Origin of the sequence: Burkholderia sp. AcTa6-5, assembly GCF_017815075.1 — a bacterium.
Lineage (GTDB): Bacteria > Pseudomonadota > Gammaproteobacteria > Burkholderiales > Burkholderiaceae > Burkholderia > Burkholderia sola.
In genome coordinates, this window is the sequence record NZ_JAGIQE010000002.1 from 1 (window position 1) to 57,671 (window position 57,671).

The 57,671-nt window shown below is 66.9% G+C and carries 43 protein-coding genes and 2 pseudogenes (1 of these 45 running past the window's edge); 22 read left to right on the forward strand and 23 right to left on the reverse strand.

From position 1 onward, the window contains the following. The 12 genes from J8I33_RS02910 to J8I33_RS02965 all read left to right on the forward strand — a co-directional run. The coding region (locus J8I33_RS02910) for a hypothetical protein (protein ID WP_209932958.1) at nucleotides 1–972 on the forward strand (972 nt) is incomplete at its 5' end. 397 nt (nucleotides 973–1,369) lie between these two features. Further along, nucleotides 1,370–4,453 (forward strand): ATP-binding protein, encoded by a 3,084-nt coding sequence (locus J8I33_RS02915; RefSeq protein WP_209932963.1) that lies wholly within the window; start codon nucleotides 1,370–1,372, stop codon nucleotides 4,451–4,453. 119 nt (nucleotides 4,454–4,572) lie between these two features. After that, entirely contained in the window at nucleotides 4,573–4,761 is a 189-nt protein-coding gene (locus J8I33_RS02920; RefSeq protein ID WP_205781944.1) for a hypothetical protein, read from the forward strand. Between the two features lie 368 nt (nucleotides 4,762–5,129). Next, nucleotides 5,130–5,804: a response regulator gene (locus J8I33_RS02925; RefSeq protein WP_050018240.1), complete on the forward strand. Its 675-nt coding sequence runs from the start codon at nucleotides 5,130–5,132 to the stop codon at nucleotides 5,802–5,804. Between the two features lie 79 nt (nucleotides 5,805–5,883). Then, nucleotides 5,884–8,928 (forward strand): hybrid sensor histidine kinase/response regulator, encoded by a 3,045-nt coding sequence (locus J8I33_RS02930; RefSeq protein WP_209932964.1) that lies wholly within the window; start codon nucleotides 5,884–5,886, stop codon nucleotides 8,926–8,928. Between the two features lie 567 nt (nucleotides 8,929–9,495). Next, a complete protein-coding gene (locus tag J8I33_RS02935; RefSeq protein ID WP_209924509.1) occupies nucleotides 9,496–10,044 on the forward strand; it encodes a fimbrial assembly protein in 549 nt (182 codons plus the stop codon). 249 nt (nucleotides 10,045–10,293) lie between these two features. Continuing rightward, on the forward strand, nucleotides 10,294–12,453 hold the full coding sequence (locus J8I33_RS02940) for a TcfC E-set like domain-containing protein (protein ID WP_209933693.1): 2,160 nt from the start codon (nucleotides 10,294–10,296) through the stop codon (nucleotides 12,451–12,453). 49 nt (nucleotides 12,454–12,502) lie between these two features. Further along, nucleotides 12,503–13,144, forward strand: coding sequence for a pilus assembly protein (locus J8I33_RS02945; protein WP_245171465.1), 642 nt, complete (start codon nucleotides 12,503–12,505; stop codon nucleotides 13,142–13,144). Further along, nucleotides 13,135–13,617, forward strand: a complete 483-nt coding sequence (locus J8I33_RS02950) for a hypothetical protein (RefSeq protein WP_245171377.1) — start codon at nucleotides 13,135–13,137, stop codon at nucleotides 13,615–13,617. The genes J8I33_RS02945 and J8I33_RS02950 overlap by 10 nt, the downstream gene beginning before the upstream one ends. Nucleotides 13,618–13,765: 148 nt before the next feature. After that, entirely contained in the window at nucleotides 13,766–14,782 is a 1,017-nt protein-coding gene (locus J8I33_RS02955) for a hypothetical protein (protein ID WP_209924511.1), read from the forward strand. An 8-nt stretch (nucleotides 14,783–14,790) separates the two neighbouring features. Then, entirely contained in the window at nucleotides 14,791–15,339 is a 549-nt protein-coding gene (locus tag J8I33_RS02960) for a hypothetical protein (protein WP_209924512.1), read from the forward strand. 87 nt (nucleotides 15,340–15,426) lie between these two features. Next, on the forward strand, nucleotides 15,427–16,110 hold the full coding sequence (locus J8I33_RS02965) for a hypothetical protein (RefSeq protein WP_209932971.1): 684 nt from the start codon (nucleotides 15,427–15,429) through the stop codon (nucleotides 16,108–16,110). A 338-nt stretch (nucleotides 16,111–16,448) separates the two neighbouring features. Here the strand turns inward: J8I33_RS02965 and J8I33_RS02970 are convergent, their stop codons facing one another. From J8I33_RS02970 to J8I33_RS03030, 13 genes and pseudogenes are all read right to left on the reverse strand, one after another. Further along, nucleotides 16,449–19,490, reverse strand: a complete 3,042-nt coding sequence (locus tag J8I33_RS02970; protein ID WP_209932977.1) for a GLUG motif-containing protein — start codon at nucleotides 19,488–19,490, stop codon at nucleotides 16,449–16,451. A gap of 178 nt (nucleotides 19,491–19,668) precedes the next feature. Beyond that, the gene (locus J8I33_RS02975) at nucleotides 19,669–23,115 is read right to left on the reverse strand and encodes a GLUG motif-containing protein (RefSeq protein ID WP_209932985.1); all 3,447 of its coding nucleotides are present in this window, start codon (nucleotides 23,113–23,115) and stop codon (nucleotides 19,669–19,671) included. Between the two features lie 175 nt (nucleotides 23,116–23,290). Next, nucleotides 23,291–24,793, reverse strand: coding sequence for a ShlB/FhaC/HecB family hemolysin secretion/activation protein (locus J8I33_RS02980; RefSeq protein ID WP_245171380.1), 1,503 nt, complete (start codon nucleotides 24,791–24,793; stop codon nucleotides 23,291–23,293). Between the two features lie 467 nt (nucleotides 24,794–25,260). Next, nucleotides 25,261–26,295: an acyltransferase gene (locus J8I33_RS02985; RefSeq protein WP_209932989.1), complete on the reverse strand. Its 1,035-nt coding sequence runs from the start codon at nucleotides 26,293–26,295 to the stop codon at nucleotides 25,261–25,263. Between the two features lie 7 nt (nucleotides 26,296–26,302). Beyond that, entirely contained in the window at nucleotides 26,303–27,406 is a 1,104-nt protein-coding gene (locus J8I33_RS02990; protein WP_209932990.1) for a hypothetical protein, read from the reverse strand. Further along, a complete protein-coding gene (locus J8I33_RS02995; protein ID WP_209932992.1) occupies nucleotides 27,396–28,688 on the reverse strand; it encodes a polysaccharide biosynthesis protein in 1,293 nt (430 codons plus the stop codon). Before J8I33_RS02995 ends, J8I33_RS02990 begins: the two co-directional genes overlap by 11 nt. Beyond that, a complete protein-coding gene (locus J8I33_RS03000) occupies nucleotides 28,682–29,890 on the reverse strand; it encodes a polysaccharide pyruvyl transferase family protein (protein ID WP_209924518.1) in 1,209 nt (402 codons plus the stop codon). The genes J8I33_RS02995 and J8I33_RS03000 overlap by 7 nt, the downstream gene beginning before the upstream one ends. Continuing rightward, on the reverse strand, nucleotides 29,887–31,134 hold the full coding sequence (locus tag J8I33_RS03005) for a glycosyltransferase family 4 protein (RefSeq protein ID WP_209932999.1): 1,248 nt from the start codon (nucleotides 31,132–31,134) through the stop codon (nucleotides 29,887–29,889). The genes J8I33_RS03000 and J8I33_RS03005 overlap by 4 nt, the downstream gene beginning before the upstream one ends. Then, the gene (locus J8I33_RS03010; RefSeq protein ID WP_209933006.1) at nucleotides 31,131–33,425 is read right to left on the reverse strand and encodes a polysaccharide biosynthesis tyrosine autokinase; all 2,295 of its coding nucleotides are present in this window, start codon (nucleotides 33,423–33,425) and stop codon (nucleotides 31,131–31,133) included. Before J8I33_RS03010 ends, J8I33_RS03005 begins: the two co-directional genes overlap by 4 nt. After that, nucleotides 33,422–33,901, reverse strand: coding sequence for a low molecular weight protein-tyrosine-phosphatase (locus tag J8I33_RS03015; protein ID WP_089488957.1), 480 nt, complete (start codon nucleotides 33,899–33,901; stop codon nucleotides 33,422–33,424). Before J8I33_RS03015 ends, J8I33_RS03010 begins: the two co-directional genes overlap by 4 nt. Continuing rightward, nucleotides 33,898–35,058: a polysaccharide biosynthesis/export family protein gene (locus J8I33_RS03020; RefSeq protein ID WP_124654092.1), complete on the reverse strand. Its 1,161-nt coding sequence runs from the start codon at nucleotides 35,056–35,058 to the stop codon at nucleotides 33,898–33,900. The genes J8I33_RS03015 and J8I33_RS03020 overlap by 4 nt, the downstream gene beginning before the upstream one ends. 52 nt (nucleotides 35,059–35,110) lie before the next feature. Further along, nucleotides 35,111–36,523: an undecaprenyl-phosphate glucose phosphotransferase gene (locus tag J8I33_RS03025; RefSeq protein ID WP_245170087.1), complete on the reverse strand. Its 1,413-nt coding sequence runs from the start codon at nucleotides 36,521–36,523 to the stop codon at nucleotides 35,111–35,113. A 579-nt stretch (nucleotides 36,524–37,102) separates the two neighbouring features. Next, nucleotides 37,103–37,210 (reverse strand): annotated as a pseudogene (locus J8I33_RS03030) (aminocyclopropane-1-carboxylate deaminase/D-cysteine desulfhydrase family protein); the annotation flags it as partial. Nucleotide 37,211: 1 nt separating this feature from the next. Here J8I33_RS03030 and J8I33_RS34375 point away from each other — a divergent pair. After that, nucleotides 37,212–37,274 (forward strand): annotated as a pseudogene (locus J8I33_RS34375) (Lrp/AsnC family transcriptional regulator); the annotation flags it as partial. Between the two features lie 461 nt (nucleotides 37,275–37,735). On the opposite strand, the gene mdeB reads toward J8I33_RS34375, so the two are convergent. Then, entirely contained in the window at nucleotides 37,736–40,483 is a 2,748-nt protein-coding gene (gene mdeB / locus J8I33_RS03035) for an alpha-ketoglutarate dehydrogenase (RefSeq protein WP_209933013.1), read from the reverse strand. A gap of 164 nt (nucleotides 40,484–40,647) precedes the next feature. On the opposite strand from mdeB, the gene J8I33_RS03040 reads away from it, so the two are divergent. The 3 genes from J8I33_RS03040 to J8I33_RS03050 all read left to right on the forward strand — a co-directional run bounded on the left by J8I33_RS03040 (nucleotide 40,648) and on the right by J8I33_RS03050 (nucleotide 44,118). Beyond that, a complete protein-coding gene (locus J8I33_RS03040; RefSeq protein ID WP_050017644.1) occupies nucleotides 40,648–41,175 on the forward strand; it encodes an Lrp/AsnC family transcriptional regulator in 528 nt (175 codons plus the stop codon). 210 nt (nucleotides 41,176–41,385) lie between these two features. Beyond that, nucleotides 41,386–43,107, forward strand: coding sequence for a ubiquinone-dependent pyruvate dehydrogenase (gene poxB, locus J8I33_RS03045; RefSeq protein ID WP_089488960.1), 1,722 nt, complete (start codon nucleotides 41,386–41,388; stop codon nucleotides 43,105–43,107). A 423-nt stretch (nucleotides 43,108–43,530) separates the two neighbouring features. Next, nucleotides 43,531–44,118, forward strand: coding sequence for a methyltransferase domain-containing protein (locus tag J8I33_RS03050; protein ID WP_209933019.1), 588 nt, complete (start codon nucleotides 43,531–43,533; stop codon nucleotides 44,116–44,118). 40 nt (nucleotides 44,119–44,158) lie between these two features. Here the strand turns inward: J8I33_RS03050 and J8I33_RS03055 are convergent, their stop codons facing one another. The 3 genes from J8I33_RS03055 to J8I33_RS03065 form a co-directional block, all read right to left on the reverse strand. Further along, nucleotides 44,159–45,298, reverse strand: a complete 1,140-nt coding sequence (locus tag J8I33_RS03055; RefSeq protein ID WP_209924523.1) for an acyltransferase — start codon at nucleotides 45,296–45,298, stop codon at nucleotides 44,159–44,161. Beyond that, a complete protein-coding gene (blaOXA, locus tag J8I33_RS03060; RefSeq protein ID WP_124595431.1) occupies nucleotides 45,295–46,101 on the reverse strand; it encodes an OXA-1043 family class D beta-lactamase in 807 nt (268 codons plus the stop codon). Before blaOXA ends, J8I33_RS03055 begins: the two co-directional genes overlap by 4 nt. A gap of 317 nt (nucleotides 46,102–46,418) precedes the next feature. Further along, on the reverse strand, nucleotides 46,419–47,414 hold the full coding sequence (locus J8I33_RS03065; protein WP_245171383.1) for a hypothetical protein: 996 nt from the start codon (nucleotides 47,412–47,414) through the stop codon (nucleotides 46,419–46,421). Nucleotides 47,415–47,655: 241 nt separating this feature from the next. Here J8I33_RS03065 and J8I33_RS34830 point away from each other — a divergent pair, with 241 nt between their 5' ends. Both J8I33_RS34830 and J8I33_RS03075 read left to right on the forward strand, forming a co-directional pair. Then, entirely contained in the window at nucleotides 47,656–48,006 is a 351-nt protein-coding gene (locus J8I33_RS34830; RefSeq protein WP_124654165.1) for a hypothetical protein, read from the forward strand. A 128-nt stretch (nucleotides 48,007–48,134) separates the two neighbouring features. Then, nucleotides 48,135–48,686 carry a hypothetical protein gene (locus tag J8I33_RS03075; protein ID WP_209924524.1) on the forward strand — a complete coding sequence of 184 codons (552 nt, stop codon included), beginning with the start codon at nucleotides 48,135–48,137 and terminating at the stop codon, nucleotides 48,684–48,686. 27 nt (nucleotides 48,687–48,713) lie between these two features. Here J8I33_RS03075 and J8I33_RS03080 read toward each other — a convergent pair whose 3' ends face one another. Further along, complete coding sequence (locus tag J8I33_RS03080) at nucleotides 48,714–49,589, reverse strand: LysR family transcriptional regulator (protein WP_027782171.1); 876 nt, start codon at nucleotides 49,587–49,589, stop codon at nucleotides 48,714–48,716. Nucleotides 49,590–49,749: 160 nt separating this feature from the next. Here J8I33_RS03080 and J8I33_RS03085 point away from each other — a divergent pair, with 160 nt between their 5' ends. The 3 genes from J8I33_RS03085 to J8I33_RS03095 all read left to right on the forward strand — a co-directional run bounded on the left by J8I33_RS03085 (nucleotide 49,750) and on the right by J8I33_RS03095 (nucleotide 52,155). Further along, nucleotides 49,750–51,069 (forward strand): DUF3422 domain-containing protein, encoded by a 1,320-nt coding sequence (locus J8I33_RS03085; RefSeq protein WP_089488962.1) that lies wholly within the window; start codon nucleotides 49,750–49,752, stop codon nucleotides 51,067–51,069. Between the two features lie 34 nt (nucleotides 51,070–51,103). Further along, nucleotides 51,104–51,307 (forward strand): hypothetical protein, encoded by a 204-nt coding sequence (locus J8I33_RS03090; protein WP_124554319.1) that lies wholly within the window; start codon nucleotides 51,104–51,106, stop codon nucleotides 51,305–51,307. A gap of 413 nt (nucleotides 51,308–51,720) precedes the next feature. Beyond that, nucleotides 51,721–52,155, forward strand: coding sequence for a GNAT family N-acetyltransferase (locus tag J8I33_RS03095; protein ID WP_124554320.1), 435 nt, complete (start codon nucleotides 51,721–51,723; stop codon nucleotides 52,153–52,155). A gap of 194 nt (nucleotides 52,156–52,349) precedes the next feature. On the opposite strand, the gene J8I33_RS03100 is transcribed toward J8I33_RS03095, so the two are convergent. Both J8I33_RS03100 and J8I33_RS03105 read right to left on the reverse strand, forming a co-directional pair. Continuing rightward, nucleotides 52,350–53,633 (reverse strand): cystathionine gamma-synthase family protein, encoded by a 1,284-nt coding sequence (locus J8I33_RS03100; RefSeq protein ID WP_124654096.1) that lies wholly within the window; start codon nucleotides 53,631–53,633, stop codon nucleotides 52,350–52,352. A 145-nt stretch (nucleotides 53,634–53,778) separates the two neighbouring features. Next, on the reverse strand, nucleotides 53,779–54,669 hold the full coding sequence (locus J8I33_RS03105) for a LysR family transcriptional regulator (protein ID WP_209933026.1): 891 nt from the start codon (nucleotides 54,667–54,669) through the stop codon (nucleotides 53,779–53,781). Nucleotides 54,670–54,806: 137 nt separating this feature from the next. Here J8I33_RS03105 and tam point away from each other — a divergent pair, with 137 nt between their 5' ends. Then, nucleotides 54,807–55,592, forward strand: a complete 786-nt coding sequence (gene tam, locus J8I33_RS03110; protein WP_209924525.1) for a trans-aconitate 2-methyltransferase — start codon at nucleotides 54,807–54,809, stop codon at nucleotides 55,590–55,592. Between the two features lie 41 nt (nucleotides 55,593–55,633). On the opposite strand, the gene J8I33_RS03115 is transcribed toward tam, so the two are convergent. The 3 genes from J8I33_RS03115 to J8I33_RS03125 all read right to left on the reverse strand — a co-directional run. Next, nucleotides 55,634–56,224 carry a GNAT family N-acetyltransferase gene (locus tag J8I33_RS03115; RefSeq protein ID WP_124595427.1) on the reverse strand — a complete coding sequence of 197 codons (591 nt, stop codon included), beginning with the start codon at nucleotides 56,222–56,224 and terminating at the stop codon, nucleotides 55,634–55,636. A 135-nt stretch (nucleotides 56,225–56,359) separates the two neighbouring features. Beyond that, complete coding sequence (locus tag J8I33_RS03120) at nucleotides 56,360–57,244, reverse strand: helix-turn-helix transcriptional regulator (RefSeq protein ID WP_209933034.1); 885 nt, start codon at nucleotides 57,242–57,244, stop codon at nucleotides 56,360–56,362. A gap of 179 nt (nucleotides 57,245–57,423) precedes the next feature. Further along, nucleotides 57,424–57,671, reverse strand: the 3' end of a protein-coding gene (locus tag J8I33_RS03125) for an MFS transporter (RefSeq protein WP_209933041.1). 1,156 nt of this gene lie beyond the right edge of the window; the window shows 248 of its 1,404 coding nt (coding positions 1,157–1,404); its start codon lies beyond the right edge, outside the window; it ends in the stop codon at nucleotides 57,424–57,426.

Here is a 57,671-nt window from a genome sequence, read left to right on the forward strand (position 1 = left end):
TGCGGTGGCGACGACAATTCCTCGCCGGCTTCGTCAGGCGGATCGGGCACGAGCAACAACGGCGGCAGCGGCGGGACAGGCGGCACGGGTTCGGGCGGAACGGGTTCCGGCGGCAGCGGCGGTTCGGGTGGTTCCGGCGGCAGCACACTGACGTGGCGCTACGAGGCGCAGCCTGTTGCGGCCGACCAGGCGAGCTTCCTGACGCTGGTCAACAGCGAAGGCGCGAAGGGCTACCGCTATCTGGGCGACTACTTCTACAGCGCGGTCAACGGTGGCACGCAGTCGATCTTCGTGAACGACGGCACCGCTCAGACGTATACGTACCAGTTGCAAACGGCGTCGTCCGACATGACGTCCTTCGTCAACGCGGCAAACGCGCAAGGGGCGAGCGGCTACCGGTACGAAGGACCGCTCACGTACGGCGATCTCTATCGCAAGGACGGCGGCTCGTCGGCCACGTACACGTACACGACGACCGGCCTGCCGGCCGATGCGAACGCGTTCCTCACGCAGGCGAACGGCCAGGGCCAGTCGGGCTACTGGTTCGTCGGCCCGCTGATGGTCGGGGCCGCGCAGGCGAACGTATACATGAAGAACAACGCGTCGAACGCGACCTATACGTACGACGCGCTGGCGCCGACGTCGACCGTGAACGACTTCATCGCGCAGGCCAACAGCGAAGGCGCGAAGGGTTATCGTGCGAAGGGCGCGATGGCGTTCGGCACGGCGATCTCGTGGATCTACGTGAAGGACCAGACGCAATCGCCGACCTTCACGTACCAGTCGGCCGCGATCCAGTCGACCGGCGCGAGCTTCGTCCAGCAGTCGAACACGTTCGGTGCGCAGGGCTCGGCCTACCTGAGCGACCTCGCGCTCGGTTCGCCCGTGCCGGCGATGGCGTCGTTCTATTTCACGCCGAAGAACTGCACGGGCTTCCTGTGCACGACGCTGAATCCGCTCACGCAGAACTGAGCGGAAACGTCCGGCGCAGCAGCGTCGCGCGGGGCAGTCATTCGCGAATGACCTGCACGCGTCCCATCGAGTGCCTCAGGTGCGACCCGCGATGCGTGTCCGCATCTTTTGCCGCCGGCTTGCCGGCGGCATTTCGTTTACGCGTACACCGCGCGTTGCCGTTCCCCTGCGTGACGCAGCGGCCCGGATCACACGAAATGTCGCATCAAAGACTCGGTCAAGTTCAAAACAATTATTCAAATTATTCAGACGAGTACTAAAACGGCCTGCATCGACTGATTTCCCCCGAGTCGTTTGGCATGATCGGGACAATTCCATCCCTTTCATTCCATCGTGACGTCCGTTCGGGCCGAGCATCCGCTCGACCGCGGAACCCGACGCGTCGTCGCGCCAGGCCATGCCGTACAGCACGCTTCAGTCCATTCGCCGCTATCAGAGCATTTCGATGTTCGGCGGCGCCATTGTCGTGACGATCCTGATCCTCGTCGCCTGCGGGCTCGGGATCGTTTCGATCGTCTACGGCTACCTGGACGGCGAGCGGCGCAATTTCCTGAACGGCGTCGAGGAAACCGTCGACGAGATTCAGGTGAGCGAGACGTCGTTCCGCAACGGCGTCGCGAATACGCAGCTGATATGGCGCGAGCTGGACCCCGCACCGGCCGACGTCGTGGACGGATTCTTCGCCAACGGCGAGCAGCTCGCGATCAAGCCGTATCCGTCGCTGGTGGTCGGTGTACCGGGCCAGACGGCGCAGCGCGACGAGGTGGCGCGCTATCTCGCGCTGTCGTTCATGCTGTCGCGCATCTGCGCGGCGAGTTCGCTCAATCGCGGGCGCACGTTGGAGGGGTACCACTACAGCACCCGCACGGGACTGTTCGGTCTCGTGCCGCATCTGTCGCGCGACAATCCGGCGCTGGCTACCGCCGATGCGCGCACGCACGTGCTCGACGCATTGCGCATCGACTTCACACACACGCCCGAACTCGGTGCGGACGGTCGGCCGCACGTGCACTGGCTGCCGCCGTACGTCAACCCGGTGACTGGGCAGGCCCGCATCCGGATCGCCGCGGAGGCGCGTGCCGACGGCCGGCCGTTCGCGGTGCTCGTGACCGAGTATGCGCCCGAGTATCTGCTGTCGTGGCTGCAGGATCGTCATGCGACCGGCGTGTTCTTCATCACGGCCGCCGACAACCGGCTCATCACGGTCGATCCCGCCGTCGAGCGCACGCAGGCGCTCGATGCGCGTCTGCTCGAGCTGGACGTCGCGCACGGGCTCGCGGCGCCCGCCGAGGCGATGTTCCGCGACGGCACGATCGTGTTCCGCGGTCCGCTCGGCGCGACCGGCTGGACAATTGCCTATGCGTTGTCGTGGGCCGATGTCGCGGCCGCGATCGGCGTGCAGGCCGGTGCGCTCGTCGCGACGTCGCTGCTTGCGATCGCGGTGATGTGGCTGCTGTTGATGCGTTTCTACCGGCGCGTGCTCGTGCCCGTCTACGCGCGCTCGGCCCGCGTGTTCGACAGCGAGGATCTGTGCCGCAGCGTGATCGGGATGGCGCCGGTCGGCATCGGGCTCGTGTCGCTGGCCGATCGCCGCGTGATTCTGGCGAGCGACGTGCTGACGCAGATGCTCGTACCGTATGGCGGCGATCCGCAGGCGCTGACCGCGCAGGTCCTCGCGCAATACGAGGTGTTCATCGCTGACGGCGGGGCCGGGCGGACGATGATGACCGAACTCGTGCTCGACGCATTCGGCGCCGCGTCGCTGCATCTTGAGGTTATCGCGCACGGCGCCCGTTACCAGGGCGAGGACGTGATGATCGCGGCCTTCGCCGATACGTCCGCCCAGCGCCGGCTCGTGCATCAGCTCGAGGAAGCCGTGCGCGCGGCCGATTCGGCGAATGCAGCCAAGTCGTCGTTTCTCGCCGCGACGAGCCATGAAATCCGCACGCCGCTGAATGTGATCCTCGGCAACCTCGAGCTGCTCGAGCGCACGGCGCTCGATGCCTCGCAGCAGAGTCGCGTACAGACGCTGCGCGCATCGGCCGAGGGCCTGCTCGCGATCGTCAGCGATATCCTCGATTTCTCGAAGATCGAGGCCGGTGCGATGTCGGTTGAGTCGATCGAGTTCGACGTGATCGCCGTGATGGAGCGCCAACTGACCGCGTTCGCGTCCGTGGCGAAGGCGAAAGGGTTACCGCTGTTTGCCGATATCGATGCGAGCGACGCGCAGCGCATGCGCGGCGATCCGACGCGGCTCGCGCAGGTGGTCGGCAACCTGTTGAGCAACGCGATCAAGTTCACGAGCGAAGGGCGCGTCGTCGCGCGCGTGGCGGTGGGACGCAACGCGCGCGGCGCGCCTGAGCTCGCGATCGGCATCGAGGATACGGGCATCGGGATCGATCCCGCGCAGCAGGCGAGGCTGTTCAAGCCGTTTTCGCAGGTCGACGCGTCGATCACGCGGCGCTACGGCGGCACGGGGCTCGGGCTCGCGCTGTGCGATCGGCTGGTCGCGGCGATGGGCGGGACGATTTCGGTCGACAGCGCACCGCGCGTCGGCAGCCTGTTTACCGTTCGCCTGCCGTTGCGCATGGCCATTGCGCCGAAATGTCCGGTCGGCGCGGGCGCCGGGCAGACGCTGATCGTCGTGTCGCCGGAGGATGCGTGGCGCACGTTCGCGTTTCCCCATCTGCGCGCATGGGGTTTCGATGTCGCGATGCATCCGAGTCCGATCGGAATGGCCGCCGGGTGCCTCGCGCGTGCTCACGCGATCGTGCTCTTCGGCGATTCCGATCGATGGCGGCGCGACGAGCTCGACAGCCTCGGAGGGGGTACGCCGATCGTGCTGGCCACCCCGGACGGCCCGCTGCAGCCGGACGTTGCGGGCCGCACGATTCGCGTGTCGAGCTATTCGCTGAGCGGGCTGCGCACGGCGATCGGGCAGGCGCGGGTCGCGACGGCGGAATCGCGGCGCGGGACGCGTGGCGCTGCGGATGCCGGCCGGCGGGCGGTGCCGGCGGTGCCGGCATCCGATACGCGCGGGCTGAGGGTGCTGGTTGCCGACGATACGTCGGTCAACGGCTCGATCTTCCGCGAACAGCTCGACGTGCTTGGCTATACGGTCCGCTGCGTGTCGTCCGGCGCGGCGGCGCTCGATACGCTGGCGAACGGTGCATGGGAGGTGCTGCTGCTCGGCGCCGACCTGCCCGATATGCCGGCCCGTGAACTGGCGGAGGTCGTCCATGCGCGCGCGCTGCCGTGCGACATGATCGCCGTGGTATCGCACCTGGGGCCGGACGACGCAAGGCGTTATGCGGTATCGAACGTCGAATGCGTGTTGACCAAGCCCGTGACGCTGGCGGACCTGCGCCGCAGTCTGGCGCGCATCGCGCGGCGGCGCGGGACGGGCGCGCCCGCCGAAGCGGCAGACAGGCGACGGGCATCGGATGCGATGGCCGCAACGGTGGATTGGCCGGGACGATAAGAAAACGACACGCGAAGGCAGCGCAGACCGCCGGCGTCAAACAGGGAAGGCAGACACGCGGCATCGTGCCGGTGCCGCGTGATTTCGACTGAAGAAGGAAGGGTAAGGCCGTGCGCTATATAGGAAAGGTGTTCGGGCTGCTGCTTGGATTCGCGACGTTGCCGGAGAAATCCAGACGGGATTTCCTCACGAAGCTGAACGAATTCATGATGATGTCGCCGTCGCAGAAGCGGCGGGCCATCACCGAGTGGCAGCACGCCGCGGGCGATGGAGCGGATGAACCGGGCAAGTCAGTGGACAAACGATAGACAGGCTGCGGCTCGGGCCACCCCGCAGGGCAGAACGGATCGACGGCGTTGGGGCGCCGTCGATTGGGCGTGCATGGGCGGCGGATCGCCGAAAGGGTCTGCCGCGGCAAGGCCGTGCCCGGTCACGGCGGATGGCGAGGCGACTATTGCGTCGAGCCCCGGCCGCTGTGCGTGGCCGCACGCCGGTGCTCCCGGTCGCACTCCGTCGCATTAAGGCAACGCAGAACCCGCCTATTATCTTAAAATTACGCTGCGCACCGCCCGGTTCGCTGAACACCGCAACGCGATCGTGTTGCGAGATCGATTCGAATCCTGGCGCGTCGCACAACATGGCACGTCGGGCCGCGTGTATCGGGAGAAGAATAGAGATGGATGAATTTTTTGTGCGAGTGATGGTGGCAGACGATCATCCATCGTCCGCACTCGGGATGTCGCAGGCACTCGCGGGCAGCAGCACGATCAGGCTGCTCGGTACTGTCTCGAATTCGACCGACCTGGTGGCGATGCTCGACGAGCAGCAGAGCGACGTGCTCGTCGTCGACTACGTGATGCCCGGCGGCAAGTATGGCGACGGTCTCGCGTTGCTGTCGTTTTTGCAGCGCCGCTATCCCGCGCTTCATCTCGTGACGATCACGATGATCGACAACCCGAGCGTGCTGCATGCGATTCAGCGGCAGGGTGTCGGATGCATCCTCAGCAAATCCGACGCGATTTCGCATCTGGTCGGCGCGGTACACGCCGCTTACGTCGGCGCGAATTATCTGTCTCCGTTCGTCAAGCAATTGCTGGAGGGCACCGAGTCGTCGTCGGGCACACGGGTGCTGACGGCCCGCGAGATCGAAGTCGTGCGACTTTACGGGGCCGGCCTGACGGTGGGTGAGATCGCCGTTCAGCTTCACCGCAGCAAGCAGACGATCAGTTCGCAGAAGTCGAGCGCGATGAAGAAGCTCGGCATCGTGCGCGATGCCGACCTGATCCGCTACGCCAGTGAAGGCAAGCTCCCGGACATGCCCGGTGCCGACGCGCCGGCGCACGGCGAATAGCGGCATGCGATGCGCGATCCGGTGCCGGTTCCGGCGGCGAGCAACGGCTGCCGGCACACGTTTCGGCACGCGATAGTCGATGCCCGCCAAACTGAAGCGATTCGCCAGCCAGGTCGCCAATGCCGGCCGCAAGCCGTTTGATCCCGGCCGGGTGCGCCGTCAGCAGCAATTTCTGCTGTACGGCGGCGGGATCGCGGTCACGCTGTTCATTCTGATTTGCGCCGCGCTCGTCGTGCGGCTCGACGTGCAGGAGCATCGCGCGCAGGTGCGCTCGACGTTCCTGTTCCGGGAAGCGCAGTTCTTCGGGAGCATACAGGCGGCCGACATGGTGCTGGCGACCGTCGGGAGCAGGATCGAGCAGCTCTGGAATCAGGGCGCGCGGCCGTCGCCCGACGCGCTGACGCAATTCTCGGTGGCGGGCGGCGTGCTGGGCGTGAGCGACGGCGCAGGTCGCGAGATGCTGCTTGCATTGGCGGACATCACGCCGGATCGCCCCGCCGCGTCGTATGCGGGCTATCTCGGTGCGTTGCTCGGCCTGGTTCGGAAGGACGACCGGTCGGGCCCGACGCCACCCGCGCAGCTTGCGCCCGGCGCCGAACCGTTCGGTGGCTACCTGATCGGGCTCGATGGCCGGTTTCTCGCCGTGGTGGGGCCGGGGCTCGTCGCACGCGCCCGCTCCCTCGAGCCGGGCACCGATCTGACGGCGCTGATTGCCCGGTTGATGCCGACCGGGGCCGCGAAGCAGAAGACGTTGATACAGAGCCGGCTGGTCATGCTTGATCGCCGTTTCGACTCGTTGTCAGGACGGGACGTCGTGCGGTTCGCGCGTCGGCTCGACGACGCGGCCGGGCGTCCGTTCGGATGGCTCGTCGTCAACGGGGCCTACCGGGTCGACGACGCGATGATGCCGCGTTCCGACGATGAGGACGTCGCGGTCGTCGATGCGCGCGGGAACATCGTCTTTGGGCGCGAGCGCGACCCGGCGATGATCGAGCGCGCGCTGGGCGACGCACGCGATTCGTTCGGCGAACACGTGGTCGTGCGGCGGGTTGGCGCGCGCTATGTCGTCTACGATCGCTTGCCCGGGTCCAGCCTCGTCGTGATGACGACTTTCTCGTGGCGCAGCGTATTGACGGCGACGTTCGTCCGCGTGAGCGTCACGCTCGGCGCCGCGCTGTTCGGCATCGTGCTGCTCTGGTCGACGATCGTGCTGTTCGATCGTCGTGCGCTGCGTCCGGCGAACCGGCGCGCGATCCGCCTGATCGAAAGCGAGGCATTCAACCGGACGCTGATCCGCCACGCGCCGGCCGGGCTGCTGCTGCTGTCGGTGGCGGACGGCGAGACGATGCTGCGCAACGATGCGGTGCTCGCATACGACCGCGGCGTGCCCGGGCCGTCGCTCGGCAAGCGCATCTGGCAGGCCTACCGCGAGCGCCACGCGGGCAGCAGCGCCCGGCGCGGCGTCATGCAGCACGAACTGGCGATCGAGCACCCGGATCACGACACGGTCTATCTGGCGGCACAGGTCGTGCGAACCCGGTTCCGTGGCGTCGATGTGTTGCTGTGCACCTTGACCGACGTCACCGCCCGCAAGCTGACGGAAGACAAACTGAAGGAAGCGCGCATGGCGGCGGATGATGCGAACAAGGCGAAATCGACGTTCCTCGCGACGATGAGCCACGAAATCCGCACGCCGCTGAACGCGATCGTCGGCAACCTCGAGCTGATGGCGCGCGCCACGCTGCCGTCGATGGAGCAGCGCCGGCTGCAGACGGTCATGTCGTCGTCGGATGCGTTGCTGCGCGTGATCAACGACGTGCTCGATCTGTCGAAGGTCGAATCCAACCAGATGGCGCTGGAAGCGGTTCCGTTCGATGTGCGTGCCGTTCTGCACGACGTCGCGGCGATCTTCCGCCCGCTCGCGGACGCGAAGCGTCTCGCGCTCGAATGCCGGATCGCGCCGGAACTGGCCGACGGTTACGTCGGCGACCCGAGCCGCCTGCGTCAGATCGTGTCAAATCTCGTCAGCAACGCGATCAAGTTTACCGAGCACGGCAGCGTGACGATCGATGCGCGCTTGGCCGGCGCATCGGGCGACCGGCGCGGCGTCGAGATCGCGGTGCGCGATACCGGGATCGGCATTCCTCCGGAAGGCCTGCCGACGTTGTTCGATGTGTACGTTCAGACCGATCCGTCGATCTACCGGCGCTTCGGCGGCACGGGGCTCGGGTTGCCGTTGTGCATGCGTCTCGCGCGGTTGATGGACGGCGAATTGAGCGTCGAGAGCCGACCGGGCGCGGGTGCGACGTTCACGGTGTCGCTGCCGCTGTCCGACGCGCCGCACGGATGGCGGGCCGCGTTCGACGAACCAGAACCCGAGGCGCCGGCGCTCCCGATCCATGCGGACGACGACACCCCGCTGCGCGTGCTCGTGGCGGAGGATCATCCTGCGAGTCGCGCGCTGCTGCGCGATCAGCTCGATGCGCTGCATTGCGACGCCACGCTCGTCGCGAATGGTGTCGAGGCGATGCGCGCGTACTTCCAGCAGCCGTTCGACGTGGTGCTGACCGATCTCGGCATGCCCGAACTCGATGGCTTCGCGCTCGCGAATTTCCTGCGCGAACAGGGCGCGACGGTGCCGGTGATCGCGATGACCGCGCACGCGACCGACGAGGACCGGCGCCGTTGCGCGCAGGTGGGGGTGGTGGAAGTCGTGCTCAAGCCGCTGTCGATCGATGCGCTCGAGGCGGTGTTGCGTCGGCACGGGGGGCAGGGTGCCGTTGCCGGATCGAATCCGTCCGATTCGGGCGATCTGTCGGCGCTGGCCATGACGAACGAGATGCGCGAGAAATTGCGGAGCTCGACGCTGCGCTCGCTCGCGACGATCGACGATGCGCTGCTGCGCGGCGATGTCGATCCCGTCAGGGTCGAATTGCATTCGATGCGCGGCGGTTTTGCGCTGGCGGGCGATACCGACGCGCGGGACGCATGCGCACAGGCTGAACGGACCTTGTCGCAAGGCGGGTTGGCCGCATTCGAGCCGGCGTGGCCGGCATGCCGGGCCGCGATCGAGGGCGCCCTCGGGCGGCTGCCCGGAGCCGGCACGTTGCGCGGGCAAGCCTGACCGGCCCGCAGAAACCGGGTAGCCGCCAAAACGGAACGGCCTGGTTCGCGCGGCGCCCTCCTGGCCACGAACGATGTGGTCGCTTCGACGGGCTGCCTCCCACTTGCCTTCAACTCATCCACCGCGCATCGCGCGCAGTACTGCGCCCGACGCCAACCCCGGCACTTCCTGCCAATGCGGCCGTACACGGCGCTCGCGCATGAACCGGCCGAATTTCCTTCGAACTCGAACGTAGCCGGGACGGCGGCACGAGCGTCACCTCGCCCCCGGTCCGCCGAATTCGACTTCAGCCGTTGGATATCTGCGCCCGGGGCGGCGTGTTGTGCGTTTCCGTCGAAATAATCGACAACTTTAGGATTGTTCCGGCAATAAAACACGTTGAATTTTGGGGATTTTTATATTCGTATTTGTACGAGCGATTTTGGAAGATTTTCTTGGTTCGTCCTATTTGAAGGTGAGTCAGGTTAAAAGAAACTTGCCTCGTGGAAACAAACACTATTCCACGAATCGAGTGCCGATTGGGATGCGGCATTTCATTTTAGAAACTCGCCTTATAGAGACCAACTGATGAAACTCAACAAACTCGTTCTGGCACTGGGCGTGACCACGGCGCTGTTCGGCATCGCTCACACGGCGCAGGCTGACACGGTATCGAAAAAGATCACGCTGACTGCGCAAATCAACGATGCCATCTACGTGTCGAAGCCGGATGGCTCGACGTGGTACGGCACGGAAGAACTGAGCGCGAACGACTACACGCAATCGAAGTTCTCGAAGACGCTGCCGGTTCGCGTATGGACGAAGAACCCCGATTTCAACATTTCGCTGTCGCAGCCGCTGAAGATGTCGAACGGTAACTATGAAATGAAGAACGCGAAGGTCACGTTCGGCAGCGCTGCGGGCGCCTCGGAAGTCAAGTTCGGCGCGCCCCAGAAGATCACGCAAGTGGTTTCCGGTAGCGGCGGCTTCGACGAAGTCCACAACCTGAACATCAACGTCGACGCACCGACCATGGTCGGTTCGAACAGCACCAACGGCAGCTACAGCGGTGATCTCGTGATGGTGTTCGAGCCGGTTGCGGCAGCCGGCGGTGGCGATACGCAGACCACGAAGTAACCCGGCCGTCGTCTCATCGCGAAGCCCCGCCCCCGGGGCTTCGCCCCCCGCGTTGTTCCCGTATCCAGACGGTGTCGCCGATCTGGAATCCGATTCCGCGCCTGTCCCAAAGAGAATAACGTGTTGACCTATCGAGCGCCGTTCCCGTTCAATAGGCTGTGGCTCGGTGTATTCATGTTCATCTCGTCACAGTCGTTCGCCCAAGTCAAGGTATCGTATGGCGTGCCTGAAGGCTTTAGTGCGGCCGAGATGGACGACACTGCAAATTACGTCGCGACGTTCAACGGCAAGACATTGCCGGGATTCGTGCGTTATTCGGCGACGGAAGCGGTACTCGATTTCGACGCGGAAAAATATGCGGCAAACGGCGTTTCGCCGAACGATGTCGACATTATCCGCAACGTCATTTCCAAGGTCGATTACAAGCGTTGCAGCAAAGGCTGCGATATCGAGGTCGACGGTTATTTCGTCTCGGTCGACAAGCTCCGGCGCTCGATATCCATTCGCGATTCGCGCGAGGATTACTTCGCGCCACAGACGAATTTCGGGCTGGTCAACAACCAGTCGATCGATTTCCGTGCGTCGTCGGGCGGCTATCGCGCCGCCAACCTGAATGGCGCGAGCTGGGTCGGCCTGCCGTCGCGCAGCTTCGGCTACGTGAGCTGGTACGCGAACCACACGCAAACGCGCGGGTCGAGCTACGGCTCGCAGGGCGTCTCATCGTATTACCTGCAGAAGAACTTCGCGCGAACCTACGTGCGGGCCGGTAAGCAGAACAGCATCGACTACGCGTCCGGTTCGGTCAGCACGCTGCTGTCGCCGAGTTTCGACCAGTTCGTGACGTTGGGCAGCCAGACCAACCTGCAGGTCGATCGCAGTGCGGGTTCGCTGGTGCTGTACGCGACGGCGGAAGGCAACTACGAGTTCTACCGCAACGGCCGCCTCGTCATGAAGCGCCCGGCCGTGCTCGGCCGCAACGAGATCAGCTTCGCGGATCTGCCGGGCGGCTATTACCCGGTGCAGGTACGCCTGGTCGACCGCAACGGCAACGTGATCACGCAGGAAATCCGCGAGATCAACAACGTCAACTTCGGCGCGGCCGGCAACAATGCGTGGCATTTCACGGTCGGCAAGGAGATGAGCGAGCGCGGCGGCTTCCTGATGGAAGCCGCGATGAGCCGGAACTTCCGCCAGTTCTACATGAATGCGTCGACGCTCGTCGGCCGCGGCGGCGACTGGGCGGCGGAAGTGAACGTCACGCGTCCGACGCGGATCGGCGACGTCGACCTCACGCCGACGCTCGGTGTGCTGGCGGGCGAACGCAAGGCAGGCGGGTATGTCAGCCTTGCCGCGTCGAGCGAACTGCTCGGCAGCTTTTCGGCGAGCCATTACCTGAACAATGACGTGTCGCGGTTCTATGCCGGCTCGTCCAGCACCAGCGTGTCGTACAGCCGCACCTTGCGCAAGGCGACGGTCGGTTACAACTACCAGAAATCGGGCTTCGGTGCGACGCACCAGGGGGAAGTGCGCTGGAACTATCGGCCGAACGGCTTGTGGGCAACCTTCGCGCTCGGTGTGCAGAAGGGCAGCTTCAGCCGGACGAGCGGCGGTTATGGCGTGTATTTCAACATGACGATGCAGCTCGACAAGGTCCAGGCGAGCTTCAGCGCGGCGCGCTCCGGTGGCCAGACGCAATTGAGCGGCGATTACCGGAAGGATTTCCAGGACGGCTTCGGCACGACGACGCTCGGGGTCACGGGCAACCGGATCAATTCCGACTACGGCATCAACGTGTATGGCACGCGCTCGGGCACGCGCGGCGATGCGTCGTTGAACCTCGGCTACACCGCCGATACCGCCAACGTCGATTTCAACTACCGCGGCATGGTCGCGGCCAGCAAGGACGGCGTCGCATTCGGCCGCTACAGCAATGGCGGCAGCGCGATGTTGCTGCGCACGCCGAAGCTTGACGGGATGAAGTACGGCTTCAACGTGGAAGGCAGCCCGGTGGGCGGTGGCAGCACCTATGCGGTGCCGCTGAATACGTATTCCGACCTCGCATTCGCGCGCGTGTACAGCAATAACGACAAGCTCGACATGAATATCGAGGTGCCGGCCAACATCGTCCGGGCGCATCCGGGGCAGGTGTACTCGGCCGACGCGAAGGTCGACATCAACATGATCTACAGCGGCTTCCTGAAGGATGCCGATGGCAAGCCGGTGAGCGGCAGGATCGTCGAGACCGGCGACGTCGCGCATCGCAACGGCCTGTTCTCGATCGTCAGCAAGACGCTGCTGTCGCGAATCACGGTCGATCGGGACGGGCATCGGTACACCTGCAGCCTGACGGATACGAGCGGCAACGATTTCCGCTGCGCGCTGCCCGGTCTCAACGAATCAACGGAGTAAGCGCATGAATGTCAAATCAAAGTATCGGGTGCTCGCGTTGCTCGCGCTGATGTGCGCGGCGGTCCGGCCGGCATTGGCCGAAGGCGAACTGATGGTGATGCCGGCCGCCACGCGTGTCTACAGCACGCACGACCAGAAGGTGACCGTGCGGAACATGGGCGATGCGCCGCTCTACCTGTCGATCACGCTGCAGAAGGTCATGAATCCGGGCGTGACGCCCGAGCAGAAGGTCGACCTCGGGCAGCTGGACAATCCGGGCATGCTCGCGAGCCCGGACAAGCTCACGCTCGGCCCGGGCCAGAGCCGGCAGATCGAGCTGAAATCGTTGATGGAGCCCGCGCAGGAAGAAGTCTACCGGCTGTACGTGGTGCCGATCCGGTCGCTGAAGGTGGAAGAGGCGCCGAAAGACAAGATCACCGCACCGATGTCGGTGGCCATCGGCTACGGCGTGCTCGTCCGCCATTTGCCGCCGCCGGGCAAGCTGAAGGTGGCCTGGACACATCGTTGCGAGGATGGGGGCGTCACGCTGGAGAGCACCGGCACCGTACGCACGTTGTTCTCGAACGTGTCGTATGACGGGGTGAAGCAGCCGCAGACCATCGCAGTATTTCCCGGCACGCCGCAGCATTTCGCCACCAAGCGCATGACACTCAGTGTCGACGATGCGCCCAGGACACTGCAATGCCCCTGATGCAACGCGTGCCGCGCTGGGTGCCGGGTGCGTTGGCCCTGCTCTGCTGCGGCAGCAGTCTGGCGGCGGGCGTCCTGAAGTTGTCCCGTACGGAACTGACGTTGTCGCAGGACAAACCCGCGAGCGAACTGTGGGCGGAAAACGTTGGCGATACACCGTTGTATCTGGACATCACGCAGCAAAGGGTCTCGAATCCGGGGGAATGGCCGGAGCGTCTCGTGCCGGTCGAGGATGTACCCAGGCCGACGTTGCTGGTCCTCCCCGATCGACTGGTGCTGTCGCCAGGGCAGAAATACCGGATGGCGCTGAAAGAACTCGTCACGCCGGATCAACCTCAAGTGTGGCGGGTGACATTCCGGCCACGGGAGCACGTTGTCGTCGACGTCGATCAAGACGGCGGCACGACGGCGCCGCTGTTCGTCAGTATCGGCTATGGCGTGGTGATTTATCAGTTGCCCGATGCGAAAAGGTAACGACGCAAGCGTCGCAATCGACGGCGGATCGCTGGATGCTGGATGCAGCGATCGGAGAGGTGGGCGCGGGTTGTGAATCCAAGGTGACGTGCGATTCGGGCTCAAATGGCATATCGCGAGTCGGTGGAATTTTCTCGGAGTATTTGAAATGAGTGGAATCGGCTTTGATAGAGGCTTGTGCAGAAAATGGTTGAAATTCGCACTGATTTCACTGTTTGCGATATTCGCCGGGAAGGCTCATGCTTACGTTTTGATTCTCGACAATTTGAGCAATGGATACAGTGCGTGTTCATGGCGGGATAATGGAGACGGAACCAGTACCGTCGACCTGTCAATTGCATATAAGGAGCAGCAAGGACACACGGGTGACAGGGGTTTCTACTCGAGAGGGTTGCTTGTCTATACTTATGATCGGAATGGAAGGCTGAGCGAAAGCGCTGCGGTTGCAACCGACGTCTATATGGGCGATGTCAAACATCAGGCATTTTATACCGGGATCGGATATGTCATGTATCACGGTGCCGGGTATGGGTCTCCCTATATTAGCCCGTGGAAAACGCGAGATCCGTTTGTTGCGAGTGTCAGGCTCACGATATCGAATCAGGCAGTTTCTTCCTGGCCGGCTATTGGCGTTCGCGCCGGGAATTATACAACTGGTGACGACGTGGGTGAAATATCCGGGGTCGCCTATATTCGCAGAGGGGAGAATACCGGTAACTGCAAGATCGTGGTGGACCCTTCGGTGCCGCCGCCGCTGGACATTGCAATCAACATGACCGCTCCCGACTGGAACCTGGGCGATTTGCCGCGAGGAGATTCGCAGAAGACGTTATCCGATATGACGAATCAGCTTTGCTTCACCTATTCCGGCAAAGACGTCAGCGGAAAGCGCTTCATCATCAACGCACGCAATGCCAACGGTGTGGCCGCGAACCGTTACAGGCTCAAGCATGTCGACGACGCGTCGCAACTCATTCCTTACGACATCACGTTGAACAGCGGCGCATCAACGCTAACGTTGCCGAACGCGTCGAATGCGACGTTGCCGCTCGGCAGTTCGGGCAAGACGTGTTTCGTGCCGACGTTCAAGACGACAGTCGACGCCAATGCGAAGGATGGCGACTACAGCGATGTGCTCACGTTTACGGTCGTTACCCCATCGTAGGAGGTCGCGTGAAAAAACACGTTCTGGAAAAATGTCTGATTGCGGCGCTGCTGCTGCCGGCTGTTTCGCTCGCGGACACGGTGAAACTGACCGGCAAGACGACGAGCCGGGTGACTGCTCACGTCTCACGGCCGAACAACCTGTTCGTGACGGACGATAAGGGCGGCTGGTTCGATCAGGGGCTGGAAATGCGGCAACTCGGCGCGTGGGATACGCCGTTCGAGGTGCACGCACGATTGAAGGTCGTGTCGACCAGCGGGACATTCCAGGTCCGCCTGGATTCGCCGCCGGCCATCACGCACCAGTCGAATCCCGCGCTGGCGTTCCGAACCCCGACCGTCAAGCTCGGCCTCGAAGGCGGTGCATCGAAACCGCTGGTCGTCGGCCGGGGGACGGAATTCCAGAATCCGGCCGCGCCGGGAGCGGGCGACGATTCGGTGGGCTACTACGATCTCGGCATCGCCGCCCTTCCTCCTGCCGGCGATTTCAAGCGCACCACCGGTACCTACAAAGGGATATTGTCGATGACGTTCGAACCCGTGATCAAGGCGCCTTGATCGTCGAGATTGGACTAAGCGTTCATCGAGCGGCATCGTCGCCGGCCGCACAGGAAGCAGGGCGAATCGGTTGAGGGCTATTTCCGCATGAAGCGAATTTCGCGCGCGTTGTGGCGTGCCGCCTGCGCGGCCACGCTGGCTGTTCCGGTATCGGCGGTCGCAGCGATCGACATGATTCCGAAGGAGGTCAGCCTGGAGGGCAAGGCCACGTCGGTTCAGGTGACCAACGACGGAGATCGTACCGAGTACGTCAGCGTGTCGTTGTCGCACCTGCTGAATCCCGGCGTGTCGCTGGAAAACGAACGTCTCGAACCGGTTGGCGATGTCGTCCAACCGTCCCTGTATGCATATCCGTTCCGAATGAGCCTGGCGCCCGGGCAGACGAAGACCATCACGCTCAAGGCATTGCGTTCGGTCGAGACGGAGACGGTTTACCGGCTGGACGTGAAACCGGTCACCAAGGTGCTCGGCGCCGGCCGTGCAAACCCGTCCGCCAGGGTTGTCGTCAATCTCGCATTCAGCGGGATCGTGCGTCAGTTGCCGGCCACGAGCCGGAATGGTCTCGCTGTCGCATGCGAAGCGTCGGGCGCACGGCTGACGGCGACCGGAACGGTCCACGAGCGCGTGGAGGGCGCCAGAGCGGATGCTCGAATCCTCGACGCCTTCAACGTCTATCCCGGCGTGCCGCTCCCCGTGCCCGGGCGCGTCGTCGAAATTCCGGGGCATTCCGTCTGTGACGGGGACGCCGCGGTGCAGGCGCGTCCCGATTGAACGCGCATCGACGGCATTCAAGCAATACGCCGTCGCGTACGGGAACATTCCACCCGACATACATGCGATGCCTTGTACGGCGAATACATCGGTATTTTCGAGCGTCGGTCTGATAGATCCGTTCGGATCGTTCAAGAGAGGATTCGCGCGACGCAAGTCGCTTCGGTCATGATGTGCGCGGCATCGATCGCCCGTGTCGGGTCGCCATATCGGGTCGCAATCCGTCGCCACTCACCCGGCGTTCCCGTAATGGCCGGCTGCATCGATGAAGCCGCCGGCCAGCGGTTTTCCGGCACCCGCTCATGAAACGAGCGGGTGCCGCCATGCTCAAAGCACCATCACCAACTGACGGGACCGTAGCGCCACTGCCCGTCGATCTTGCCGAAACTCATGCCGACCGTGGAATAGGGCTGGTCAGAACCACTGACCGAGCTGGTTTCGATGGTGCCGCTGTTCTCATTCAGCCCGACCAGGCTACCCCAGAAAAACCAGCCGTAGTCCGGCGACACGAGGTTCAGACGGCTGCTCGACGTCGAGGCCCGGATCGTGCCGGCATTTTCACCGACCAGGCCGCCCAGGTGCGAACGGTTGCCCGCAATCGTGCCAGTGGACGATGCATCCTCGATGAGGGCGCCCTTGTCGTTCAGACCCACCAGACCGCCGACACTGGAACCGTCTGCCGCCGCACTGCCCGATGCGGACGCATGGCGCACGATCGCGCTGTTGCCGCGGTTCGCGCCGACCAGCCCGCCGACACGGCTGCCGTTGCCGGCCGTCACGTTGACGGCGGCATGCACGGTGTCCAGCACCCCGGTGTTCAGGCCAACGAGTCCACCGACATCGCTCCCATCGCCTGCACTGACTCTGCCATTGGCGCTTGCGTTCGACACGGTTCCGTCGTTCGTGCCGACGAGACCGCCCGCGTGGCTGTTGCGGCCCGCCGTTACTGTGCTCCTGGCCTGCGCGTTGCGAATCGTGCCGCCGTTCCTGCCTGCCAGACCGCCGACATGACCGCTGGCAAGATCCGTGACGTCGCCGTCCGATTGCACGCCGTCCAGCGTGCCGTTTGCGTTTTCGCCGATGAAGCCGCCGATCGCGATCGCACCGTCGGCCCAGACTCGGCCGGAAGCGGACGCGCTTGCGATCATGCCTCCGTCGCGGTTTTTGCCGGCAAAGCCGCCGACATAACTGCCTTTGCCTGCCGTGACCGTGGCGTTGGCCGACGCATCGCGAATCGTGCCGGTGTTGACCCCGACAAAGCCGCCGGTGCTCGTATCGGCGCGACCGGACACGCGCCCGCCGCTCGTCGCACGGATGATGCGGCCGCTGTTCAGTCCAACGAGCCCGCCCGCGCTCTGCATCTCACGGCTGATCGGCGGGGTGCGGCCGCCGGACAGCGTGACGTCGGCGAAGGCTTCGCTGTCGGCGATCGAGCCGGCGTTTGAGCCGACCAGCCCGCCCACGATAAACGCGCTGTTGCTGCCGGACACGCGTCCGGAGAAGCTTGCGCGGTCGATCGTGCCGAGGTTGCGGCCGACGAGGCCGCCCATCTGGACCAGGCTGTTGCCGTGGTACGAGACGCTCATGTTTTTCGCGGTGACGTTGGTGATACGTCCGCCCAGGTTGTCGCCGACGAGGCCGCCGACGAACGCGGCGCGAGCGGCCGAGGTGCCGTCGACGACGAGTGAATCGAGCGTCAGGTTCGCAAGCGTGCCGCTGCTTTGCCCGAACAGGCCGATGTTCGGCCCGGTGCCGGTGATCGCCAGCCGGCTGATCGTGTTGCCGAGGCCGTCGAACACGCCGTGGAACGTGCGATCACCGCCGATGCTGCGGAAGCTCGCGTTCGCGCCGTCGATCGTGTTGCCGATCACGTAGCGGCCGCCGAGATCCGCATCGATGTTGCGCAGGTCGGCAACGGTATGCAGCACCTTGTAGTCCTCGCCATTCGCGCGGAACGACGCGTTGTCGCCGGACAGCGTGACGACGGCCTTGCCGTTCAGCATATGGCCGTTCTTCGCGTTGAGCTCGAGGTGCGCGTGGCGGCCGGTCAGCTTGACCGCGTCGTTGATGCGGATCTTGTCGGCCGCGTTGACGTTCAGGCTGGCGTTGGCGCCGGTGGCGGACAGCGTCTGCTGCAGATCGACGTTGCCCTTTTGCGACGTGAGCGTAAGCGCGCGATCGCTGTTCCATGCGACGGGGCCGCCGACCGTCAGGTCGCCCTGCGTGTTGGTCAGCGCGACGTTGGTGGTGCCGAGGTTGTTCGACAGCGTGTCGCCATCGATCGATGCGCCGGCCGGATAGAGGCTGTCGGCGTTGTTGTTCGCGACACCGGCGTTGGCTGCTTCGATCGTCCAGGTGCCTGCCGTGTTGCCGGCACGCGTGTCGACCGTGGTGCCGCGTGCGACGCGGACCTGCTCGCCGCGCGTGACGATCGAACCGGCCGGCGCGCCAGCTTCGGCCGCGCTCGCGTCGAGCTTGCCGGCCACCTTGACGGTGCCGCCGTCCAGCGTGATCTTGCCGGCATGGCTGGCAAGGCCCTTCGCTTCGATCGTACCGGTGTTGTTGACCACGGCGTTCAGCAGGTTGCCGGCCGCGCGCGCGGTCATCAGCACTTCGCCGCCGTCTGCCTTGAGCAGGCCGCCGTTGGTGGCCTGCGCATCGACTGCGGCGCCCTCGACCTGCAGGCTGAGCAGGTCGTTGCCGTCGAAGTTGACCTTGAACGTGTCGCCGGCGCCGAGCGCGATGCGGCCCATCTTCGCCTGGATCACGCCGTTGTTGGACACGCGTGCACCGAGCAGCGCGACGCTGCCGCCGTCGGCGGCGGTGATGTGGCCGTCGTTGACGATGGACGCGGTGGAGTTGCCCGAGAAGCGGTAGTTGCCGGCGAGGAAGTCGGCGTCGGCGATGTTCTGGGTGGACGCGACGAGGCCGCCGACGTTGATCTTCGCGCCGGAGCCGAACAGCACGCCGTTGGGGTTGACGAGGAAGACCTTGCCGTTGGCGTCGAGCTGGCCGTGAATCTGGCTGCCGTTGTTGCCGACCACGCGGTTCAGCGCGATCGACGTCTTGCCGGGTTGATGGAACGACACACGCTCGTTGCCGGCGATGCTGAAGTCGTTCCAGTTGGTGATGAGCTTGTCGGTATGTTGATTGATCGACATCGACTTGCCGTCGGCGTCGCGCAGGATGTCGGCCTTGCCGGCGGTGATGTTCTCGCCGGTGGGGAGTGCGAAGGCGGGCAGGGCGGTGAAGCCGAGCAGGGAGAGGGCGGCGGCGGCGCGTTTGGCGCTGCCGGGCTTGGCGCGCCGGCGCGCGGTTTCCCCGACCGCGCTCCAGCATCCCTGGGTCTGGTTCCAGACCAGTGCATAGGTTCTATTCATCGTTTGGTCTTCCTGGTTGCTTTTTAGGAAAATCCGGCCGACCTCGAAGGCTGATCGGCCGGAGGGGGCAACCGGCGGCCTTGTGGCCGCCGGCCGCGAGCGGACGGGCCGCTCGTATCACCCGACGGAATCCGGCATGCCGTTCAGGTGGCGTGACCGGAAACCGTCCGTGCCCGTTTTACGGCGTCACGCGGCCATAGTTCACGCCGACCAGTGCGCCGTAGGACTGGTCGTAGCCAGCCTTCACGTCGACGCGGCTGGTGCTCGACGAGCCGTAGACGAAGCCGAAATTGCCGCCGACGAGCCCGCCCAGTCGCGCGTACCGGCCGCCGGAAACCGTGCCGCTCGACGACGACGCGGTGATGACGCCGGCATTGCTGCCGACCAGGCCGCCGACGTAGCTGGCGTCGCCGCCCTTGACGGAACCCGTCGCGCGCGACTGGTCGACCGACCCGAGCAGGCTGCCGACGAGACCGCCGACCTGGCTCTGCCGGCCGGCTTCGACGTCGCCCGACGCCGTCGATCGCGCGATGTTGCCGCTTTCGTTTGCGCCGACGAGGCCGCCGGCCGACGAGAAGTCGCCCGCCTTGACCGTGCCGGTAGCGCGGGAATCGGCGATCGTCCCGAGGTTGCGGCCTGCGAGGCCGCCGGCCTTGCTCGATTGCCCGGCCAATACCTTGCCGTTGGCGCTCGACGTGCGGACGATGCCCTGGTTGAGCCCCACGAGGCCGCCTGCCGTGCCGGCGTTCAGAACGGTGACGCGGCCCGATGCGTTGGAGGAATCCAGCGTACCGGTGTTGATCCCGGCAAAGCCGCCCGCGGTGCTGTCGTCCCCCCCAGCCACGTCGCCGGATGCGTCGGACGCCTCGATGGTGCCGGCATTCGTGCCGACAAAGCCGCCGACGGTGCTGCCGTGATCGCCGGCCACGTTGCCGCTGGCCAGCGACGTTTCGATGAAGCCGTCGTTCGCGCCCGCGAAGCCGCCGAGCGTCGACTTGCCCGTGGCACGGACATGGCCTTGCGCGACGGAGGCATGGATGCGGCCCGCGGTGCCGTTGCGCCCGACGAAGCCGCCTGCGAGGCTGTCGGCGCCTGCGACGACGTTGCCCGTCGCGGTCGATTCGTCGATGTCGCCGTCGTTGTAGCCGGCGAAGCCGCCTGCGGCCACCGCCTTGTCGCCCGCCGTCACGTTCCCGTTGGCTTGCGACTTGCGGATCCGGCCGCTGTTCGTGCCGACGAGGCCGCCGACCGTGCTGGAGGCGGCCGCGAACACGTCGCCGTCGGCCGTGGACGCGTCGATGTCACCCAGGTTCACGCCCGCGAGGCCGCCCGCGACGCTGCGCTCGCCGACGCTCACCTTGCCGCTGGCGCGCGATTCCGCGATGGTGGCCATGTTGATGCCGACGAGGCCGCCCGCCACCGCGTTGTTGCGCGCGGTCACGCTAGCCGATGACGACGACTGCTTGACGATGCCCTTGCCGTCGTTGATGCCGACGAGGCCGCCGACCTGCGTGCTCGCGCCCGTCGCGTTGATGCTGCCGGCGCTCGACGAGCGCTCGATCATGCCGGTGTTGTACCCGACCAGGCCGCCCGAGGCGCCGTCGTGCGCGGCGTTGATGCGTACCTCGGCGTGGCTGTCGCGGATCAGCGCCGAGACCGGTGGCTGGTTCAGCAGCGTCAGGTTCTCGCCCACGAGGCCGCCGACCGCACTCGCGTAGCGATCGGTGTCGATGCGGCCGGACAGGTTGGCGTGCTCGATCGTGCCGCCATAGTTCGAGCCGACGAGGCCGCCGACGTATGCGCGCCCCGTCGTCGACACCGCGACGTTTTCGGCCGTCACGTTCGAGATCGTGCCCGAGTTGCTGCCGGCGAGCGTGCCGACCGAAATCGGCGAGCCGTACGGCAGACCCGATGCGACCGTCACGATGTCGCGCAGGCCGAGGTTGGCGATGCGGCCGGCGTTGTGCGAGAACAGGCCGACGGAGTTTTGGCCCGGATTGGAAATCCGCAGGCGCGAGACGGTATTGCCGAGGCCGTCGAACACGCCATAGAACGCGCCGTTGGCCGCGATGCTGCGGAAGCTCGCGTTCGCGCCGTCGATCGTGTTGCCGATCACGTAGCGGCCGCCCGGGTTCGCGTCGACGTTGCGCAGGTCGGCAACGGTATGCAGCACCTTGTAGTCCTCGCCGTTCGCGCGGAACGATGCGTTGTCGCCGGACAGCGTCACGACGGCCTTGTTGTTCAGCGTATGGCCGTTCTTCGCGTTGAACTCGAGGTGCGCGTTGCGGCCGGTGAGCTTGACCGAGTTGTCAATGCGGATCTTGTCGGCGGCGTTGACGTTCAGGCTGGCGTTCGCGCCGGTGGCCGACAACGTTTGCTTCAGATCGACGTTGCCGTTTTGCGAGGTCAGCGTGAGCGCGCGATCGCTGTTCCACGCGACGGGGCCGGCTACGGAGAGGTCGCCGCGGGTGTTGGTGAGCGCGACGTTGGTGGTGCCGAGGTTGCCCGACAGCGTATCGGCGTCGATCGACGCGTCGTTCGGATAGACGCTGTCGGCCTGATTGCGTGCGACACCGGCGTTGGCGGCCTCGATGGTCCAGGTGCCGGCGGTGTCGCCGGCACGCGTGTCGACTGTGGTGCCGCGTGCGACGCGGACCTGCTCGCCGCGCGTGACGATCGAACCGGCCGGCGCGCCAGCTTCGGCCGCGCTCGCGTCGAGCTTGCCGGCCACCTTGACGGTGCCGCCGTCCAGCGTGATCTTGCCGGCATGGCTGGCAAGGCCCTTCGCTTCGATCGTACCGGTGTTGTTGACCACGGCGTTCAGCAGGTTGCCGGCCGCGCGCGCGGTCATCAGCACTTCGCCGCCGTCTGCCTTGAGCAGGCCGCCGTTGGTGGCCTGCGCATCGACTGCGGCGCCCTCGACCTGCAGGCTGAGCAGGTCGTTGCCGTCGAAGTTGACCTTGAACGTGTCGCCGGCGCCGAGCGCGATGCGGCCCATCTTCGCCTGGATCACGCCGTTGTTGGACACGCGCGCGCCGAGCAGCGCGACGCTGCCGCCGTCGGCGGCGGTGATATGGCCGTCGTTGACGATCGACGCGGTGGAGTTGCCCGAGAAGCGATAGTTGCCAGCGAGGAAATCGGCGTCGGCGATGTTCCGGGTGGACGCGACGAGGCCGCCGACGTTGATCTGCGCGCCGGAGCCGAACAGCACGCCGTTGGGGTTGACGAGGAAGACCTTGCCGTTGGCGTCGAGCTGGCCATGAATCTGGCTGCCGTTGTTGCCGACCACGCGGTTCAGCGCGATCGACTGCTTGCCGGGTTGATGGAACGCGACGCGCTCGTTGCCCGCGATGCTGAAGTCGTTCCAGTTGGTGATGAGCTTGTCGGTGTGCTGGTTGATGGACATCGACTTGCCGTCGTTGTCGCGGATGATGTCGGCCTTGCCGGCGGTGATGTTCTCGCCGGTGGGCAGCGCGAAGGCGGGCAGCGCGGTGAAGCCGAGCAGCGAGATCGCGGCGGCGGCGCGCTTGGCGCTGCCGGGCTTGGCGCGCCGACGCGCGGTTTCCCCGACTGCGCTCCAGCACCCCTGGGTCTGGTTCCAGACCAGTGCGTAGGTCTTGTTCATGAGATTGTTGTTCCTCGGAAAGTACAGGTTGATCGTTTCGTATCGATATGTATACCTAACGAAACGAGAAAAGCCGAAGGCATGCAGGACGCACGCTTTCGACGCTGCGCGCGGCGAGGCCGCCCGCGCTACTTGCGGCTCGCCCCTGCGTGGCGGGCCGCTCGTCGTGTACCGCTCAGAAATACTGGGCGGCTTGCAACCAGATACTCGGCGACCGCGTGGGCGATGCGACCGGATCGGCGTAACCGACTGGCAGCGCGGCGGTGAGATTGACTTGATGGCGCGCGCCGAACCAGCTCGCGCCGATGCCGAGCGACGACAGCTGCACGGTGTTGCGCTCGCGGGACCATCGCTGCTTGCTGAGCTGGATGCGGCCGGTGTCGGCGAACGCGCTCAGTTGCCAGCCGGGCGCGGCGAGATAGCGCAGTTCGGCCGTGGCCTGCCAGCCCTGGTCGCCGCTACCGGCGCCGAGCGCGAACGCACGCACGCCGTACGGGCCGCCGAGACTGAATTTTTCCGACGCGTCGAGATTGCGCGACGACAGTTGCGCGCTGAATTGGGTATAGAGCTGGATTCGCGCGCCGAGCGCTTGCAGCCGCAGCGCGCTGACATTCAGCTTCGCGAACTGGCCTTGGGTATGAACGTAGTAGTCCATGTCGAGCGGATCGTTGCCGCTCAGGTGGCCGATGCCGAGCGTGGCGGAGAAGCCGGTCCGGCCGCCGCCGCCCACGGTGTCCTGGTGGTTGCCGCTCACGCCGAACGACCACAGGTCGACGGTCTTGTCGTTGACCACGTCGAACGCGCCGTACACGTCGCGCAAATGCTTGTTTTCGTAGACGACCTGCGCATCGAGGTTCGTGCGCCGGCTGCGCAGCAGCGGCTGCGTGGCGAACGCGGAGCGAACGTCGGCGCCACCGTGGAAGCGAAGGTCCTTGAGGCTGCCGCCGATCCGGTAGTCCATGTCGGAATACGCGACGCCGACGCGCGTCGATGCGGGGCCGACGGGCAGTTGATAAGACGTGCGGTAATAGCGCTGATTCGTATTGCTCGTCAGTCCGCGCAGCGAGAAGCGATCTCCGATGCGCAGCGGCGCATTCACGTCGACACTGCCGGTCGCGCGGTAGCGGCCGGTCAGCGGATCGCCGAAGTTGTCGAGTTCGATCGAGCCGGTGGCGAAGCGACCGCGTTCGGCGTCGATCACGAGATCGGTCGTGCCGGGTTCGGCGCCGGGACGCAGCGTGCCCTTCGCATCGACGCCGGGCATCTCGTTCAGCAGCATGAGGCTGCGCTCGAGACGGTTGCCGTGCGCAATCTCGCCGGGCTGCAACGACGCAAGCGGTTGACGCAGCGCGCGATCGAGCACGCGCGTGCGGTTGTGCAACTCGATCTGTCCGTAGCGGCCTTCGACGACAGTGATGCGCACGACACCGTGTTCGATGTCCTGGCGGGGAAGATACGCGCGGGCGAGGACGTAGCCGTGTTCGCGGTAGTACGTCGTGATCCGGTTGGCGGCCTGCTGCAGATCCTCGAAGCTCAGGTCGCGGCCGACGAGATCGGCGAGCAACGGGTTGAGCCTTGCGGCGGGAATGGCCGCGTTGCCTTCGATGACGAATGCGCTGACTGGAATGCGCGGGCCGTCAGCCGTGGCAGGCGAGGGCTCCTCGGCTGGCACAGGCATCGCGAGTTCGGGCGCGGCGGAAGCGGGTAGTGCAGGACGGAGTGTCTCGACGTCGCGTAGCGACTGTCCCGCATTGGGGACCTGGACTTGTGCTTGCGCGAAACCGTGAAGCGACAGCGCGAGGCCGGTCAGGCACGCGATGCGGAACGGGCCGGCCAGCTTTCGGGCAAAGGATCCCGATTGGCGCAACGGCTGGGCGCAGTGCGGGGATGCAGGGGGGGTGCGAGGGAAAGCAGGTGCGTGCACCGGCGTCGGAGGAGGCCAGGGCACGGCGATGAAAGAACGAACGGAGCGAATTTTTGACCTCGAACGGATGGCGCTGTCAGCCGATGCGTGATCCGTCGCCCGGCCGTTTGGAATGCCGACGATGTTACGAAATGGTTCCCTCAATGAACATGGAACAAGTACGAGCGACTTGTTTCCATCATTCATTCTTGTCAGATTCTTCGATTCAATCGCATCCGTGCTCAAGACGCCGCTGCACGGCGCTTCCGCGACAACCGGTGCTTCAAGACAGCAAGCATCGGCCGCTCGATCCACGCATGACAGGCACAGCCGCATGCGCAGACAGCGGCCAGCGTCGCGAGCGCGGCCGCTGTGCCCGACCACGTGCCGGCGTCGAGGCGCATCCCGACGATCTTGTTCGCTGCACCGATCACGTACGGATGCAGCAAATAGATCGAATAGCTCGCATCGCCGAGGCGGGCGAGCATCGCGTTCCCGATCGTCCAGCCCCGCAGGTCGAGCGCGACCGCGGCGACGATCAGCATGCAGGCCGGCACGCCCCACCAGACGACACGTTCAAAGCCGGTCGGCGTGCCGGACAGGGTGGCGGCGAGCGGTATCGCCGCGAGCGCCGCTACGGATGCCGCGAGCCACGCGAAGCGCGGAAGTCGCCCGGCGATGCCGGTTTCCAGCAGGCGGCAGGCGAGTACCCCAAGCCCGAATTCGAGCACGAACGGCTGACCGAGATGGGCGGCGACTTCGCCTGCCGGGCCGCCGGCGGCCACGTACGCGCAGAACAGTGCAAGCGCGAGCGCCGCGAACGTCGTTGCATGGCGGGCGCGGACGAACCACATCGATCCGGCGATGACGAGATAGAACAGCATCTCGTATTCGAGCGTCCAGCCGTTGAGGTTCAGCGGCCCCCAATGGCCGTTCTCCTTCACGTATGGCACGAAAAGCAGCGACTTGACGAGATAGTCGAGGCCGGCCGTCGTCGAATTCAGCCATTGGGGCTTCACGACCGCGATCGCGAACACGCCCAGCGTGGTCAGCCAGTAGAGCGGCACGATCCGGATCAGGCGCCTGCGCAGGAAGGCGTGCCCCTCGCGCGGCGCGACGACGGACATGATGAACCCGCTGATGACGAAGAAGATATCGACGCCGGCCTGCCCGAACGGAAGCGTGCCCATGTGATAGCCGACGACGGCGAGCGCCGCGAAGGCGCGTGCACACTGGAGGTTCCGGAAGATGCCGGTCTGGACGGGGAAGGTTTGCATGTCGGGTTTAGCGGGTGATGTCCTTGTGCGGCAGGCGGGCGGGAGTCGGCGTGCCGTTCGTCGCGGCATCGCGCTTTGGCCGGCGTCGACCGGCACGCGGTTCGAATCCCGCGAACTGAAGCGCGCACAGCAAGGCGACGCTGGACAGGTGGCGTGTATAGCTGCCGAGATCGGGTTCGAACAGCATCGATACGGCGACGTGACCGATGACGACGCAGGCGAGCAGGTCGCGGGCCGGATGCGTGCGATGCCGTGCACGACGCCACACGGCGGCCAGCGCGATCCACACGAACAGCTGCATCGCGACTTCCTTGGGGCCCACGTCGAACAGCAGCGGCAGATTCAACCGCAGCACCGCGTACGCATAGTTCGCGCAAAAGGCGACGAACGAATCGGGCGCGACCGGGTTGTAGAAACTCGTGCGCGCGCCGAACGGCGAACCGTAGGCGAGATAGTCGGCTGCCATGTCGCGGGGATGCTGGAGCAGGTAGTACACGTCCGGCGGCAGCAGGAACAGCGCGATCGCGGCAGTGCCGAGCAGCAAGGTCTTGCCGCGCCATGACAGGTGCCGGAACAGGAGCGCGGCCAGCGCGACCGCGAGAATCAGCGTGAAGTAGCTGCGCACGACGGCCGCGTAGCCGGCGTAGAGCGCAACCACGGCCACGAAGGTCCAGGCGGCCGGGCGACGCCGCGCGATGCTGGCCAGCACGAGCGCGATCAGCACGACGAGCGTGTCCTTGCTTGCGACGAACAGGTTGAAGAACACACACGGCGCCAGTAGTACGACGGTCGCGGCCAACGACCCGACGCGGCGGCCTTCGCCGACGATCCGCCAGATGAACGCCGTGCCGATCGCGGCAACGAACAGCGACGTGCCGGCCGGGCCGAGCAGCGCATAGAACTTCGCGACCGCATCGAACGACGTGCCTTCGTAGGTGCTGCCGCCGCCGATCTGGCTCTGGATCTTCTCCGCGTCGCGGAACACGAACTCGGGCAGGAACGTGCCGGCCTTTGCGTAGACGATCCAGTAGACGAATACGATCATCGCGCCGACGGCGCGCGTCACGCCGCGGCTCAGTGCCGGGCCACCGGCAATCAGGTTACGCAGCATGCGGGGCGGCCTCCGTGCGTGCGGCCGCACGGGACCGGCCGGTGCGCGCGACGATCAGCGCCAGCGTGGCGACGATGCCGGCGCTTGCCGCCAGATGGGCGATGGCCGCCCCCATCGCACCAGCGTGAACGATCAGGCTCCATGCGAGCGGCAGGTACGTCAGCGCGAGCGCGATCATCGACAACATCGCGGCGCAGCCGGCACGCAGTGCGATCGCGGCCGTCCACAGCACGTCCGCCGCGCCGCGCAGCACGAACGACACGAGCAGTGTCGCGAGCAATGCGACCTGCCCGGTGCCCGCGGGCTCGTGCGCAAACGCGAACAGGTCGCGATGCAGTGCAAGGACCGCGGCCCCCGCGATCGAGGTGACGGCCACGCTGGCCACCGTCGCGCGCACGGCGAGCCGGGGGAACGTGCCCGGTGCGTCGGACAGCACGCGCACGAAGCGCGGGCCGGCTGTCACGACGACGGTCGAGAAGGCGAGCGCCTGGATCGCGTTGGCGATCGACCACGCGAATACGTACCGGCCGAGCGCATCGGCGCTCAGTTGGCCGCCGCCGATGAACCGCTCCGCGTATTGCAACGACGCGAGGACGATGCCGGCCACGTAGAACGGCAACCCGTGCCGCCAGATCGACAGGACACCGCGCTCGCGCACGGCCGGTGCGCGCGCCGCCTGCGGGCAGTCGTGCGCCTGGCGTGCAACCGCGCCGATACGCCGCCACGAAAGCACGACGACGCACGTATTGGCCGCGAACCACAGCGCGAAAACCGATTCGATCGAATGCAGGGCGCCGACGAGCAACCCCGCTCCCGCGACGCCGGCCCACGCGCCGGTGCGGACGAACAGCAGCAGCGAGCCGGCGCGAGGTCGATGCAGCGAGAACAGCCAGCCGTTCGCCTCGAATGCCGCATGCTCGGAGAGCGCGACGAGCAGCACGCACCACGCGAGCCGCGTCGACAGGCCGAAGCGGGCGAGCAGGGCTGCGTCACCGTTGGCGGTCGCCGCGGCGAGCGTCGCGACGAGCGTCAAGTAGAGGCCGCCGTACGCGACGCAGAGGGTGCGCATCGCGCCGAACGCGGGCAGCGGATCGGGTTTGCTGAGCCGCCGGTTGAGTTCGGGACTGAAGCCGAGGCCGAGCAGTTTCGATGCGATCACGGCGGCGGCGACCGCGAACCCGTACGCGGCGACCGCGTCGAAGCCGAGCGTACGCGCGACGATGATCGCGAGCGTGAATTTCAGGCCGAGCGCCAAGCTGCGCAGGAGCAGGCGCATCAGCATGGCATGGCCTCGTCGGCTTCGGCTTCGACTTTTGTTTCGATGTCGGAATCCGCACGACGGGCCGCACGCAGTGCGTCGATCACGCGTGCGCGTGCGGCACGGATGCTCGCAAACCCGCCCTGCGCGGCGTTCCGGAACGCCGTAGCCGCGCCGGGTGCGAGGATCGTCCGGCAGACGCGCGCCGGATCGAAATCCGCGCCGTTGACGACCCAGTCGTCGAGCTTCATGTCCGCATACGCACCGAAGCCCTTGCGCTCGTAGCTGACGTGGAAGGCGGGTACGCCGTGCAGGATCGATTCCAGCGCGCCGTGCAGGCGAACCGATACCGTGACGTCCGGCCGGTCGGTTTCGAGAAGCGTCTTGAGCGGCGTCAGCGGTTCCCGGATGCCGAGGCTGCGGTAGTACGCGGGATCGTCGTTGCCGCGCCCCGTGCTTTGCACGACAAAGCTGACCCGGCACGTTGCGCGCACCTGCTCGATCAGCCGCGCGATCGATGCGTCGTAGCGCGCGCGTCGTTTCGCGCTCCACGCGGGTGCGCGGCGCAGCACGAATGCAACATGGCGCGCGGTGTCGCTGTTCGGCGGGGTTTGCCGAAGGATGGTCTCGCTGCGATACCCGAAGTCGAGCACCGCGAGATCCGGCACGCGCCGCGTATTCGGATTCGCGGCGAGGAAGGCGGCGGAGCGGTCGTCGCGCACGAACACCGAATCGAACGCGCCGAGCAGCGACTGCAGATGCATGGCGACGGCGCGTGAGGACAGCACCGGGCCGATGCTTTGCGGCAGATAGACGGCGGGCTTGCCGGAGGCAAGCGCAACCCGCATTTGCAGCAGGTGGCCGGCTTCGAGCTTGAGCGCTTCGATGGCCGTGCGCGCGCGCAGATAGCCGCCACCGACGCCGACGATCAGGTCGACTTCGTCGAGCAGGCTGCGCAGTGCTTTCAACCTGCCGTTGACTCGAACGGGCAGCGCGGCGGCGGCGGCGGCGACCAGCCGGTTCGTGCCGCGCTCCGCGAGCACGGGCGCCGCGCATACGTCGTCGTACGCCGGAAATGAAGCCGGATCGGCCGCGACGATCGACACGCGGACGGCATCGCCGAAGGCCTCCCGGAGCAGGCCGACGGACAGGTCGACCAGCAGGCCGTCACCGGAATTGCGGGCGCTGTACGCGTGCAGCAGCGCGACGTGAATGGGGGGCGTCATGCCGGGCCTCGTCTGGAAAGGGTGTGATAGAGGTCGAGCGTGTGCGCGACCATCGTCTCGGCCGAGAATTGACCGAGGGCCGCCGCGCAGTTCGCTCGCATCGCGTCGCGTGCGGCCGGATCGTTGGCAAGCGCGACGATCGCGCGGGCGAAGCGCGTCGTGTCGTCTTCGTTCGGCACCACGACGCCGATGCCATGCGTGTCGATCAGCTCGGTCGCGCCGGATACCCGCGTGGCGACGATCGGCACATGCGCGGCCATCGCTTCGAGACACACGTAGGGAAAGCCTTCGTAGCGGCTCGGCAACGCGAACAGGTCGAACGCGGAGAAATAGCGGCTCGCGTGGTTCACGCGGCCGACGACGTGAAGATTCGGCGGAAGATCGTCGGCCTCGTTGCCGGCCGCCGTGACGAAGTCGCCGGACCCGATCGCGACGATCTGCACGGTACGGCCGCATTGGCGATACACGCCGCGCGCAATCCGCACGAGACGGTCGATGCCTTTCTGATGATCGAAGCGCCCGACGAAACCGACGACGAGGGCGTCGCGGGCGACGCCGAGTGCGTGTCGTGCCGCCTCGCGCGGCATCAGGGCGGGCGGTCGGACGCCGTTGACGATCGTGTCGATGCGCGCGGCCGGAATGCCGAGCGCTTCGTTCAGGTGTTGCGCCTCGTCGCGCGAGACGGCGACGATCCGGTGCGTGCACAGGCGGCCGAGCAGCCGCTCGATGGTGCCGTAGAACCGGCGCTGGCGGTTACCCAGCGTCGGGTTCAGCGTATAGACCGCGTGCGGCGTGTACACCTGCCGCCATGGCCCCGGGCACAGGCGTGCGATCGCGCCGGCTTTCGAGCTGTGGCTGTGCACGATGTCGGGACGGATGCGCAGCAGGTGGCGATAGACGTGGGCGACCGCGAGCGCGTCGCGCCAGCCGACCGTGCGCTGCATCGGCACCGCATGCACGCTTGCACAGCGTGACAGCACGCGCGCATCGAGGATCGTTGTGTCGAAACGCGGGCCGTGCGGCACGATCAGGTGCAGTTCGATGCCGTCGATTGCGGCGAGTCCGTCGATCAGGTCGGCGAGATGGACGGCCACGCCGCCGCCCGCGGCTTCGACGACGAGCGCGATCCGCAGGCGCGCCGCGCGGGCCGGGGCTTGCCGGGAGCCCAATTCGGTCGTGGCGGAAGCGTCCGCCGGCGCGGCATCGCGTATCGCGACGCGTTCGAGGTGACGGGTATCGCTCATCGCGGCGCTCCCCGGCGGCGGGACACGAGCGCGCGCAGCGTGCGGCCGATCGACGATGCCAGGCCGCAACGCGGCGGTGCGTAACGGTACTGCGTATAGCGATAGGCGCCGTAGCGCGAGCCGTACCGGCCGACGTGCGGATCGACGCCGTTGAGCAGCACGCCGCTCGCGGCGATACCGTTGTGCGCGAGGCGCCGCATGGCTTCGTCCAGTTCGGCGACGCGTGTCGCGGCGGCACGCGCCGTGAGCAGCACGGTGCCGGCGTGGCGGCCGAGCGTGACCGCGTCGGTCACCGCGAGAATCGGCGCCGCATCGATCACGACGACGTCGTAGCAGGCCGACAGCACGTCGAGCAGCGCGGCGACGCGTTCGTCGGCAAGCAGCTCGGACGGATACTCGGGCACCGCGCCGGTCGGGATGAAATCGAGGCGCGGCACCACGTCGCGGCAGGTCACGTCGGCCGGCGCGGCCGTGCCCGACAGCAGCTCGGCGAAGCCGCGCTCGCGCGGGACACCGAGCGATTCATGCAGATGACCCTTGCGCAGGTCGCCGTCGACGAGCAGCACGCGCTCGCCGTTGGCCGCGAGCAGCGCCGCGAAATTCGCCGCGACGAACGACTTGCCCGCACCCGGCGCCGGGCCGGTCAGCAGCAGTACATTGTTGCGTGCGCCCTGCATCGCGAAGCGCAGCGCGGTGCGCAGGCTCCGCAGGCTTTCCACGGCTGGATCGTGCGGGTGCCGCGCGCTCAGCAGGTTCGGCCCCGGTGCGTGCTGCGCGATGCGCCGCACCATCTGCCGCTGGGCCGCCGAATCGGGAATCGTCGCGTAGACGTCGATGTCGAGATGACGCTCGATCTCGTCCGCGTGACGGACGCCGCCGAACAGGAAGTCGCGCGCAAAGGCGAGCGCGATGCCGAGTGCGAGCCCGATCAGCGCGGCCGCCGCGATCACGACGGGCCGCTTCGGGCGTACGGGATCCTCGGGCACGATCGCCGTATCGACGAGCCGCACGCTGCCGGTCTTGCCGGCCTTGACCAGCTCGAGCTGCTGCGTGTTCGCGAGCAGCGCCGTATAGAGATCGGTGTCGACCTTCACGTCGAGCATCAGCCGCACGGCGTTCTGCTGCAGGTCGGGCAGCCGTCGCACCTGATGCTCGAAGCCGCGCTGCTCGCGGCCGAGCGTGGCGATCTGCGCGTCGAGCGCGACCATGTCGGGGTGGCCCGGCGCGAAGCGTGCGGCCATCTCGTCGCGCTTTTGCTGCAGCTCGAGGCGGCGCGTGGTCGCGTCGGCCGTCTGCTGCAGGATCAGCTTCGCTTCCTCGGTCAGGTCGATCGTGCCGTTCGCGTTGCGCATGTCGGTGTAGCGCTGCTCGGCGTCCTGCAACTGGCGCTTGAGCACCGGCAGCTGCGCGTTGAGGAACGCGAGCGATTGCGCCGCGTCGGCGGACTTGCGCTCGATGTGCTGACGCACGTAGTGGTTCGCGACTGCCTGAAGCTGCGCCTGGATCCGTTGCGGATCGGGGCCGCGCAGCGTCGCGACGATCACGCCCGACTGCTTGATCTTTTCCTGGACGTCGAGGCCGCGCCGCAGCGTGTCGATCGTCTCGGCGCGCGATTCGCGCACGAGCGTGAAGCGGGTGGCCGGGTTCGCATCGACGCGCGCGACGTCGATCGCGATCGGGCCGCTCGCGGTCGGGAAGGTTTCCACGTGCCCGATGCGGCCGGTGACGGCCGACGGCAGCGCGGGCCCGGTCAGCCGGTAGCGCTGGCCGTCGAGCAGCGTCAGCTCGAAGCGCTCGCCTTCGAGCGGCCGGGGCACGTCGAAGCGCGCGACCGCGATCGCTTCCTCGCCCCACGCATAACCGCCGAACCCGAGGAGGCCGGGGTGCGCGAGGCCGGTGTTGAAACGCGACACGAAATCGCCGACCAGCGGAAAGCGCTTCGGCTGCACGACGATGTAGCTGCGCAGCTCGTCGACGGCACGCGTGACGACGAGCCGCGACGCGAGAATCTGCGCTTCGGCCGCGGCGCTCGACTTGATGTCGAACAGCGACGACACGTCGCCGAGCATGCTGTTCGCGGCGGCTGGGTCGCCGCTGTCCTCGACCTGGAGCAGGATGTCGGCCTGGTATTGCGGCGGGGCGAGAAACGCGTATAGCGTGCCGGCGCCGACGCAGGCGGCGGTTGCCAGCGCGATCAGCCAGCGTTGGGACACGAGCACGTCGACGACGCCGGCGAGGTCGAGCTCGGCGCCGCGATCGTGCGATCGCTCGCGGGAAACAGGAGAGGTCATCGATTCGGTCCGGAAAGCGGGGTGGAGGGGGAGGCGGCCGGCGCGATGCGCGCGCACCACGCGTCGACACCGCGCTCGATGAGCCGCAGGCTGTGTTCGAACGACGCGCGCGGGCCGAGATACGGGTCGGGCACGTCGAAGCCCTGACCGGTGCCGCCGAGGCGGAACACGCGGCCGCACAGGAACGGGTGGCGGCGCTCGAGCCAGCGCTTCTGCTCCAGGTCCATCGTCAGGATCAGGTCGGCGCGTGCGGCGTGCCGTGACGACACCTGGCGCGCGCGGTGCGTGGCGAGGTCGAGGCCGCGCGCGCGCATCAGGTCGATGGCGTGCGGGTCGGCCGGCTGGCCGTCGAGCGCGCCGATCCCGGCCGACTGCACGTCGACGCCGGGCAGGCGCGCGCCGAGCAGCGCCTGCGCCATCGGGCTGCGGCAGACGTTGCCGACGCACACGACGAGCAGCGTGGCGATGGCGCTCATTTGACGGCGAGCGCCGCGGCGGCGCTGGTGCTGACGCCGGGCAGCAGCAGGCTCAGCACGCGGCTGAAGCGCACCAGGCCGTTGCCGTCGACGTAGACGATGTCCTTCGGCTGCAGCGCGAACTCGTTGGCGAGCACCATCGACACGGGGGAGCGCGCGTCGAGGTGGAACACCTGCGGATCGCTCGTCTGCGAGCCGCGGATCACGAACATCTGCGCGGCGTCGGCGGTATTGGCGTTCACGCTGCCGGCCTGCGACAGCGCGTCGGACAGCGTCAGCCGGCCGTCGCGCAGCGGTACCGCGAGCGACGGCTTGTTCACTTCGCCCATCACGTACACGCCGTAGTCGCTGCGTGCCGGCACGTGCAGCAGGTCGCCGGCGGCCAGCACGACGTCGGCGGGATTGCGGCCGTCGCGCAGCATGCGCGTCAGGTCGAGCGGATAGGACACGCCGTCGCGCACGAGCGTCATGCGGCTCTGGTCGGCGGCCGTGCCGAGCCCGCCCGCGCGGCCGAGCGCTTCGTAGAGCGTCATCGGCACGTCGTTGACGGGCTGCGCACCCGGCGTGCGGACTTCGCCGTCGATATAGACCTGCTGCGAGCGGAACGACGCAACGCGCAGTGTTACTTGCGGATTGCGATAGACGCGCGACAGCGCGGCGGCGATGCGTGCCTGCGCGGCGTCGGCCGTGAGACCCGCGACCGGCACGCTGCCGGCGAACGGGAACGCCAGGTTGCCGTGCGAATCGACGACGAAGCCCGCGACCGGGTCGGCCGCGCGCGGCGCGTTCTGCTGCGCGGCGCCTTGCGCGGCGGCGAGTTCGGGGTGATCCCAGACGGTGATCTGCAGCACGTCGCCGGGGCCGAGGCGATAAGCGCCGGGCGCGGCCGCCAGCCGGTCGGATGGCAGGTGCTGTTGCTGCGCGGCCTGTGCGTCGAGTTGGCGAATCAGGCTGGCGTCGATCGTCGTGATCCGGAACGGAACGCTCCCGCCGGCGTTCGCGTGTCCGGCAGGCTGGCCGGCGGCGGGCGGTGCGCTCATCTGCATGCCGGGTGCGAATGCACAGGCCGAGAGCGCGACGCTGACCGCTGCGGCCAGCAGCGTGCGCATGCGGTAGGGACGTGCGGATCCGGCCCGCTCGATCATGGCGGAAGTCATCAGTCATCCTTATCGTGATGCGGCGACGCGCGGTGGCGGTGCCGCGTGCGTATCAGTACGCGTTGCGGTGGGACCAGCCGCGCAGGGCGGTGGCCAGGACGATGCGCATGTCGAGGGCGAACGACCAGTTGCGCAGGTAGTGGAGATCGGCTTCGACGCGGCGCTGCATCTTTTCCACGCGATCGGTCTCGCCGCGCAGGCCGTTGATCTGCGCCCACCCGGTGATGCCCGGCTTGACGCGGTAGCGGTGGATATAGCCGTCGACGATCTTCCGGTAGAGGTCGTCGTGCTCGAGCGCGTGCGGGCGCGGGCCGACGACCGACATCTCGCCGCGCAGCACGTTGAGGAACTGCGGCAGCTCGTCGAGGCTCGTGCGGCGCAGGAACGCGCCGACCCGTGTGATGCGCGGATCGTCGCGCGTCGCCTGGTGCACTTCACTGCCCGTGTCGTGCAGCCGCATCGTGCGGAACTTGAAGATCGTGAATGCCTGGCCGTCCGCGCCCTTGCGTTGCTGGCGGAACAGGACGGGGCCGTGCGACGACAGCCGGACTGCTGCCGCGATCGCGAGCAGCAGCGGCGCCATGCCGACGAGGACGGTGGCCGCGAACACGCGATCGAAGATCGCCTTGTGCAGCAGCGCGCGCGACGACAGCGGCGACGCGACCAGGTTGATCGCCGGTGCACCGACGAGGTCGATCATTTCGCCGTCGAACATCGCGAGCTTGCTGACGTCCGGCATGAAGCGGATGTTGACGAGATCGTCGCGGAATGCATCGAGCACGGCCATCACGATGCGCGCCTCGCCGATCGGCAGCGCGAGCCAGACTTCGGGAATCGCGTGCGTGCGGACATGCTGTGCGAACGTATCGAGATCACGGAAGCGCGGCATGCCGCCCGGGCTCGTCGTATCGGCGCGGGCGATATCGAACATCGCCGCCGCGCGGAATCCGGCCGACGGCACACTGGCGATGCGGTCGAGCACGGCGTCGCGATGGGCGCCGGAGCCGACGATCGCGACGAGGCGATCGCTTTCCTGCGGGCGGCCGATCCGTTCGAGCGTCGTGCCGGCGACGACGCGCGACGCGACGAGCGCGATGCCGCTCGTTGCGGTCCAGAGCAGGTACCAGGGCAGCGGAATGGCGAGGGTCGGCGCGAGCACCCGCATCACGAGCGCCGCGCCGGCCTGCGCGATCAGCCACGCGAACGCGATGAGCAGTGCGGTGCGGTGCCTGGCGGGGCGGGCCGGTGCGTGGTAGAGGCGGAGTGCGGGAAACAGCATCAGCGCGAAGGTCGCCGCGCAGGCGACGGCGGCCAGTTCGGACGAACGGTCGACGTCCGTGCCAGGCAACACGAGAGCGGCGGCCAGCGCGCCGAACGAAATCAGTGCGACGTCGGCAATGCGCGCGATCAGGCCGCCTGCGGCACGCGCTGCATGTGCGTGCCGTGGTTCGAATGAAGTATCCATATACCCTCCTGCTGCCGTTCTGATTGAGATGGACGCCCGTTGTCCCGATTGCGACGCGATATCGCACGCTCGGCCGGAGCGGAGCGTGACCGCTGTTTCCACTGCATGGGAAATGCATCGGGGAAGGAGGCGCTGCTGCGGTGGTGCCGGTCGGCCTGATGAGTTGCGACGGATCTTTTCGAGCTTGGCGCCATGAAGGGCGAATGCTTGCGAAACGTTGCGGCCGACTCGATGGGGTCAATTTTCAGGAAGCAGGGGCCTGATTTATATAGAACGCCTACTAAATTCCAGGGGAATGGATTAGTACGAGTACGAATCAGTGGAATTTCTGTCCGAATGAACGAATGACGGAGTCGGACTTGACTTTAGAAAGACGTGCGATGCCGGGTCGTCGAGGTGGACGGATCGCAACAAGCGGAGCGCGGCGGGCGAAGAAGGGCGGGATTGTGGCAGCCGAAGAAATGGCGTGCGGGACGGCGGGCGCGTAGAGGGAGCCGCAGCAACGGTGAGCGGGGCGATTGCCGTGATCAACGCGCCGGCGCGCGACTCGTGGCACGCCGGCGTTTCATGTCAATCCGGTCACCCGTTCCGGAAAATCTCGCTATACGCGCTCAACGCCGGCACGCCGCCGAGATGCGCATACAGCACCTTCGACCCCGGCTCGAATTCGCCGAGCCGGACCTTGTCGCGACAGGTACGCTCGTTCATGGTACTCAAGGAGATTCTTTCGACGCATGCGCTGCCGGTGTAGCGCATCGTGATGCGGCTGACCGCGCATGCTGTGTTGGCGGCGTGCGGGCAAAACGAAGTGAGCACGATCGGCACACGGAGTCACACCTGTTGCGCCGCACGACCACGGCCAACCTCCACGCGTTCGAACACGGCGGTAAAGGCATAGCCTCGCTCGTCGCCGTGACAAGTCGACGCGCTACCGCTTGCGCCGTCTCGGGTCGATGCCGTTTTGTTCCAGTAGCTTTCGCAGTCTTGTGTTATCGCCCCACAGCGTAGCGAAGGCTATCAACATCACGAGTTTTGTGGTCGCACCAAGCAATTCCGAGACCGTCGCATCCGGACCTAGCGTCTTTAGCGCGCCCATCATCTCAAATTGTGTGCTCGTGTTCCGCGACTATCTTGCGGAAAATGTGTCGAGTGGAGACTCGACGAAAATTCTTGAGACGGTTGAAAAAGCGCTCGACAACATTGCGTGTGCGCTCAGCGTTGCCACGGCGCTCCGCCGGGCTGCCGCACCGTTTTTCCGAGCCGTTCGCGCGCCGTGTGCAGCATTGCCTCATCGAGTTCACCGTCATCCGCCAGCGCCTTCAACGCGGCGAGCACGATGCTCGCTCGATCGACTTCGAAGAACGCGCGCAGCGCCTCGCGCGTATCGCTGCGGCCGAACCCGTCGGTGCCGAGCGTCACGTAGCGGCGCGGCACGTATGCACGGATCAGCTCGGGCACCGCGCGCACGTAGTCGGTCGCCGCGATCACGGGGCCTTGCGTCGCGGCAAGCTGCTGCGTGACATAAGGCTCGGCCGCCGTGTCGCCGAGTCGCGACAGCCGTTCGGCTTCCATTCCGTCGCGTTGCAGTTCGCTGAAACTCGTGACGCTCCACACGGCGGCATCGATACCCCAGTCGTCCTTCAGCATCCGCTGCGCGGCGAGCACTTCGCCGAGGATCGCGCCCGCGCCGAGCAACTGCACGTGCACCGTTGCGTTCGAACCGGACGGCAGCCGGTGCATGCCCTTCAGGATGCCTGCGCGTCGCGTGGCCGGATCGTCGTCGGGCATCGACGGCTGCGCGTAGTTCTCGTTCATCACCGTCACGTAATAGAACACGTCGCGCTGTTGCTCGACCATCTCGCGCATGCCGGCATCGACGATCGTCGCGACTTCGTACGCGAACGCCGGATCGTACGCGCGGCAGTTCGGGATCGTGGACGCCGCAAGATGGCTGCTGCCGTCCTGGTGCTGCAGCCCCTCGCCGCCGAGCGTCGTGCGGCCCGATGTCGCGCCGACGAGGAAGCCGCGCGAGCGCTGGTCGGCGGCGGCCCAGATCAGGTCGCCGATGCGCTGGAACCCGAACATCGAGTAGTAGATGTAGAACGGCAGCATCGGCAGGTCGTGCACGCTGTACGCGGTCGCCGCGGCGATCCACGACGACACCGCGCCGGCCTCCGAGATGCCTTCCTCGAGGATCTGCCCGCGCGTGTCCTCGCGGTAGTAGAGCATCGAGCCGAGATCCTCCGGTTCGTAGCGCTGCCCGAGCGGCGAGTAGATGCCGACCTGCCGGAACAGGTTCGCCATGCCGAACGTGCGCGCTTCGTCCGCGACGATCGGCACGACGCGCGGGCCAAGCGCCGGATCCTTCAGCAGCGCGGCCAGCATGCGCACGAGCGCCATCGTCGTCGACATCTCGCGGCCCGCCGCATCCAGCGCGAACGCACCCCAGGCCGGTGTCGGCGGGACGGTGAGCCCCTCCGACGCCACCATCCGCCTTCTGGGCAGATAGCCGCCCAGGGCAGCCCGGCGAGCGTGCAGGTAGCGCATCTCGGGGCTGTCTTCGGCGGGTTTGTAGAACGTGAGCTGCTCGACGTCGAGATCCGACAGCGGCAGCCGGAAGCGGTCGCGGAACGCCTTCAGGTCGTCGACGTCGAGCTTCTTCTGCTGGTGGGTCGTCATCCGGCCCTGGCCGGCCGTGCCCATTCCGTAGCCCTTCATCGTCTTCGCGAGGATCACGGTCGGCTGGCCGCGATGCGCGAGTGCGCGCGCATACGCGGCGTGCAGCTTGCGTGCATCGTGGCCGCCGCGGCGCAGGCGATCGATTTCCGCGTCGGTGAGCTGCGCGGCGAGGGCGTCGAGCGCCGGGTCGCGGCTGAAGAAGCGCGCGCGGTTGTACGCGCCGTCGTTCGCGGAGAAGGTCTGGAACTGGCCGTCGACGGTGTCGGCGAACGCGCGGGCGAGCGCGCCCGCATGGTCGCGCGCGAACAGCGGATCCCAGTCGGATCCCCACAACACCTTGATCACGTTCCAGCCGGCACCGGCGAACAGCGCCTCGAGCTCGTCGATCACGCGGCCGTTGCCACGCACCGGGCCGTCGAGCCGCTGCAGGTTGCAGTTGATCACGAACACGAGGTTGTCGAGCCCCTCGCGCGCGGCGAGCGACAGCGCGCCGAGCGATTCGGGCTCGTCCATCTCGCCGTCGCCGAAGAAGCCCCACACCGTGCGCGCGGCCGTGTTCGCGAGGCCGCGATGCTGCAGGTAGCGCATGAAGCGCGCCTGGTAGATCGCGTTGATCGGGCCGATGCCCATCGAGCCGGTCGGGAACTGCCAGAAGTCGGGCATCAGCCACGGGTGCGGATACGAGCACAGGCCGGGCCCGGCGATCTCGCGGCGGTAGTGCTTCAGGTGCGCGTCGTCGAGGAAGCCTTCGAGATACGCGCGCGCATAGACGCCCGGCGACGAATGCGGCTGGAAGTAGACGAGGTCGCCGCCCGTGCCGCGTTCACCGTGTTCACCCTGTTCGCTGCTGCCGTCGGCCGCTGCCGCGCGGAAGAAATGGTTGAAGCCGACTTCGAACAGGTCGGATGCCGACGCGTAGCTCGCGATGTGGCCGCCGAGCTCGCCGTACGCGCGGTTCGCACGCACGACCATCGCGAGCGCGTTCCAGCGCAGCGCGGCGGACAGCCGCTCTTCGAGCTCGGCATCGCCCGGGTAGGGCGGCTGGTCGTGTGCGGCGATCGTGTTCAGGTACGGCGTGACGGGCCCGCGCGCCGCCGCCAGGCCGCTCGCGTGCGCATGGGCGGCGAGCCGGTCGAGCAGGAACTGCGCGCGGTCCTTGCCGACGTGCGCGAGAACCGCGTCGAGCGCTTCGAGCCATTCGGCGGTTTCTTCCGGGTCGGCGTCGGCGTGCGCGAGGTTCGCGCGCCGCGTGGCGTCGAGTCCGTTCGACAGGTCCGTCATCGCAGGTCTCCCGCGCACCGGTTCGAAGCGGTGCGCAATCAGTGGCAATCGGTCGGATCATGCTACCCGCCGATCTGCAAAATATGCGTCTGATTTCATTGGGATTTCTCGTGCGGATAGTGTAAATATTCCGGTTATGGCCACTCTTCCGGAATATTTCGACCATGAGCGCAAACCCGCGGCGGCTCGACCGCATCGACATCGGCATCCTGAACCAGCTTCAGCAGAACGCGCGGATCACGAACGCGGAACTCGCGCGCGCGGTGAACCTGTCGGCCACGCCCTGCTTCAACCGCGTGCGCGCGCTGGAGAAGCTCGGGCTGTTCCGGCAGCAGGTCACGCTGCTCGACCCGGAGCCGCTCGGGCTGCGGATCAACGTGTTCATCCAGGTCAGCCTCGAGAAGCAGGTCGAGGATGCGCTGCAGCGCTTCGAGGAAGCGATCTCGCAGCGGCCCGAGGTGATGGAGTGCTACCTGATGTCGGGCGACGCCGATTACCTGCTGCGTGTCGTGATGCCCGACATGCGCACGCTCGAGCGCTTCATCATCGAGCGGCTGACGACGATTCCCGGCGTGTCGAACATCCGGTCGAGCTTCGCGCTGAAGCAGGTGCGCTACAAGACCGCGCTGCCGCTGCCGGCGGCGGGGCTGACGCTGGTCGATCCGGACGAGTCGGCGTCCGACTGGAGCTGAATGTGCGTCGGCGGGCGAAACCGCCGGCTTGCTGACGAAACGGCGACAGTCGCCCGACACCGCCGAAAGGGATCGAACGAAACGTGCGCAAGTGCGTTGCACGTTCACGACGCCTCGCGAAACGATCGCGTATGCTCGTCCGTTCCGTGGCACAGGAGGCCATCGGAGTCGGTTCATTCGTGTGACGACCCATCAACGAGCGAGGGCACCATGGCAAGACAGACGATGGCGGAATACCTGGCGAAGACGCTGGCGGCAGCGGGCGTCGAGCGCATCTGGGGCGTGACGGGCGACAGCCTGAACGGCCTGTCGTTCAGCCTGAGCCAGATCGGCTCGATCCGCTGGATGCATACGCGGCACGAGGAAAGCGCCGCGTTCGCGGCCGGCGCGGACGCCGCGTCGACCGGGCGGCTCGCGGTGTGCGCGGGCAGCTGCGGCCCCGGCAACCTGCACCTGATCAACGGCTTGTACGACTGCCACCGCAATCACCAGCCGGTGCTCGCGATCGCCGCGCACATTCCGTCGACCGAGATCGGTCTCGGCTACTTCCAGGAAACCCATCCGCAGGAGCTGTTCCGCGAATGCAGCCACTTCGCGGAGCTCGTGACCAACGCGTCGCAGTTCCCGCGCGTGCTCGCGCGGGCGATGCGCACGGCGATCGACGAGCGCGGCGTCGCGGTGATCGTGCTGCCGGGCGACATCGGGCTCGGCGACGGCCCGGAAGAGCCGCCGGCGTGGAGCGAATCGGCCCCGCCGTCGATCCTGCCGGCCGATGCCGATCTCGACCGGCTCGCGGCGCTGCTCAACGCGTCCGATGCAGTCACGCTGCTGTGCGGCAGCGGCACGCAGGGCGCGCACGACGAGGTGGTCGCGCTGGCTGACACGCTCGGCGCGCCGGTCGTGCACGCGCTGCGCGGCAAGCAGTTCGTCGAATGGGACAACCCGTTCGACGTCGGGATGACGGGGCTGATCGGCTTCAGCTCGGGCTATCACGCGATGGAATCGTGCGACACGCTGTTGATGCTCGGCACGGACTTCCCGTACCGGCCGTTCTATCCGTCGAACGCGAAGGTCGTGCAGATCGACTGGAAGGGCTCGCAGCTCGGCCATCGCGCGCCGCTCGCGCTCGGGCTCGTCGGCACCGTGAAGGAAACGATCGCGGCGCTGCTGCCGCGCTTGACGCGCAAGACCCAGCGGCGCTTCCTCGAGAACGCGCTGAAGCACTACGCGGCCGCGCGCAAGGGGCTCGACGATCTCGCGGTGGCCGAGCCGCCGGGCCGCGCGATCCATCCGCAATACCTGACGAAGATCGTCGACGAAGTCGCGGCGGAAGACGCGATCTTCACGGCCGACGTCGGCACGCCGACGCTGTGGGCCGCGCGCTACCTGACGATGAACGGCAAGCGGCAACTGCACGGCTCGTTCAATCACGGGTCGATGGCGAATGCGATGCCGCAGGCGCTCGGCGCGCAGGGCGCGCATCCGGGGCGGCAGGTCGTGTCGCTGTCGGGCGACGGCGGGCTGTCGATGCTGCTCGGCGATCTGCTGACCGCACGCCAGCTCAAGCTGCCGATCAAGGTCGTCGTGTACAACAACAGCTTGCTCGGCTTCGTGTCGATGGAGCTGAAGGCGGCTGGCTATCTCGACACGAACGTCGACCTGAGCCCGACCGACTTCGCGGCGATCGCGAAGGGCGCCGGTATCTTCAGCGTGCGCGTCGAGCATTCGGAGAACGTCGAGCAAGCGTTGCGCACGGCGTTCGAGCATGACGGGCCGGCGGTGGTCGATGTCGTCACGTCGAAGTACGAACTCGCGATGCCGCCGAAGATCGAGCTCGCGCATGCGAAGGGCTTCAGTCTGTTCATGCTGCGCGCGATCCTCAGCGGGCGCGGCGACGAAATCGTCGAACTGGCGAGAACCAACTTGCGGTGAAGGTCGGTCGCGCGCCGTGTGGCGAGCATGGCGCGCGGTTCACAGCCCGGGCCGTGCCGCCGGCTCTCGCACGGCTTGGGCTGCCAACCTCCATGCGGCGGGCGGATAGTGGTTTGCGGGAGAGGGACATCGCGCGCCGAAGTCCCGACCCCATTTGTGTCGCCGGGCGCTGACAGTCGACGATTTCGCGGAGACCCGGACGGCGCTGCAGCCGATCCGGCACGAATTAGTCAGGCAAATCAGGGTCAATCTTCACGTCACCTTAAGTTTGCGTTTCCTAGAATCGATTGACCGTCGCGCGTCCTGCGGCGGATCGATTCGCCCCAGGAGGATGCGCATGAACCTTGCCCGTATCGCCGTAGCCCTGTCCCGCGCAGTCGTCGGCCCGCCGCCGCTGACCGCGCAAGCGTTCGAGGCCCGCGTATGACGTGGCCGAACGCGTGGCGTGTCTCGGCACTGTTCGTGCGCGAGTGGGTCGGCCGGCCGGCTGCGGTGGGCGCGTTGTGCCCGAGTTCGCGGCATCTGGCGCGCGAGATGGCCGACACGGTGCCGGACGGCGACGGGCTCGTCGTCGAACTCGGCGGCGGCACCGGCGCGATCACCGCGGCGCTGCTCGAACGCGACGTTGCGCCGCGGCGCCTCGTCGTGGTCGAACGCTCGCCGGCGTTCGTGCGGCATCTGCGGCGACGCTTTCCCGGTATCTCGATCGTGTCGGGCGACGCGCGACAGCTCGAACGGTTGTTGCCGCCGGACGCCACGGTCGACGCGATCGTGTCGTGCCTGCCGCTGCGCACGCTGCCGCGCGAGGACGTGACGGCGATCGTCGGTCAATGTCATCGCGTGCTGTCGGCCGCCGGCGTGATGATTCAATTCACCTACGACCTGCGCCCGCCCGGCCGTCACCCGCTGGGCGATTCGTCATTCGTCGCGTGCGACAGCCGGATCGTCTGGGCCAACCTGCCGCCCGCGCGCATCGTGACCGTGCGTTGCGCCGCCGCATACGCAGGCTGACCGCGCCGGCTTCTGCTTTGCTCGCCGCCACCCGCAGGCGCTAGACGCGCGCGCTGTCCGTCACGTGCACCGCGGGCCGCGACGCAACCCGCTTGATGAAGCGGTCGAGCGGCGTCGCATAGCCGCGTGCGATGACCGCACTCAATGCTGCCGACAGCGCCAGATAGGCGACCAGCAGCGCGAGCTTGTCGTCGCCATGCGTGGCAGACGGCGGCCAGAACGTGCGCAGCGCGCCGAGCACGATCAGATGGAACAGATACAGCTCGTAGCTGAGCCGGCCGCTCCGGCGCAGCGGCGCGAGCAGGCGGCCGTGAGCAGATGCGTGTTTCGCATGCGCGCCGATCAGCAGCACGGCCGTGCCGAGCGCCATCGCGGATACGCCGAGCACGTGGCTTTCGGCGATCGGCCACGCGAGATAGAGCGCCGTCATCGCCGTTGCCGCGAGCCATTGCACGGGCGCGGCCGCGAGTCCCTGCCAGCGCGCGCGTTCGGCGAGCAGCGCGGTGCAGCAGCCGATCGCGATGCCGTCGAAGCACGCGAAGTACGCGTACAGGAAGCCGCCTTCGTCGCCGGGATGCGTGTAGCGATACACGGGACCGGTCGCGGCAATCAGCAGCCAGAACGCGAACAGCCGCGTGTCGCGACGCAGCGCGATGCACAGCAGCGGAAACGACAGGTAGAACACCTCTTCGACCGACAGCGACCACAACACGCCGAGCGCGTAGTTGACCCATCCGTATGCGCCGATCAACACGTTCATCCAGAACGTGAGCGACGCCAGGTTCACGAGCCAGTACGACACGGCGATGCCCTGCGGCGCATGGTTCGTGAAGATCGGCACGCCAGCCGCCGCGAGGCCGTCGACGAGCGCGAGCAGCAGAAGCAGGCACGGGACGATCCGCGCAATGCGCGACACGTAGAACGCACGCACGTCGAGCGCACCGAGGCTGCCCCAGCGGCGGCGCGCATTGGACGCGATCAAGTAGCCCGAGATCGCGAAGAACATCGTCACGCCGTAGTTGCCGTTGCGCACGATCGCATGGACCGCGTCCCAGCCGAGCACGCGCGCGAGCGCGGTGTCGCGCAACGGATACGCGATGTTGAAGTGATGCAGCAGGACGAGCAGGATCGACACGCCGCGCAGCAGGTCGATGCGGGCATTGCGGGGACCGGCGCTCATTGTGGCCGGGCCGGTTCGGCGAGCGTCGGCAGCGCCGCGAGGAACGTGTCGCGCGAGCGCAGGCCCGCATTCGGCGTTTGCCGTTCGTCGTCCTGGATCAGGTTCGCGAACACCAGCGTGCGCGGCCCTTTCGTCGCCCAGCCGACGAACCAGCCGTACGCGTGCGCAGCATCGTACCTGGAGCCCGGCGAGCCGGTGCCGGTCTTGCCGTGCACGGTCCAGCCGCCCGGTTGCGCGTCGATCAGCGTGATGCGCTCGGTCATGTCGTATGCGTGTGCGCTGACGGGCAGCGTCCGCTGCGCGATCTTGCGCATGAACGCGACCTGTTCGAGCGGCGAGATCCGTAGCGACGAATTGACCCATGCGCCCATCACGCCGGGGAGTTCGCCCTGCTGGCTGGTGACGTCGGCGTTGCCGTAGCCGAATGCGCTCGTGTACTGCTGGAAGCGTCCTTGCCCGAGCGCCTGCGCGACCTGCTCCGAATACCAGAAGATCGACAGCTTCATCCAGCGCGCCGGGTCGGTCGGTTCGCGCCACGGCGCGCCGCCCCAGTCCGGGTAGCCGGCGTGGAAGTCGAGCGTGGGCGTGTGCGCGTCCTTCAGCACGCCGGCGTCGAAGCCCATCAGGCTGATGGCGACCTTGAACGTCGATGCCGGCGTCACGCGAGTCGTGCAGTCGCCGTGCTGCACGAGCATCTTGCCGGTGGCCGCGTCGGCGACGACGGTGCAGACGGGATGGGCGTGAGAGGACGCGGCGGCCAGCAGGCCGGCGAAGACGAACAGCGTGTCGCGCCAGTGTTTCAAGTGCAGCTCCTTGGAAAGCATGCGGAAGGTGTGCGGGATGGACGGGAAGCGCGAGGAAGGCCCGTGCGCAATCGAAGCGACGGCCGGCATCGGAGATGAGGTCTATTGCAGCCGTCGGGATGGGCCACAGTGTATCGGCGGATCGCCGGCTGCTGACCTGTCATGGTTGACGGGGCACGCGTGCGGCCTTCGCCGTTACCGCGGCTGCGGTCAGGGGCTGCCCGTGGTTGCGACGCGTTACTGGTCCGGCTCCAACCCGAAGTGCAGGAGCGTTTCCCGGCGACAACGTGCTTCCGCGTCGGCTACCGAGATGACGCTCAGCGTGCTCTTCGATCGGTCGATCGGCCCCACGTCGAAGACTTTTCGTTGCGGTGGCGCAGGCGAGTGGAGAACCGGCAGGGTATCGCGCGCGACGGTAGCCGTATTTGAAGCATGCGTGTGTCCATCACGACGTTCGTGCGTGACGAGCCCGGCAATGAGTGGCTTGAACTGCGAGAAGCGAATGGGACGATTGGCGTTCGGCGCGCGACGGCGTCCGGCCGTGGGCTTCGTGATCCGGAATCCGGCGATTGAACGGTGTTTCTGAGTCGTCCGTATATCCCTTTTTCGATCAAGTATCGTTGCAGCGCCAGGACGAACGCGCCATCAGGCGCAACGTTGAACGTCATCACGCGATGCGATCCGGCGCGCGCGCCAGAAGTCTCGCCCGGAGCGCGTCGCGTAAAGCGCACGCAGAGACCGAAGCGATCCGTCGGCCAGCCCGACCGATAGCCCTGAAAATACTGGAACAATGCGGCCTCGTCGCCATGCGGGCCGGGAATGGGCGCATCGAAACCCAATCGTGGCCACGCGTAATACCCGCACAGCCGACGCCCACCGGGCTCGGGTGGCGCTTTACGGCCGCCTATTGCGAATGCGGTGATCCGCGCGATTTTCAACCTATCGCACGCCCTGACGATCCGCCACGGCATCGCCGCACCGAGCCCGACGACAGCGTTATCGGCGAGATCGACGGCCCCGAGTTCGGGTAGGGACGCGTCGTGGGTTTGAAGCACGGATACGCGGTTCTCCGATCGGATCAGTCCCGGATGGGTGACGGAGAATGTCAGTCGATTCGTGCTATCGAGATACACCTGAATATCCGACCCGGCAGGTGTGCCGCACAGCGAAACCGGCAGTTCGTCCGGCACGTCGCCGTCCAGGCCGAGGCGCGCGGCGATATCCAGATCGTTGCGATCGACCGTGAGCCGATCGTCGAAGTACGGCATCTCGTATGGCAGGACGCGACTGAGATCGACACGCTGGACGATCATGGCTGCAGGCGACGAGTGGAAAGCACCCAGCATATCGCCGCGAACCCGGCGGGCCGAGTCCACCAAACGGCTGATCGGCGTCGAAGGGATTGCCCGACGGCGCAAGCGCGACGTGCGGGGCGCGATCCCTGCACATGCATGCCGTTTTTTGCACGACCGACCCGTTTTTTTGCACGGCGTTGATACGGCCTCTTCTAAGCTGGGCATGTGTCGAACAGCCGAGACGGCCTCCGTCCGCGCCATGACGTTCATTCATCCCTTTCCCACGTTCGATGTCACCGGCCGCCGGTTGCGCGCCGGCGCGCCCGCCAACGTCGTGCCGTCCCCGCCGCCGCGCCCGCGCGTGCAACTGCCCGTCACGCTGACGGCCGACTCCGTCGACGCCGCGCACGCCCGGCTTGCCGCGTTGCTGCATTCCCCGCTCGGCGTGTACGTCGTCAGAGCCCGCGCCGTGCGCAACGTGATCCACGTGCAGTTCGACATCGCGCCGGAAGACCTGGATTTCGCGCTGCACACGCTGATCGCGCAGCAAGTCGACGCGGTGATCGGGCCGGTCGCGCGTCGACTATGCGTCCGGCCCGCCGTCCGTTGAATCGGGAACGGCGATTGCTCGGCTAATCCGCTGCTGATTCGCCGGCCGCCGTGTTGTCGGCCGGCCGGTGACGGCGGACGTTTGTGCGCTGCGTCGAACGCGGCGCTACCCCTGAACAGGGAGGGCCTATGTACCTTACGGAAGAAGTGCGTATTGCGCGCCCGGCTGCCCGTCGCGCGCATACCGCGGCGTTGCCGTCGGGCAGGCAGCTTGCCAGGCAGTTGATGGTGACGGTTCGCGCGGCGGACGTGCTGCTGCGCCAGGCGATTCGCGTGCCCGATCGCCATCAGTGGTCGGTCGACGCCGAACGCGTCGATGCGGCCGGCGGGCCGCTCGCCGCATGGGATTCCCACGTGACGTTCCGCATCGTCAAGGCATTCGCGCCGGCGTTCGATGCGAACGCGTGCGCGGCCGACCCCGATCAAGCGGCGGTCGAGATCCGATTGTTTCTTCCCGAACAGGCTTACGTCGCCGAGCGGCGCATCGGCGTCTTCGGCCGACGGCACGGCCAGCGGTTCAGCGCGACGCTGTCGGTCACGTCAGGCTCGCAGTGGGGCGGCCGGCGCAGCGAGCACGTTCCGCCGGCCGGGCGGTACGTGCACGGCGACACGCTGGAAGCGCTCGTCGATACGGTCGCCGGCATCGTCAATGCGGCGTTGCGCGCGGCCGGGCATGGGTGACCTCGTGGCGAGCGGCCGCCGACGGGCTCACGCGTCGCCGGTCTGCCCGGTCTGCCGCTGCAGGTCTTCCATCAACTGTTCGGCGAGGAAGTCGCACGGCGGCCGTTTCGACTTCGTGCTGCGCGCGAGAATCAGCTCGAGCGGCGGCAGGTCGGGCAGACCGTGCGAGCGGCCGAGCATCGACAGTTGCGCGGGGATCGCGCAGCGGGCGAGCGGCGCGACCGCGAGGCCGGCCTCGACCATGCTGAGCAGCCCGAGCAGGCTCGGGCTTTCATACGACGTCCGGTACGGCACTTTCGCGCGTTCGAGGCTGCGGATCGCGTTCTCGCGCGCGACGCTGCCCGGCATGAACACCGCGATCGGCAGCGGCCGCTCCTCCCAGACGCGCGGCCCGTTCGTCATCGCGGCCCACGCCATCGGCTCGTGGCGGATGAAGTCGCCGGTGAGCCCCTTGATGCGCGTCCCGCAGACGAGATCGACGGTGCCCTCCTTGATCAGCGGCGCGAGCGCGCTGCTCGGCAGCCCCATCACCTGGATCTCGACCTTCGGGTAGGTCGCGGAGAATTTCTTCAGCACCGACGGCAGCAGCGACGACGCATAGTCGTCCGGCACGCCGATCACGACCTTGCCGGTCACTTCCGGCCGCACCACGGCCGCCCATGCCTCGTCACGCAGCGCCAGCATTCGCCTGGCGAACCCCAGCAACACCTCGCCCTCGCGCGTCAGCACGATGCTGCGCGGCTTGCGCACGAACAGCGGCCGGCCGATCGCGTCTTCCAGGCTCTTGATCTGCATGCTCACGGCCGACTGCGAGCGGTTCACGGCCTCGGCCGCGCGGGTCATGTTGCCGGTTTCCGCGACGGCGACGACGGTGGCCAGCACGTCGTGATCGAGCATCTTCATGGGTATCAGGAAAACTGAACGTAACGATCAGCATTATGCGTTTTTATTGTTGCTGTGTGTCTGCCATAGTGCGATCACGCTGGCGTTTCGCCCGAGGGGGCGCGGCGATCGGGCCGGACGATCCGGCGGGCGGGACTGAACAGGAAAGCGTGGTGAATCGATGATGGACCATCCGTTGCGCGCCGCACTGGCCGCGGAATTGCATGCCCGGCCGTTTCTGCGGCTCGCCGAAGCCGTGTCGCTCACGCATTACGCGATCTACGCGGACGGCCAGCCCGACATCCACGAAACGCTGCTGCACGCGCTGTGCCGCGAGACCGGCATCGACGCGCCGCACGAAGGCGCGACGCACTACGCGGTGCAGTCGCCGTGCGGCTGGCACCTGAAGTGGGAGCGCCACACCGAATTCTCGACCTTCACGTTCGTCGCGCCGCGTCGCGACACCGGTTATTTCGACGATCTCGCGATCGACGGCATTCCGGCTGCGTGGTTCGCGCGGCTCGCCGGTATCCGGTTCGTCGCGGTGCGGATGGAACTGCTGTCCGGCGACGCCGCGCGGCGCGTGTGCGGCGACCTGCGCCGCTGGATCGACGGGCCCGCGCTCGTCGGCAGCAACGTGCTCGGCGGCGGCAAGGTGTTCTGCGACTGGCACGTGCGCGACGACGGCTTCATGCGTTTTCTGGTGGTCGACGACGATTTCCGCGAGGAGCAGGGCGGCCGGCTGTTGCAGCGCCTGTACGAAATCGAAACGTACCGAATGATGGCGCTGCTTGCGCTGCCCGTCGCGCGCCGGATGAGCCGCGAGCTCGACGAAATCCACGCGGCGCTGCATGCGCTGATGCAGCGGATGGACGCGAGCGGCGCCGATGGCGACGACACGGCGCTGCTCGTCAAGCTCACGCATCTCGCGGTGCGGGTCGAATCGTTGTCGGGATCGGGCGCGCGCTTCAGCGCGTCGCGCGCGTATGAAAAGCTCGTGCTGGCGCGCATCCACGAGTTGCGCGAGGAGCGTATCGAAGGGATGCCGACGATCGCCGAATTCATGGAGCGGCGCTTCGCGCCGGCGATGGAAACCTGCCGCACCGTGTGGGCGCGTCACGAACAGATCGCCGCGCGGATCGCGCGTGCGGTCGACCTGTTGCGCACCCGTGTGAATCTCGCGCAGGAAAAGGACGTCACGCGGCTCTTGGCCGGCATGGAGCGCACCGCGCGCAACCAGCTTCATTTGCAGCACGCGGTCGAAGGGCTGTCGGTGGCCGCTATTTCGTACTACGTGCTGTCGCTCGCGACGGCGGCGTTCAAGGCGCTGCACGTGATGAACCTGCCGGTCGATCCCGAACTGGCGGAAGGGCTGCTGATCGCGCCGGTCGTGTTCGCGGTGATCCACATCACGCGGCGCACGCGGGCGCAGCTTGCGCGGTCCGAGGCGGCGCATGACGGCGCGCCGGTGCCTGCGGCGGCGTTGAAGCAGGCTGGCTAGAACATCAACGACATATCAAGGCAAAGGAGTGGAGATGACTTTTTCGCGGAATCAAGCGGGGTTTTACAGCGGTTTCGATGCCGTGTTCGACGAGCCGGTGCCGGACGATGCCGGTGTGCCGGAAGCGGCGCGCGTGACGTCGTATCAGGCCGTGCTGCAGGAACCGATGACGTCGCTCGTCGGGAATACGCTCGATCGGCCGGAGGTCGCGGCGGTGGCGATTCTCGGATACAACTGACGCGCGTTTCGTTCGCATCGTTTCGACATAACGTCGGCGTGTCATTCGAGCGAAACGCCGGACGCCTTTTGCGCGTCGCACGAGCGCTGCCTTCCCTCTTCGATCTTTCCGCCCCTGTGCGAGCGCCAGTTCGACGAACGCACGCGCGGTCGCACTCCGATACGCGCCCTTGCGCTGCAACAGCACGGCCGTGACGATCGGCGTGATCGTCGTGAACCGGATGATGATTGCGCACGAGCGGTGCCGGATGGCCGACTTGAAGGCGGCGTTCGCAGCGGCGCGAACGCATGACGCCCCGCGATATCGAGCGACCATCACGCGTCGCCACGGATCATGACGACGCGCTATAGTCGTGCGACGCCGGTCGCGGATGCCCCGCGCCCGGTGGTCCTTTCATGCACGTGTTCGCCTCGATGACAGCCCATCCCGACGTTACCCTTCAATTGACCGACACCGAGCAACCGGCCGCCCGAGACTTCATCAGCCGCAAGCTCGGCGAATTCAACCACGCGATGACGGGGCGCGCCGATACGGCGGCGCTCGACGTTTACGTGACCGACCCCGCGACCGGCGACGTATTGGGCGGCCTCACCGGCCGCACGTCGCTCGGCCTGTTCTTTATCGATCTGTTCTATCTGCCCGAATCGCTGCGCGGCGGCGGCTTCGGCAGCCGATTGCTGCGCGAGGCCGAAGTGGAAGCGAAGCGGCGCGGTTGCGCGCGTGCGGTGCTGTACACGATCTCGTTCCAGGCGCCCGATTTCTATCGGAAGCACGGTTACGAGACGTTCGGCGAAGTGCCGTGCGAGCCGGAAGGTGCGGCGCGCGTGTTCATGGTCAAGGTGCTTTGAAGCGGTTCGCGTTGCGCGGCAAGCACGCTCGCGCAGCGCGAAAGTCGGCATCCGGGCGTCGGCATCCGGGCGTCGGCATCGGGCGTCGGCATCGGGCGTCGGCATCGGGCGCGGGGCGGGCATCGCTGAATGCCCGCCCCGCGCCGGCGGGGACCGGCCTCGTACGAACCCGCACGGGGCGCATGCCACGCGTATCAGCAATGCTCCAGCGCGTACGACAGGTCGGCGATCAGGTCGTCCGGATGTTCGAGCCCGACCGACACGCGAATCAACCCTTCCGACACGCCCGCCGCTGCGCGCGCCTCGGCCGGCACGCCCGAATGCGTCGTCGACGCCGGATGGCAGATCAGCGACTCCGTGCCGCCGAGACTGACCGCGGACTTGAAGAGCGTCAGGTGGTTGATGAACCTGAATGCCTGCTCGCGGCCGCCGTCGAGGATGAACGCGAACGTCGAGCCGGGCCCGCTGCACTGACGCTGGTAGACGGCCTGGTAGGCCGGATCGTCGATGAGCTCGGGGTGCAGCACGCGCACCGGCCGATGCGGATTGTCGGCGAGCCAGCGCGCGACGGCGCTGCCGCTGCGCGCGGCCTGCTGCATGCGCAGCACGAGCGTTTCCATCGAGCGCGTGATCATCCACGACGAATGCGGATCGAGCTGCGAGCCGAGCGTGCTGCGGAACGAGCGGATCTTCGTGATCAGGACGCGGGTGCCGGTGACGCCGCCGGCGACGAGGTCGCTATGCCCGCCGATGTATTTCGTCAGCGAGTACACGCTCAGGTCGATGCCCTGGCGCGACGGCTTCTGGTACAGCGGCCCGAGCAGCGTGTTGTCGCAGACCGACAGCGGGCGATAGCCGTGGCGTGCCTCGAACGCATCGATCTCGCTGCGCAGCCCTTCGAGGTCGAACAGCGCGTTGGTCGGGTTGGCAGGCGTCTCGATGTAGCACATCCGCACGTGCCCCTTCTGCGCGGCGGCTTCGAGCGCGGCGCCGATCGCCCGGGTGGACAGCCCGTCGGCGATCACCTCGGAGCGAATGCCCCACTCGGGCAGGAACTTCGAGATCAGCGTTTCGGTGCCGCCGTATAGCGGCACGGACTGGACGACGCAGTCGCCCGGCCGCAGGAAGGTCAGCAGGATCGCGGCGATCGCGGACATGCCGCTCGACGTCACGACGGCGGCTTCGGAATCGTCGAGCAGCGCGAGGCGATCCTCGACGATCTCGAGGTTCGGGTGATTGAACCGGCTGTAGACGAGGCCCGCGCTTTCACCTTCGGGCAAAGGCTTGCGCCCGGCCACGACGTCGAAGAATTCGGCGCCGTCCTCTGCGGTGCGGAACGCGAACGTCGACGTGAGGAACACGGGTGGCTTCACCGACCCTTCCGACAGGAACGGATCGTAGCCGTACGACATCATCTGGGTTTCGGGATGGAGTTCCCGGTCTGCAATCTTGCGCTTGTGGTAGTTGCGATAGGCCATGCAGTGCTCCGTGCGGGGTGGTGAGGAACGGCCGTTGCAGCGGTGGCATGACGCGTGCGGCGCCGGGTAGGCACCGTTTGTCGCGACCGCGTGTGGCGATACTACCCCGAAGGCGCTGCTTCGTGACGCACCCCTGACACTATCGTCAGGCTGCGGCCCGCCCGACGATCATGTCGTAGAGCGCGCGCGCCGCGGGCGACAGTTGCGCATTCCTGCGCGTGACAAGCACGAGCGTGCGCGACACCGACGGCTCGACGAGCTCGATCGTGCGGATCATCGGATACGCGTTCTTCTGGATCGCAAGCTTCGGCACGACGGCCGCGCCGAGCCCTTCCGCGACGAGCCCGAGCGCCGTCGAACTGCGCTGCACCTCGTAGAACGAATGCAGCGACACGCCGCTCGTCTTCAGCGCGCCCTCGAGCAGCCCGCGATTGCCGCTCACTTCGCCGGCGAAGATCAGCGGATGCGGCTGCAGCGCCGCCCAGCGGATGCGCCGCCGCTTCGCGAGCGGGTGATCGTCGCGGCACACAAGTACGTAAGGATCGTGCGTGAGCGGCACGCTGACGAGTTCCGGGTGCTGGTCGCCGGCGATGCTGATGCCGAATTCCGCCTCGCGCCGCAGCACGGCCTGCAGCACCGACGCCGACGCGTGATCGAGAATCTTCACGCGATCGTGCGGCCGGCGCCCGGAGAACGCGCGCAGGATACGCGGCAGGTACTGCACGCCGACCGTTGGCACGCACGCGATCGTGACGTCGCCGCGCTGGCTCAGGCCCGTCTCGCGGATTTCGGTCAGCGCGTCGGACAGTTCGTTCAGCAGCCGGCGCGCCTGCGGCAGGAAACGTCGGCCGATCTCGGTCAGCGTGGTGCGGCGCGTCGTGCGTTCGACCAGCGCGACGCCGAGATACGCTTCGAGCTTGCGCAGCCGCTGCGTGATCGCCGTTTGCGTGACGTGCAGCGTATCGGCTGCCTGCCGGAAGCTGCCGCCGTCGGCGATCGCGACGAAAGCCTGGACACCGAGCGTATCGATCTTCATCAGAATTTTGAATCAATCACGATATTAAATTCATTTTACTGAAGGTCGCCGGCCGTCGCAGAATGCGCTGCATCGACGGCCCGTTGCATCTCGTGCGCGGATGCGCCGCCGCTCCCCTGTCGACAAGGAGACTCATCGTGACGACCCCGCTCGATCAATATGCGAACCAGTACGTGCAGTTCGAGGACGAACGCACGCGGCCGGTGCGCGACCTGCTGGCTGCCGTGCCGAACACGCCGATCCACACCGCGATCGATATCGGTTGCGGGCCCGGCAATTCGACGGAAGCGCTGATCGCGCGCGCACCGGACGCGACGATCCATGGGATCGACGCGTCGGCGGACATGATCGCGGCCGCGCGCAAGCGCCTGCCGGCGCTGCGTTTCGACCTGGCCGATGTCGCCGCATGGGACGATCCGGGCGGCTATGACCTGATCCTGTCGAATGCGGTGCTGCAATGGGTACCTGCGCACGACACGCTGTTCCCGATGCTCGTCGGCCGGCTCGCGCCGGGCGGCCATCTCGCGGTGCAGATGCCCGACAATCTCGACGAACCGGCGCACCGGCTGCTGCGCGAAGTCGCCGCGGCCGGGCCGTGGGCCGACAAGCTGAAAGGCGCGGCGCGCACCGAGCGGTTCGATGCGCGCTATTACCATGCGCTACTCGCGCCGCTGTGTTCGCGCGTGGACGTGTGGCGCACGATCTATTACCACCCGCTGCGCGGCGGCGCGGAGGCGGTCGTCGAATGGTTCAAGGGCAGCGCGCTGCGGCCGTTTCTCGCGGCGCTCGACGCGTCGGAACAGCGCGCGTTCGTCGCACGCTATCGCGATGCGCTGGCCGGGCCGAACGGTTATCCGGTACAGGACGACGGCACGGTGCTGCTGCCGTTTCCGCGCCTGTTCATCGTGGCGACGCGCAAGTAACGCGGCAATGCCCCAGCATTGACGCGACGGATCGCGGTGCGTCAGCGCACCGGCTGCACCGATGCCGGGTCGACCGTGCGGCTTCGCGCGATCTGCCCGTCGCGCAGGTCCTTGTACCAGAACAGTGCGACTTCCCCGGCATGCTCGCCACCGGCGTACAGGAAGCGGTCGTGGCCGCCGAGCGCGAAGCCCGCGCGCGCATACGTCGAGCACGCGGCGACGTTGTTCGCCTGCGTTTCGAGCCGCATGAAGCCGAACCCGTAGCTGCGCGCCCACGCTTGCGCGGCCGCGAGCAGGAGCTGCCCGATGCCCTGGCGCCGGCAGTGGCGGTCGACGGCCAGTTCCGCGATCTCGGCCATGCCGTTCCAGCTTTCCTCGATCGCGACGAACCCGGCGAGCCGTTCGCCGGCCGTCGCGCGAAAGAGCGCCGTTCGGCCCGACGCTTCGCTCGCCCAGCCGGCCGGATCGAAGCCGTAGTCCTTGCGCCGCGGCGGCAGCGCGCGAAGATCGAGCAAGTCCTGATACGGCGGGTTCAATTCCCATGCGATGTCGAACGAGAAATCACAGCCGTCCAGTTCGTCGGCGGCAAGCGCGATCGCCGGTTCGATGCTGATGTGTTCGGCTTGATCCATAGGTCGGTGTCCTGTGTTCGGCGGGATGGCGTGATGGTATCCGTGATGCAATCGTCGGTGCGATGAATACGCGCCGCATCGCGTCCTTGTCGTTGCTTCGTTCATTGCGCCGGGACGCCGACGCAGCGGCTCGGGTCAGCGCGGGATGGCCGGCGGTGCGCCACCGTCGTGCGATCCGGCGGCGGGGAGCACGGCGGTGGCCGAACCCCACGCGGCGAGTTCGCGCTTCGTGCGCACGCCGAGCTTCGCGAATGCGCGCTTCACGTACGACTCGGCCGACGCGACGCGCACGCCGAGAATGTCGGCGGTTTCCGGCACGGTCTTGCCGGAGAGCAGATGCTTGCAGGTTTCGTATTCGCGTTTCGACAGCTTCACGCCGTCGGCCGCGAGCCGCGCATCGAATTGCGCGAGCGGATGGACGTCGGGCGTCGCGTGCGCGATGCGCCGCGCGGCAGTGGTCGACGCATGCAGTTCGAGCAGCGGAAACAGCATGTCGCTGATGCTGCGGAAGCGGTTCATCTCGGCGAGCGTGAACGGCGGCCGGTCGCGGCCGCGCTCCAGCGCGATCGAATGCTGCGAATAGCGGGTGCCGCGTGCGAGCACGCATTCATGCCCGATATGCACGTCGTCGAACAGCCGCTGGCGGAATTCGCCGGGCGGGATCGCCGCGATGTCGCGCACGACGAGCATCGTGCCGGTCTTGCCGCGCAGCCCCGCGAACAGCGGGTCGCTGTCGAGAAAGCGCTCGTAGTAGAGCGTCATCACGTCGGAGATTTCGGTGGACGCGGCGCCGATGCCGCTGCTGCCGATCCATTCGCAACGGTAGCCGGTGGGCATCGTGCCGTCGACGCGCGAGCGTTCGACGTGCGCGACGTCGAGCGGCACGATGTCGTTCAGCAGTTGCGTGAGGCGCGGCACGAAGTGCGGCGTGCCGACCGTCTCGATCAGGTCGCCCAATGCCTTGAACGACACGTTGAGGCGATCGTCGTCGCGATGGATGGAGTTCACGTTGAGCAGCATGCGGTTCCGAAGGGCCTGTTCCGCCCGTGACGCGCGTTCCATTGATACGAAAAAAGAAGGTGTTGGGCGGCCATGGGAAGGGCCATCCGTTCGCTCCGTAGAACGTCGCGTGTCACCCCGAAGCGGGCATACCGGGGAAGTGTAAACGAGTCACTGGCCTTCGCCGTTTCCGCGTGCGACTACGCGTCGATACGCTCCACCTTGCCGACGAGCAGCCCGTACGACAGACTGCCCGCGAGCGCCATCGCGGCGATGTACGTGATCGCGCGCGAGAAGTCCGTGCCGTCGACCAGCAGCCCGATCACGATCGGCGTCGCGATCGCGGACAGGTTGCCGATCAGGTTGAACACGCCGCCCGTGAGGCCGATGAGCCGCGCGGGCGCGAGCCCCGACACGAGCGACCACGTGATCGACGCGAAGCCGTTGC

Excerpts from the sequence above, each read along its gene's own strand:
- J8I33_RS02915 (WP_209932963.1), top strand. The coding sequence starts at position 1,370 with ATGCCGTACAGCACGCTTCAGTCCATTCGCCGCTATCAGAGCATTTCG.
- J8I33_RS02925 (WP_050018240.1), top strand. The coding sequence starts at position 5,130 with ATGGATGAATTTTTTGTGCGAGTGATGGTGGCAGACGATCATCCATCG.
- J8I33_RS02930 (WP_209932964.1), top strand. The coding sequence starts at position 5,884 with ATGCCCGCCAAACTGAAGCGATTCGCCAGCCAGGTCGCCAATGCCGGC.
- J8I33_RS02935 (WP_209924509.1), top strand. The coding sequence starts at position 9,496 with ATGAAACTCAACAAACTCGTTCTGGCACTGGGCGTGACCACGGCGCTG.
- J8I33_RS02940 (WP_209933693.1), top strand. The coding sequence starts at position 10,294 with ATGGACGACACTGCAAATTACGTCGCGACGTTCAACGGCAAGACATTG.
- J8I33_RS02945 (WP_245171465.1), top strand. The coding sequence starts at position 12,503 with ATGTGCGCGGCGGTCCGGCCGGCATTGGCCGAAGGCGAACTGATGGTG.
- J8I33_RS02950 (WP_245171377.1), top strand. The coding sequence starts at position 13,135 with ATGCCCCTGATGCAACGCGTGCCGCGCTGGGTGCCGGGTGCGTTGGCC.
- J8I33_RS02955 (WP_209924511.1), top strand. The coding sequence starts at position 13,766 with ATGAGTGGAATCGGCTTTGATAGAGGCTTGTGCAGAAAATGGTTGAAA.
- J8I33_RS02965 (WP_209932971.1), top strand. The coding sequence starts at position 15,427 with ATGAAGCGAATTTCGCGCGCGTTGTGGCGTGCCGCCTGCGCGGCCACG.
- J8I33_RS02970 (WP_209932977.1), bottom strand. The coding sequence starts at position 19,490 with ATGAATAGAACCTATGCACTGGTCTGGAACCAGACCCAGGGATGCTGG.
- J8I33_RS02975 (WP_209932985.1), bottom strand. The coding sequence starts at position 23,115 with ATGAACAAGACCTACGCACTGGTCTGGAACCAGACCCAGGGGTGCTGG.
- J8I33_RS02980 (WP_245171380.1), bottom strand. The coding sequence starts at position 24,793 with ATGCCTGTGCCAGCCGAGGAGCCCTCGCCTGCCACGGCTGACGGCCCG.
- J8I33_RS02985 (WP_209932989.1), bottom strand. The coding sequence starts at position 26,295 with ATGCAAACCTTCCCCGTCCAGACCGGCATCTTCCGGAACCTCCAGTGT.
- J8I33_RS02990 (WP_209932990.1), bottom strand. The coding sequence starts at position 27,406 with ATGCTGCGTAACCTGATTGCCGGTGGCCCGGCACTGAGCCGCGGCGTG.
- J8I33_RS02995 (WP_209932992.1), bottom strand. The coding sequence starts at position 28,688 with ATGCTGATGCGCCTGCTCCTGCGCAGCTTGGCGCTCGGCCTGAAATTC.
- J8I33_RS03000 (WP_209924518.1), bottom strand. The coding sequence starts at position 29,890 with ATGACGCCCCCCATTCACGTCGCGCTGCTGCACGCGTACAGCGCCCGC.
- J8I33_RS03005 (WP_209932999.1), bottom strand. The coding sequence starts at position 31,134 with ATGAGCGATACCCGTCACCTCGAACGCGTCGCGATACGCGATGCCGCG.
- J8I33_RS03010 (WP_209933006.1), bottom strand. The coding sequence starts at position 33,425 with ATGACCTCTCCTGTTTCCCGCGAGCGATCGCACGATCGCGGCGCCGAG.
- J8I33_RS03015 (WP_089488957.1), bottom strand. The coding sequence starts at position 33,901 with ATGAGCGCCATCGCCACGCTGCTCGTCGTGTGCGTCGGCAACGTCTGC.
- J8I33_RS03020 (WP_124654092.1), bottom strand. The coding sequence starts at position 35,058 with ATGACTTCCGCCATGATCGAGCGGGCCGGATCCGCACGTCCCTACCGC.
- J8I33_RS03025 (WP_245170087.1), bottom strand. The coding sequence starts at position 36,523 with ATGGATACTTCATTCGAACCACGGCACGCACATGCAGCGCGTGCCGCA.
- mdeB (WP_209933013.1), bottom strand. The coding sequence starts at position 40,483 with ATGACGGACCTGTCGAACGGACTCGACGCCACGCGGCGCGCGAACCTC.
- J8I33_RS03040 (WP_050017644.1), top strand. The coding sequence starts at position 40,648 with ATGAGCGCAAACCCGCGGCGGCTCGACCGCATCGACATCGGCATCCTG.
- poxB (WP_089488960.1), top strand. The coding sequence starts at position 41,386 with ATGGCAAGACAGACGATGGCGGAATACCTGGCGAAGACGCTGGCGGCA.
- J8I33_RS03050 (WP_209933019.1), top strand. The coding sequence starts at position 43,531 with ATGACGTGGCCGAACGCGTGGCGTGTCTCGGCACTGTTCGTGCGCGAG.
- J8I33_RS03055 (WP_209924523.1), bottom strand. The coding sequence starts at position 45,298 with ATGAGCGCCGGTCCCCGCAATGCCCGCATCGACCTGCTGCGCGGCGTG.
- J8I33_RS03065 (WP_245171383.1), bottom strand. The coding sequence starts at position 47,414 with ATGATCGTCCAGCGTGTCGATCTCAGTCGCGTCCTGCCATACGAGATG.
- J8I33_RS34830 (WP_124654165.1), top strand. The coding sequence starts at position 47,656 with ATGACGTTCATTCATCCCTTTCCCACGTTCGATGTCACCGGCCGCCGG.
- J8I33_RS03075 (WP_209924524.1), top strand. The coding sequence starts at position 48,135 with ATGTACCTTACGGAAGAAGTGCGTATTGCGCGCCCGGCTGCCCGTCGC.
- J8I33_RS03080 (WP_027782171.1), bottom strand. The coding sequence starts at position 49,589 with ATGAAGATGCTCGATCACGACGTGCTGGCCACCGTCGTCGCCGTCGCG.
- J8I33_RS03085 (WP_089488962.1), top strand. The coding sequence starts at position 49,750 with ATGATGGACCATCCGTTGCGCGCCGCACTGGCCGCGGAATTGCATGCC.
- J8I33_RS03090 (WP_124554319.1), top strand. The coding sequence starts at position 51,104 with ATGACTTTTTCGCGGAATCAAGCGGGGTTTTACAGCGGTTTCGATGCC.
- J8I33_RS03095 (WP_124554320.1), top strand. The coding sequence starts at position 51,721 with ATGACAGCCCATCCCGACGTTACCCTTCAATTGACCGACACCGAGCAA.
- J8I33_RS03100 (WP_124654096.1), bottom strand. The coding sequence starts at position 53,633 with ATGGCCTATCGCAACTACCACAAGCGCAAGATTGCAGACCGGGAACTC.
- J8I33_RS03105 (WP_209933026.1), bottom strand. The coding sequence starts at position 54,669 with ATGAAGATCGATACGCTCGGTGTCCAGGCTTTCGTCGCGATCGCCGAC.
- J8I33_RS03115 (WP_124595427.1), bottom strand. The coding sequence starts at position 56,224 with ATGGATCAAGCCGAACACATCAGCATCGAACCGGCGATCGCGCTTGCC.
- J8I33_RS03120 (WP_209933034.1), bottom strand. The coding sequence starts at position 57,244 with ATGCTGCTCAACGTGAACTCCATCCATCGCGACGACGATCGCCTCAAC.